This window comes from Halobacillus locisalis (genome assembly GCF_013694105.1).
Lineage (GTDB): Bacteria > Bacillota > Bacilli > Bacillales > Halobacillaceae > Halobacillus > Halobacillus locisalis.
In genome coordinates this window covers 57672-115342 of record NZ_JACEFG010000003.1, presented here as the reverse complement: position 1 = coordinate 115342, position 57671 = coordinate 57672, and the positions used below count along the sequence as shown (strand labels likewise).

Below are 57671 nucleotides of genomic sequence, written 5' to 3'. Positions count from 1 at the left end.
ACGCCTCCGCCCACAATGACACGGTCAGGATCGATGCTTGTCGAAATGTTCCCTACAACAAGTACAAGGTTTTGAATAAACTCTTCAACGACTCGCTTTAATCGATCATCCTTCTCCATGCTTTCAAAAATCTCTCGACCATGTGTGAACGCTCTACCCGTCTGTTTCTCTGCTTCAGAAAGAAGTGCTGTCCCAGATAGATACTGTTCGATACAACCGTTCTTCCCACAATTACATGGCCTTCCACCAGGGTATAAGACGGTATGTCCCCATTCACCCGACTGGTGATGGGCGCCGCGAACAATCTGACCGCGGATATAGTTCGCACCACCCACCCCTGTTCCCAGCGTGAGAAGAACAGCACTTTCTTCGAATCTGTGTTCAGAAAGGAATTGCTCACCGATTAAGGCGGTATTGGCATCGTTATCGACGCTTGTCGGAATGGAATACTTTTGTTCCACCCAGTTCTTCAACTGAAATCCATTCCAACCTGGCAGGTTATCCGTAGCGAAGACGACTTCCCCTGTTTTGGCATTGATTCTTCCTGCACTCCCAATTCCAATGCCGGCAATCGCCAAAGACGAGTTGGTCAGAGTATCTAATACGTTCGACAAAGCAGTCAAAATAGCTTCCTTCCCCTTTGCGGCGTCCGTGTCTACGGAGAACTCCTTCACGGTCTCCCACTGAGCATTGAATACTCTGCCTTTTATTCTCGTCCCTCCGATGTCGACACCGATGACATGCATATCCCTTCACCTCTTTTGCATCAATAGATTTTATTGATTACCGATCGTGCTGTCTTTTCTTTCATTTGCAAGGAGCTTTCTTTATCGTGAAGAGCGAGTCCCGTACACAGGAGATCGATGATGAACAACTGAGAAATCTTAGCTGCCAGTGACCCTCCTTCTAACGGAGACTCTTTTCCTCCACTTAACAATACATAGTCAGCCAATTGCGTGATGGGCGACCGCGCGTAATACGTAATGGCGATGATCGTTGCCCCGTTTTTCTTGGCAATCTCTAATGAATCGAGGGTGTCCTTTGTGCTTCCGGATACACTGATTCCTACGACGACGTCCCCTTTCCCCAATGTCGCGGCATCCATAGCCTGAATATGTGGATCGACTAAGGCATCGCTATGCTTCCCAATTCGCAGCAGTCGGTTTTTGGCATCCAAAGCGGTCAGCCCTGATGTTCCGACACCGTAAAAGTGAAGGCGATTCGTTTGATCGATCGCTTCAATACAAGAATTCAATAACTCTTCGTCCACCATCTCCAAGGATTCATCTATGACGGCTTTTGTATTTTTGGCAATGGCATGAGGGAATCCGTGCTCAGATACATCGTCTTCCTTAGAATCGTTCGAGAGTGTTTTCGCTAGTGTCAATTTGAATTCCTGATACCCTTTGAACCCAAGCTTGCGACAAAAGCGCAAAGCGGTTGTTTCCCCCACCCCTGCTTTATCCGCTAAATCCGTTACGGAACAATACAATACACTTTCGATATCCTCTAATACCATGTCGGCCACTTTCTGTTCCGATTTTGTAAGAGAAGGGTAATAACTACGAATGACGCTTAATAAGTTTCCGTCCAGCAACTTTTGAGTCATGTTCCACACCTGCTTTCTTCAATTGATCTGTAAATCGTTTGGTAATCACTTGCGGTCTAGTGATGGCTGAACCGACCACGACACTGTGCGCCCCAAGTTCTAATGCATGAATGGCTTCTTCAGGACTCCAGTAGCGCCCTTCTGCCAATACGGGAACGTGGACGTGTTCGACGAGACTATGAACTAAGTTAAAATCAGGTCCTGTATGCTGAGGAGAATACGCTGTGTACCCTGACAATGTTGTCCCTACACAATCCACACCTAAACTTGCTGCACTCAGTCCTTCTTCCAGAGTTGATACATCCGCCATCACTCCGACGCCTGCTGATTTCACTTGTGTAATCAAGTCCGCCAGTTTCTCATTTCCTGGCCGTTTTCTGCCGGTCGCGTCAAGAGCAATGATGTCCACCTTCGCACGGATGAGTTCATCTAATTCTTTTTTTGTCGGCGTAATATAGATATCAGAGTCATCATAATCCTGCTTGACTAACCCGATGATCGGGAGGTCCGTCACTTGTCGGATGGCTTCGATGTCATCGTACCCATTGGCGCGAATAGCCGCGGCTCCACCCATTTCAGCGGCAAGAGCTAATTTCGCCATTGTTTTTGATCCATGAAGAGGTTCGTCATCCAGCGCCTGACAGGAAACAATCAAACGACCTTGTACGTGTTCAAAAAATTGATCAACTTTCATTTCTTCACCACCATCCACTATACTTCTGTCCGATGAAATAAGGAACTATATAAAAGAAGGAAGAGAACACGCCTCTTCCCTCTTTTTCTACTTACTGCAATGCAGCATTCCACTTCTCTTCAGCATCTGCTAAAGCTTCCTCCACAGACATTTCCCCAAGCATGGCGGCTTGAAGCGCATCTGTCATCGCTTTTTGTAGATCCGAGTAATTCTTCATCGGTGGAACAAGCACTTCTGAATCCTTCAACTGTTCTGCAGAAATGATACGTGCACGATCTTCTGGAGATGGATCCTCCGGAAGCTCATTGAAGTACGGATCATCGAGCGCTGTTTCAATAGATGGAAGGATTGGTACGATCTTATCGAACTCGACCTGGTTTTCCGCATTTGTCATGAATAAGGAGAACTGTACGGCTGCATCTTGTTTGTCGCTTTGTTTCGGTACGACCAAGTTCATCGCAGCTACGTTCTTCAAATTCGTTTCTCCTGTGATGACCGGCGCAACACCCGTCGCTTCATAAATATCTGGTGCGTTCTCGTTAACCGTGTTCAAGAATTGTGGTCCAGATGCAAGAATCGCCAATTGTCCCGCTTGATACATATCGACGGCTTTCCCGTGTCCTTCCGTCAACACTTCACGTGGAATCAATTCATTCTCATACATGTCTACAAAGAATTGGAAGGCTTCTTTTCCTTCTTCCGTGTTGAACGTTGCTTCCGTCATGTCTTCGTTCGTCAAATCTACTCCCATTGTCACCATCGTCTCAAGTAGATGACTTCCATCAATCGATGGGAAGAAAGCATAGTTCCCTGTCTCTTCTTTAATCGTTTTGGAAACTTCCAATACTTCTGAGAACTTCGAAGGAACATCTTCTTCAGATAACCCTGCCGCTTCGAAAATATCTTTATTGTACATGCTTACTTGAGATGATAAGTACCAAGGAATACCGAACGTTTTGCCACCGAAGGAATTCGACTTCCAAATACCCTCAAAGTACTCGCCCTTCTTATCTTCAGAGACCGCTTCATCCATATTAATCAAGGCATCCAGCTCCGCTAGCTGTGAAGCGAATTGAGGGTTGAGGTTTGCAACATCAGGCGCTGTTTCAGAAGCGACAGCCGAGAGGATCTTCTTCTCCATGTCCCCCCATGGTACGTCTACCCATTTCACGGAAATATTCGGATTCTCTTCTTCAAAATCGGTAATGACGCCTTCAATGTACTCCGTGAATGTAGGTTTTAACTGCATCGTCCAAAACTCAATTTCAACGGCTTCCTCTGAATCCGCCTGCTCACTGTCTTCTCCGTCTTCTTCAGCCTTTCCTTCTTCACTTGACCCTGTACAAGCTGCTAAGACAAAAACCATCGCAATCATAAGCCCCAACAAAAATGAAAATCTCTTCAAACCCCTCATCTCCTTATGTTTAATAAAATATTTTAATGGCGGAAGATAAATTCTCACGCCAACACTCCCATAGATGATCATGATCGAATTCATGGTAGATCAATCGCTTTGTTGTGAAAGCTCGATGGACTCGACGATTCCTAGTCAATATGTATAGGCATTCGCCGGTGATCGGTGATCGAAACGCCTCTTCCTTCGTGCCAACAGATTGATAGACTTCCCATGGCAGAGCTAAGTTTGCATGTTGTACCTCTTTTACGTCCTCTTCTGAGAAGGCTGGAGACTGAAGAATTAAATGAGTCCATTCGCTCGGTTTATCAAGGGCTATTCTCAAGCTTACGGCTCCCGCTAAGGAATCGCCCATCATTCCGATTTGTAAGATTGAAGAAAATCTTCTCTTCAATTCTGGTAGTAATTCATGGTAGATGAATCGTTTATAAGCTTGATAGTTTCGCCCTTCAGAATAGTACAAGTTCCAACGATCTTCAGAAGACCCCGGAGGAAGTAAAATGAAACAGACATCCGTTCCTAGTCCTTCGCGCAAGTCTAGCTCGAATTGCTCCCTGAGGTGACCGATTTCGAGGTAATCATCTCCGTCATGGACAATCATCAGCCTGACTCCACTTGAGAGTTTCTCTTTTGGACTCAGGATTTGGTAAGTGAAGTTTTTCTCCAAACATGAACTCGTAATGGAATGGTGCGTCAATACAGTCTTCATAGCGTTCACCCCAAATACATGTAAGCCTTTTCATGTATCAACCTTAGCATATGGTGATACTTTTGTGAAGTTTTTCTTCAAAAAATATTTAATAAAAGAATATATCCTCCTAATTATCTAACAATTATCGACTCGTGATGATGACCTTGCCCGTACTTGTATTAAAAAAGTCCCGCAAATGCCTATACAAGCATCGCGGAACTTCATCTACTGTCCTCTTCCTATTTTGCAACGTCGATCTGCTCTTTCTCCTCAATCACATTGTTCATCCACTTCCTCGACAGCGTCCGCCTCACACCAACGATCGCTCGAACGACTTCATGGACATTCGCAAGCAAAAAGACGATATAAACAGGCCATTCGAAGACGAATGCTCCGATCGCTGCGAGCGGGAATCCGACTCCCCATACACCGAATAGATCCAGGTACATGACGAACTTCGTATCGCCACCAGCACGAAGAACACCGACATTGTTGATCATATTGATGATTCTCGGTGCCATCATGACAGCGAAGATAAGCAAAATGTATTGGGCTTGCGAAGCGACAAATTCGGTTACATCGTATATGGAAATGAAGAACGGGGAGATGATGGTTACAGCCACCCCCAATACGATCGACAACAAAACCGACAACACGAGGAAGGTCTTCGCATATCGGAATCCTTTGTCTTTTTCCCCTGCCCCGATATTGTTCCCGACCATCACCGTCGACGCATCACTCAATCCGACAAATAAAGCGGTGAACACGAAAATCAAAGGATCGACGAGCGTTGCGGCCGCAAGCTGACTCGTTCCCATCTGGGCATACACCCAGAAGAATGACGTTTCCCCTAGCGTCCAAAGTACATGGTTGATGATCGACGGAACCGTGACAGCAAAAAACACTTTCGCTAACGATAGATCGAACGCTCCAAGCGATTCCCTCGAGAACTTCAACGATAAATATTTCACAAGCAACCACGTCATGAACAGCGCTTGAATGATGCGAGAAATGAGCGTCGCAATCGCAGCTCCCTCTACACCCCACTCCGGAAATCCGAACGACCCGAAAATAAGGAGATAGTTGAGCAGTGTATTCAACCCGATCGCTCCGACACTGATGTATAACGGCCGCTTCACCTCTCCCATCGATTTCAACACAGTAGAGAAAAGCACGGTCATCGCGGTAACGATATAGCTGAAGGCAACGACGCTCAAATAAGAAGACCCGATGCTGATGACCGCCGGATCAGCTGTGAATATCGCCATAAACGATTCGGTGAAAAACAATAGAATCGTAGTGAAAAGCAACGTAATCACCGTCATGACGACAAAAGTCAAAGCTAGAATCTTCTTGATCCCCGCCGTATCTCTCTTGCCCCAATATTGCGCCGTGAAAATCGCCGCTCCCGTAGAAAATCCATGCATCACAACGATCAGCAGCGAAGAAATCTTATTCGCCGCCCCAACAGCTGCAATACTCGCAACTCCCAACTGACCGATCATCATCGAGTCGACCATATTCAACGAAGAAATGAGCAACGTCTGAATAGCGATCGGTATAGCGAGAGAGAACATCTTTTGATAAAACTCTTTATCTTGAAATAAGAATGCAAACACGTTCCATACCCCGATTCATAAAAAAAAGACTCCTCTCTATTAAAAAGGAGTCCTGAAGCGTTTTCAATCTTTCTTTATTTCTTTTTATCCCAATAACCTAGAGTAAGAGAATAGCAGGTTTACTGATGGTGCTATGGAAGAAACCCGTTCCGATCACATAGGGAGAAATATTTACGCTGTAGCAGATAGATTCCGAGAGCCTATACCATGGCGAGGGGAGGTGGAGAATGGTGAGACTCCGGCGGGATTTAGTGGGACAGGTGAGACCCCACAGGGAGGTACGACCGAGGAGGCTCACCGCCCGCCCCGTGAAAAGCGATCCATTCTCCACCTCCCCTTTTACTCTGCAAACGCCTCGGAATCAACCCCCATAACCATATAATGGTAAAATGTGACTCATAGTCTACATCACGATCCCACCATCAACATGAAGCGCGTGCCCATTCACATAACTCGCCTCATCCGACGCCAAGAACAAATAAGCATTCGCAATGTCCTGCGGATTCCCAAGTCTCGCCAACGGAATCTGCCCCTTCAACTGATCAATCACATGATCCGGTACACTCTCCACCATACTCGTTTCCGTGAAACCAGGTACGACCGCATTGACATTGATCCCTTTTCGTCCAAGCTCTTTCGCCCACGTTTTCGTCATCCCGACAATGCCTGCTTTGGCTGCGGCATAATTCGTCTGTCCAACGTTTCCATAGACACCTGAAACGGAAGAGGTGCTGATGATTTTCCCTTTGCCTTGCCCTACCATCACGGGTAACACAGCCTGAGTGCAATGAAAGACACCCGTTAAATTGACATCCAATACTTGCTGAAATTGCTCGACCGACATCTTTTTCAACATAGCATCTCGAGTGATCCCAGCGTTATTGATCAAAATATCAACCGTTCCATACGTATCGACGGTTTCTTTTACCAGGGCATCAACACTGGTACGGTCCGAAACGTCGACTTTGAAGAATGTACATTCGTAGCCATCCTCTCTCAAAGCCTTAACACTCTCTTCTCCCTTTTCAACATCAAAATCAGCCAGTACAACGCGCGCTCCATGTTCAGCAAATGTCCGTGCTGCATAAAAACCGATGCCTTGTGCGGCTCCTGTAATGATGGCTACTTTATTCTCTAACCTCTTCATACTGATCCTCCCTTGGATAGACGGTTGACGGAACCGAAGAAAGATTCCAGCGATGAAATCAATCGATCAGGCACATCAATCAGCGGCGAGTGCCCACATATATCGAACTCTTCATATGTAGCCTGCTCTCCTAAATCGGACCGGAGTTCTTCCGTCATTTCTTTCGTCACAACAAGGTCATCCGCTCCCCAACTGATCCAGACGGGTATATCGAGTTTCTGAACTTCACTACTCACATCGTGGTGATTGAGCGCATGATACGTTTCCGCTAAATTACGTTGTGTTGTCATATCTTCCAAGTACTTCTCATAACGATCCTCTTCCGGTTTATTATGAACATAAATCAACATGTTCCAAATCTGACGCAACGCTTCATAGTTGTTCGACTGATAGGCCCCATTAATCATGACCGCACGCGCATCCTGTTCCACTTCTTCTAGTTCATTCAGTCGATGAGTGACATCTGGCAGTCCATCTTCTCCCGTTTTATAAATCGGATATCCTCGCGTCGAAGCTGAGGCCATCAAGTAAAGCGCTTTGCATCGATCCGGGTACTTCACACATAGTTGTTGTCCCACGGCTCCCCCGAGCGACCAGCCGACAAGCATGCACTCCTCCACTCCTACTTCATCAAGGAACAACTTGATATCATCTGCAAAATCCTCAATCGACAATACCTTTTCATGATATGTCGATAAACCGAACCCTCTTAAATCCGGTGCATATACCTTATATTCATCCGACAACCCTTCTAACACGATATCCCAGTGCACCGAGGATGTCATATTTCCGTGAATGAGGACGACGACCTCTTCTCCACCGTCTCTTTCTTGATAAGATAACGTTTCTCCATTTGATAACGCAGCTTGTTTTCTCATAATATTCATGATTTTGCCTCCTTCTGGCCCCATTGGATGATCGTCGCACCCCACGCGTACCCGATGCCAGCTGACACGAGAACGACGATATCTCCATTTTTGATTTTCTTTTCTTTTAATGCCAGTTCCATAGAAAGGATCTGGTCGATCTGTCCGATATGACCGTAGTGATCCAAGTAAATCGACTGTTCCTCAGATAAGCCAAGCTCTCTGAGCACATATTGATGCGCCGACCGCTTCATATGAAGCATGGCGATGTAGCCGATATCCGACTTGTCGAGACCGCTTTTCTCAAGCGCTTTTTTCACACATGTAATGAAGTTGGCCATCGATTTCTCATCAAGGCGCTCCTTCATTCCGTCTGGATCCATCACATCAAGTTGGTACAATCCTTGCTCCAGCGTTTCTTTCGTAACCGGATTTTTCGTGCCGCCTGTCGTGACGACGATATCTTCTGAGAACGAGCCATCCGTCATCAGGTGCGTCCCGAGCACCCGGTTTTCCGAACGTCCTTTTTGCAAAATCACAGCCCCGCCACCCGCCCCGAGATTGTACATGAACCGCGTTCTGGGATTCTGGTAATCGATGAAATCGACATTGCGATACCCACCCGCTAGCAGCACCGTCTCGATCTCAGGATCAGCGATCATCATATCTTTCGCGAGCTTGATAGCCATGATTGCTGTTCCACATCGCAACGCGGTGTCAAAAGCCCACGCATTTACCGCACCGATGTCATGCTGAGTTTTAATGCCAGCTGTCCATAACGGGTATTCTTTGTGTTCCTCTCCGATACACATGACCACATCGATTCCAAGAGGATCAATTCCCACCCGCTCGATTGCAACACGTGCTGCCCGAACCCCCATCTCCACGGTGTGGTCCTCTGGTCCGGGCACCGTCTTTTCCAAGATGCCCATCTTCGTTTCAATGATCGATTGCGGGATTCCAGAAGCTTGCGCGATCTCTTTTGCCGTCATCCTTTTTTCCGGAATGTAGGTTCCGATACTGACAACGCCAACATCCTCCATCCGATCCACCTCCTTCGTCTGTTACGTTCGTCTTGCCCGCCATTTATAGAAGCGATCGACGAGTGTTCCGACGATGCCTTTCGGAAAGAAGACGACAATCAGAATGAAAATCGTACCGTATAAAATGATCCACCGTTCGAAGATCCAGTGCACATCAGATAAATCGGACAGCCAGTGGTGAGCGAATTCGATCAAGCTCGCCCCGATGATCGGCCCAATCAACGTCCCGACACCGCCGATGATCGTCATGAGCAGCACATCAATCGTCAAATCTGTCGCAAACACACTTGTGTCGACGAACCTTAAAGACAAAATGTACAAGACACCGCTATAACTCGCGACAATGCCTGAGACGACACTGACAATCACTTTATAATGCAGCACTTGATAGCCGAGTGATTCTGTGCGGCTTTCATTTTCACGAATCGCCACAAGCACTTTCCCGAACGGCGATTTCGTCATCCGGCGCAACCCGAAGAAAATCAACACGAGCGACAACGCTGAGACGATATACAACGCAAAAGAGTCACGTAGGATATCCGGTAGTCCGAACGTAAAGCCGTCACTCCCTCCTGTGAGCTTGCGCCATTTCTCTGCCCCGACGAGAAACAACCCAGCAAGAGCTAATGTGAGCATTGCGTAAAAGTGGCTTTTCAACCGGAGCGTAAGCACCCCGACAATCAAGCTGACGATGCCGGCAATCACACCAGAGATGATAATGGCAAGCGCAAATGTCAACATCGTCGGGTCAAACCGGTCGAATAGAACCGCTGTCGAATACGCTCCGACACCGAAGAACATGACGTGACCGAAAGAAATGATGCCCGTGTAGCCGAGCAGCAAATCATAGCTCATCGCAAAAATGCCGAACACGAAGATTTGGATGATCAGAAACTGGACGCTCCTTCCTGTTGCGATAAAGGGGACAACAAAGAGCAGGAAGGAGATCGCTACGTAGACCCATGTACTTTTTTCTACCTGTGCTAGATTCATAGATTCTCCTCCTCTCTATCGTAATGCGAATAAGCCTTGCGGACGGAAAACGAGAACAATCGCCATCAGTAACATGTTGGTCGCAAGCGATAGCGCCGGCACGTAATAGGCCATGAACGCTTGTGTCAATCCGACGAGAATCGCAGCAAGAAGCGAGCCTTTGAAGTTCCCCATCCCTCCGATCACGACGACGATAAAAGCTAGAATTGAAAACTCAAGACCCATCTCAGCATAGATGACACCCGAATACGCCGCATGCAGCATGCCACTTAAAGCAGCGAGGGCAGCACCTACCATAAATACGAGAAGAAAGACGAGCTTGATATTGACACCAAGAGACTGGATCATCTCTTTATTCATGACGCCTGCGCGGACAATCAGCCCGACCCTCGTTTTCTTGAATAAGTAATAAAAGGCGAAGTAAATGAGGAACCCGACCGCAATGATGAATAAGCGATAGTTGATGAAGACGATCTCTCCGATGATGAAGCTGCCCTCCAAATAGCTCGGCGGGGAAACGATTTTCTGATCGGGTCCGAAGACGACCTTGATACATTCTTGCAGGACGAGCATAAATCCAAGCGTAATCAGGATCTGTTGAACATGACTGCCATAAACCGGCCTCACGATGAACCGCTCCGTCACAAGTCCAAGCAATAACCCGACACCGATCGCCGTGACAATGCCACCAAGGAAACTTCCCGTCATCTGATACGTCCATACACCCGTATACGCTCCCCAGATGAATAATCCTCCGTGAGCAAAATTCAAGACATCCATCAGTCCGAAAATCAATGTGAGTCCGGCCGCCAAAAGGAAAATGAGCATCCCTGTCGCTAAGCCATTGATGGCTAAACTAAATAATACGTCCATTTCGATCCTCCTACGAAATGCCGAGATATTTTTGCAACAACACCCCGTCTTGTTTTAGTTCGTTCATTTGTCCTTGTTGAACGGTCTGACCGTCATCGATGATATAAAAACGATCGCCGATTCCGCTTGCCATCATGAAGTTCTGTTCGACGAGCAGAATCGTCGTCCGCTCTTTCATCTGATGAATCGAGTCCATCACTTTCTCGACGACAATCGGCGCCAACCCTTTACTCGGTTCATCAATCAACAACAGTTCGTTATCATTCACATAAGCGCGTGATATCGCGAGCATCTGCTTCTGACCTCCGCTCAGTTGTCCACCTGGCTTGTTCCAGAACTTCTTCAAATCCGGGAAAAGGTCAAGAATCCAGTCCATCCGTTCTTTCGTTTCCTCGTTCTCTTTCTTCATCGCAACACGCATGTTCTCGCCTACCGTTAGATCGTGGAAAATGCCTTGATCTTCCGGCACATAGCCAATCCCACGGTTCGCAATCAAGTGCGGCTTCTGATTACGAATCTTTTCTCCCTTGAATGTGATCTCCCCAGCAATCACAGGGGTCAGACCCATGATTGACCTCAGTGTCGTCGTTTTTCCAGCTCCATTTCGTCCTAATAAAACGGTGACCTCTCCTTTCGGTACGTGAAACGAGATGTCATGCAAAATATGGTATTGTTCGATATTGGCGCGCACATGGCTCACCTCAAGAAAGCTGCTCATTGTACATGCCCCCTAAGTATGCCGACTGGACGATATCATTGGCGATGATGGATTGGGGACTTCCTTGAGCGATCAGTTCCCCGTGGAACAAAACGAGCACATCATCCGACAAGTCCATGATCATATCCATCTTGTGCTCAATGAGGACAATCGTTTGTTCATGTTGTTTCTTAATTTGTTCAATCACTTCTATGATCGCCGGCACCTCTTCAAGCGCCATCCCTGCTGTCGGTTCATCCAATAGCAAAACCTCGGAATCCAGCGCGAGCAGCATCGCGATCTCAAGCTTGCGTTTCTCCCCGTGTGCGAGGTTCGCTGCCACGGTATCCGCCTTCCCGATCAACAACACTTTTTCCAACAGATGATAAGCTTCTTCTTTGAACTCCTTATAATGAAGGAAGTGAGCCATCATCTGATAACGCACCTTGCGCTTCGACTGGACGGCAAGCCTCACGTTCTCAAGCACCGTCAAATTCGGAAACACATTGGTAATTTGAAAGGAACGTCCAATGCCGAGCCTCGACCGTTTCGTCGGCGATAGCTTCGTAATGTTTTGACCCCGAAAATAAATCTCCCCGCTTGTCGGCGAAAGCTGGCCACTAAGCAAGTTGAAAAACGTCGTCTTCCCAGCGCCGTTCGGTCCGATAATCGACGTGAGTTGCTTTTCTGCGATATCCACCGTTACGTGATCGACCGCGGTATGGCCGCCGAATTGAATCGTTACATCTTTCGTTTCCAAAAGAGCTGCCATCGTTGTACTCCTTTCCATCCTTCAACTTAATCAGGGAAGCTCGACGCATCGAACTCCCCTCAACATGACTGCTTACTTGCCGTTCATAATCGGTGGAGCCGTCTCTTCAGGTGTCAGGACTTTCTTCAATTCTGGAACCGGATAATCATGCTCGTCACTTTCCACAAGTGTCACCGCGTACATTTCCTGTAAGGCTTGGTGATCTTCAGGACGGAAGGTCATCGTTCCTTTTGGCGTCGCAAACTCCATGCCTTCCATCGTTTCGATCAATTCAGCCGAGTCCGTCGATCCTTCTGTTTGCTTGAGAGCCTCGATGACAGCGAGTGCTGCACTCATCCCACCTGGTGTGAACAAGTCCGGCGCTTCGCCATGTTTCTCCTGATGCTTCTCGATTAGCCAATCGTTCACTTCGTTATCCGGTAAGGTGTGGTAATACAACGTGAATCCTTCCATACCAACAAGTGGAGCCATCATCGGAAGCGTCGCGCGGTCCGCTACACCTGTTGTAATCTTGATGCCCTGTTCTTGGACTTGCATATCCACGATTTGATTCCACGGCGTATTCGCTCCGGCCCAGACGACGTACAAATAGTCCGGATCCGCATCTAAAATCTTTTGAATGTTCGCTGTAAAATCGGTCGCCGTTTGGTCGGCATACTCTTCGTGAATGATTTCCGCCCCCAAGTCTTCAGCTGCTGTTTTAAAAGCGGAAACGCCGTCTCGACCAAATGCGTAATCAGGCGCTAGTGTGGCAATTTTCACGCCTTCATCCGCAATCGCCGCCGCTGCAGAAACCGCGTCTTGCGAGGAGTTGCGTGACGTGCGGAACACGTAATCGTTGTACTCCGCACCTGTGATACCGTCCGCCGCCGCTGGTTCAACGACCATCACTTTCTCATATTCTTCAGCAAGCGGTGTGACCGCGAGCGTATCGCCTGAGCTTGACGATCCGACAAGGAAGTCCACGCCTTCGTCCTCAAGAAGAGTCAACGCTTTTTGACGAGCGACTTTCGGATCGGTTTCGGTATCTTCATAGACGACTTCGATTTTCTTACCAGCGACTTCCATCGTGCCGTCTGTTCCATACTCAAGTCCCAACTCGAACCCCTTCTTCGTTTGCTGTCCATAAGCTTCCAAGGCCCCCGTCAATGACGCGAGCACGCCAATTTTAATCGTTTCGCCCCCCTCTGCTCCGCTTTCTTCCGTCTCTCCACACGCCGTTGCAAAACCGAGAATAAGAACCATCATGAATACGAAAAGCCCGTAACGCTTACCATTCATCGATATTCCCCCTTTATTAATTACCTCCGTGCCAACGGAGAGTCGTCGCAGCCCACGTATAACCCGTACCTGCTGAAACAAGGACGACAATATCACCTGGATGAAGCTTTCCTTCCTTTTCAGCAAGATGCAATCCATAACAAGGATCGAGTGCTGACATATGACCATACTGCTCTAAATAAACTGCCTGACTTTCTTCCAACCCTACGCTCTCTATGATTTGTTCGAACATCGACCGCTTCGTGTGCAGCGGAAGCAACACGTTCAACTCCTCCAGCCCGACCCCGCTTTTCACCAACGATTGTTTGATCACCTTTTCAAAATTCCCAAGAGAAACCGGATCGAGCCGCTCCTTCATTCCCTTCGGATCCGGGACATCGATATAGCGCTCGTGTTTTTCCGGATGAGGATGGACCGATCCACCCCCAGGAACGAGCACATCTTTCGTAAACGACCCATCTGTCAAAATAGATGAAGACAGCACCTCACTTTGGGAAGCGTCCCTCGAAAGCAGTGCCGCCGCCCCGCCATCGGCAAACGGAAACATAAAGCGTGACCTCGGATTGTCATAATCCACAATCATCGACTCCTTGCACCCGCCGACGAGCAGAATGTTCCGAATCTCCTCATCTGACTTGAGCATATCTTTCGCCACTTTGACCGCAAGTGGAAAGCATGAGCTGACGTTCATCATTTCAAACGCGTACGCATTCGGAATTCCAAGTTCATATTGAATCTTCGAACTTGCTGTCCATACTTGATAATCCTTGAACGGACTACCGAAGTAGATGACGACATCGATGGTATCGGGATCGACGCCTGACAGGATCTCTTTACCCGCCGCCATCGCCAAATCCGATGCGTGCACATCCTCACTTGCGATCCGTTTTTCACGAAGACCGAACTTTTCGATGATCACGCGCTCTGGAATCCCTGTTTTCTCAGCCAATTCACCAGCCGTGACGACTTGTTCGGGTACACATATACTCGTTCTCTCAATGCCGATCATGATTCGGAGACTCCGAGCGTCATCCAATGCTTATGGATCGCTTTTTTATCGATTTTACCTGTCGCATTCTTCGGCAGTTCGCTCATGATGATGACGTCTTTCGGGACTTTATATCTGGCGAGTCGCTGCCGGCAATACGCTTGTATATCATCTTTCTGCAGGGATTGAGTCCTATGAAAACTGACAAAAGCGACGGGCACTTCCCCCCATTTGTCGTCCGCCACACCGATGACGGCGACTTCGCTCACTTCTCTGAATTCATTGATGTGCTGCTCCACTTCGAGTGGATAAATATTTTCTCCGCCTGAGATGATCATGTCTTTCTTCCGGCCGGCGATGTAAAAGAAACCTTCGTCGTCCTGTCTGGCCAAATCACCGGAATATAGCCAGCCATCACGAATCGTTGAAGCCGTTTCATCCGGCAGTCCCCAATATTCTTTCATGACGTTCGGGCCTCTGATGAGTAACTCTCCGACTTCCCCCGGTTGTGCAGGTGTCCCATCTTCCTTCATCAACCGTACATCACAAAACGTGACGGGTTTTCCAATCGATCCCGCTTTCCTCTCGCAGTCTTCCTTTGCGATCATGAAGACGGTAGGAGCCGTTTCCGTCATTCCAAAGCCCTGCCCAAAGCGCAAGCCTCTATCGAGATATGCTTGAATCAATTCCTTCGGACACGGTGCCCCACCGCTGTAAAACCAGCGAACAGACTTGAAATCGGCCTTTTCGAATGAAGGTGATTGACGAATTGAGTTATGAATCGTAGGAACCCCCATCACGACGGTAATCTGATACTGCTCGATCCACTCGATGACTTGTTCCGGATCGAATGCCCTTGGAATCAACATCGTTCCTCCCGTCAACAACGTCGGCAAAGCGAACAATCCTACGCCCCCAATGTGAAAAAGCGGAAGGATGACGAGCGTCCTGTCATCTGACGTCAAGTCGAGAGCATGCTGATTGTTGATGGCATTCCAGAACATGTTCTCCTGCGTCAGCACCGCCCCTTTCGGCTTACCTGTCGTACCTGAGGTATAACAAATGATGAAAGGATCATCGCTTTTCCCGTGATGACCGACATCCCCTTGTGCTTTTCCAATAAGTTCACTGAAAAAGTAAGCGTTTTCAAAATTCGCGAGATCTGAAAGCTCCTCATACAAAGCTTCCATCTCTTGTTCATACAACAACGCTTTCGCTCCGCTATCGTTCACTTGAAACGCCAGTTCAGCAGCCGTCAAACGGACATTCAACGGAACGATGATCGCCCCAAGCTGGGCCACCGCAAAATAGGCGATCATATACTCCTCCCGGTTCTGTGAGAGAATCGCCAGCCGGTCCCCTTTCCCGATGTGCAGCTTCGACTTGAACATCCAGGCCATTTCTTCGACCTTTTGAGAGAGTTCTTGATATGTAAATTGATGACTCTCCCCGATTATAGCCATTCGTTCAGGCGTGATCTCCCCACGTTTATGAATCCACTCATCCATCGTGTGCATCCTCTCACCTCCTTTATGGGGTCAATCCATGAAACACAAGCTCCATAGCTTCTTCAAATACGTATTCCGGTACTTCTTGTTCTTCCCAAAACACCCAGCGCATCCCGATGAATTGACCGATTCCCATCAAACAGTAGGCAATCGCTTCTTTATCCAGCGTTTTGCACTCTCCGTTTTCAATCGCCTCATCCAATGCGTTCATGAATCCGTTTGCGAGTTTCTCGTAATACCAGCGGTACAGTTCCTTATCGACCAGGACAGATTGTTGAATGATGCTGTATGAATTCCGGTGCGTGATCACCCACGTGAAAAAAGCTTTAAATCCGGCCCGCTGCTTTTGCTCAAACGACTCTTCTCCTTCGATTGCTAGCTTCACATTGTGACGGAGTGTCGAACTCAAATCACGGACGAGCTCATCATAAATAGCTTTTTTGGTCGGGAAGTAATTGTAGAAGGTTCCCTGCGCAACACCTGAACGGAACGTGATCTCTACAATCGAGGCATCAAAATACCCTTTCTCACTGAAGACGGATTCGGCGACTTCCAATAGCTTTTTCCGAGTCATCAGTCCCTTCTTGGTTAATGGCTGACTTTTCATTTCTGACATGTGAACCACCTCTCAGTTTTTAATTATATTTAGTTGTCAGAATATTATCAACCTAAACTTTTCCAAAATTTCCTACATAATTCGCCATAGTTGAGGCGCCTCCTTAGCGCATTGAATGGTTTCATTCGGTAAAGAAAAAAGGAATGGTGAAATATGTCATGAGAAGGAGTGAATAAAGATGAATAAAAGTGCTTTAACTGTGCTGGAAGATTATCGTAAAGGGATTGAAAGGCTGACCGAATATGTACCGGACACAATTCAAGAATACAACCGCTTCACTGGAGAATCCTTTGCAGACGGAGAGGTCGACCGAACATATAAACACTTGATGGCTCTAGCGATTGCTTTAAAAGAAGGAGACGAGGCAAGCATCACATACCATATGGACCAATGCATTGCCAAAGGCTGCTCGGACCAGCAGATCTATGAAACGATGGCGGTCGCAGCAGGATATGGTGGTGGCTCTGCGATGAGTCAATCGGTTACAACAGGAATGGAAGTTTTGGATCAATTGAGGGAGAATGGTTCGTGAATGAGGGACTTTGAATACGTCCAGGGAATATCCTTGGGCGTTTTTCATTTGCCTATTCCTCTTTTCCTATTCGACGTTTAAGTCAAAAGTCTCACGGGAAGCGATCTATAAATTACCAATGCCATGAGACCAGTTTCCATACTATAATGGCTTTCGTATGTAAATAACAAAGGAGGATTCTAATGAAGACAAAAGTTCTATCTACTTTCTTTATTTTGCTGATGCTCATCCCTGCGACCATATTTGCAGAGACTTTCGGATCCGAAGAGGGTGTCCAGCTTGATAAAGAATGGACCATCACATTCAATACCCCGATCAACGATCAATCTTTTGATGAAGTGTATGTGCACAAACAAGGACAGCCAGATCAAATCGTGACAGAAGCAGTGACGCTCTACGATGATCACCAACTTAAAGTTGCAGCTCCCGTGAACGGATATGAACGAGGAGAAAGCTATACGCTACATATCGGAAATGTGACATCCGTTCAAGGAGTCACCATGGAAGAAGATACGACCTACGACTTTACAACAAAAGCGACCGAGACTGCAACCGTCAGTCGGATTGTAGACGGAGACACGATTGAAATCGAAAAGGACGGAGTAACCGAGACCGTGCGTTTGCTTCTTGTCGACACTCCTGAAACGAAACACCCGACAGAACCGGTCCAGCCGTTCGGCCCTGAAGCCAGCGCCTTTGCTGAATCTGAATTATTAGGTAAAACCGTTGAGCTCGAGTATGACGGACCAAAGCGTGATAAGTATGATCGTTTGCTCGCTTACCTTTGGGTAGACGGTAACAACTTTAATGAGCAGCTACTCGAAGAAGGATTTGCCCGTTATGCGTATGTGTATGACCCACCTTACACGCATGCCAATTCCATGATGAAAGCACAAAATCGCGCAAAAGAGGCGGAGCGTAACATTTGGAGCCTGCCTGGATATGTGACAGAAGATGGATTCCAATACGAAGAAGACCCAGTGGATGAAGGTTCTGGCGATGATGGCTCTACGTACGATGGCCCGTTCGATCCTTATGGCGATGACCGTGACTGCGGCGATTTCGACACGCACGAAGAAGCGCAAGCCTTCTTTGAGGCAGCTGGAGGACCTGAAGAGGATCCACACCGCTTGGACCGTGACGGAAACGGCGTGGCTTGTGAAAGCCTGCCTTAAAAAGGTAAAGCACTCTTCCATTTTTGGAGGAGTGCTTTTTTGTTTGTTGAGAAAGAGGTGGCGTTGTAGGACGAAGCTTTGACTATGATGTCTCTCTCAACCTTTTTAACAACCGTATTTATTTAAAATTGCTGAGAGAAGTGCCATCTCATCACTTTTCCAATCAGGATGGGCCAAAAAGTGTTGAGATAAGCTTTCTCTCCACTCTTTTTAATGTTAAGAGCATTCAATACCGTCATGATGAGCCTTCTCTCTGCTGTTTTGAAGGACGAGCACATGCAGACATGTGTCGAGAAAAGACTACCTTCCATAGAAAAAGACGAGCTCAATGCCCGTCCCTTTCTCACCGGTTAAACTCTATCAGATTCCCGTCTGGATCACTGACATATACTTGATGCCAAGGCGTTTTGTTCGTAGGCTTGTTAACATACTCGACCTCATGTTTCTCAAGACGTTCCAATAATGCTTCCATATCCTTTACGCGAACAGCGAAATGACCGTCACGCGTATCGATTTCTGTCGTACCTCTGAAGGTCTTCCCGTCCTTATGTACAATCAAATGCAGCTGCGTTTCCCCTATTTGATACCACGCTCCTGGAAAACCGAAATCGGGACGTTCGCTGCTTTCTTCAAATCCCAATACCTCTCCGTAGAAACACTTCGCTCGTTCGATATCCGTAACAAGCAATGACACGTGATGAATGCCCTGATACATTACCATCGTCCTCTCTCTGTTTGATCCTTCCATTTTATCATGAATCACTAAAATTTCTTTCGATTGGACATAGTAAGACAAACAGATTTATGAAAAGAGGAGGACATGGATTTATGATTAGCATTTTAATCGGATTAGGCTTATTGATGCTGCTAGCCTATCTAGGCTGGTCCATCATCTGGATTGCACCACTTGTATCAGGAATAGTGGCGATTCTAAGCGGCATGAACATACTCGAATCCTATACAAGCACTTATATGGAGGGGTTTGTCGGATTTGCGAAAGACTACTTTCCGATTTTCTTATTCGGAGCGATTTTCGGTAAATTGATGGAAGATACAGGGGCAGCCCAATCAGTTGCCTATAAAATTTCGAGCTTGATCGGGGAAACGCGGGCCATTCTCGGAATGCTTTTGTCTGCGGCTATCCTGACCTATGGCGGTGTAAGTCTGTTTGTCGTCGTATTCGCGGTTTATCCACTAGCGGTAGCGATGTTCAGACAAGCTAATGTTCCAAGAAAATTAATTCCATCTACGTTCGTTCTTGGTGCATTCACGTTTACCATGACGGCTCTGCCCGGGACACCTCAAATACAAAATATCATCCCGATCAACACGTTCAAAACGTCGACGATGGCTGCTCCGATTCTCGGAATTGTTGCGGGACTGATCATGGCCGTGCTAGGTTATTTTTATTTGAAATTCCGGGAGAAACAACTGGTCAAAAACGGAGAAGAGTTTACGGAACCTCAAGGAGACAGCAAAGTGAAAAGCATCGATGAAGAGGAACTTCCGAACTGGATTCTTTCCGTCATCCCATTGCTTGCGGTCGTACTCACATTGAATTTATTCGACCTGAACATCTTAATCGCCCTCCTTATCGGAATCGTGTTAATCATGGTTTTCAACTTCGACGAATACAAAAGTTTCATCGATTCAGTTAACGGGGGCGCTTCGGGATCGGTTATGGCGACCATCAATACCAGTGCAGCTGTCGGTTTCGGTTCGGTCGTAACGGCTTCGCCTGGATTTGATTCGGTAAAAGAATTCATTTTCTCGATTCCATTCAGTCCCTACTTTTCAGAAGCGTTTGCTGTATCACTACTTGCGATGATTACAGGCTCAGCATCAGGTGGTATGGGAATCGCACTAGAAGCATTAGGACAAGAATATTACGATATCGCGGTCAATCAAGGACTGAGCTTAGAAGCCTTCCACCGTATTACGTCTGTGGCATCAGGTGCATCGATTTTGCCACACAACGGTGCCCTGCTTACGTTGTTCACCGTTACCGGCCTGACGCACAAAGACTCTTATAAAGATGTCTTCGTCGTCGGCCTCGTCATTCCGATGATTGCGACCATCGCGATTATCTTCTTAGCTATGATGGGAATTAACTAATTCATGAAAAAAGACGTCTCCTTATCGAGAGGAGACGTCTTTTTGTTTCATGGTAAAGTACAACTATTGAAATATTATTGTAGGAGGCACCGTGATTATGAACATCCATTTCACCCCCATGACGTTGGCCTATGCCAAACAGATTGACAGTTGGAATTATGAAGGTTTTGTTGAACAGGTAATGATGACACCTTACTTTGAATCGCTATCCGAAACAGGTCAACTGATCGGCCCAGGCGGCTGTGATGGGTTTATCGCTATATATAATGATGAGCCCATTGGTTTATTCGAATTCAATGTAGAGGATCAAGGACTAGAAATCGGATTAGCGTTGAAACCGGAATTCACCGGTAAAGGGTGGGGGGAAGAGTACGTCAAGCAAGGTATAGATTTTGGCATTCGCCACTATACCACCTCGTTCACTCACGTCCAGCTTGTGGTCGAAAAGGAAAACAAGGCCGCCATCCGCGTTTATGAGAAAGTCGGTTTCCAAAAACAGAAGATTTCGGAGAGCGACATGGAAATGAAGCTCGAATTGACATAAAAAAACCCCCGAAGAGACGACTACACCTCTCGGGGATTTTTCATCTTTTTTATTGAACCGTATATCCGCCATCAATAACAGCCGCTTGACCAGTGATACTCTTCGCTTTCTCACTACATAAGAAAATCGCATAGTCTGCTACTTCCTGTACTTGTAGCAAACGATTCTGGGGAACGAGAGGATAGATGACCTGTTCCAATGCTTTCTCTTTATCGATTTTTCTCGTTTTCGCCAAATCTTCAAGCTGATTCTGTACAAGTGGTGTATCGACGTATCCAGGACAGATAGCGTTTACCGTGACTCCTTCGTCCGCTGCCTCAAGCGCCGCTACTTTCGTCAGTCCGATCACCCCATGTTTGGCGCTATTATAACCAGCCTTCCCTGCAAACCCGATTAACCCGTTGATCGATGCCATGTTCAGAATACGTCCATAGCCCTGCTTCTTCATATGAGGAAAAGCGTATTTGATGCCGTAGAAAGGTCCTTTCAACATGATGTCCAAGATCAATGAATACTTCTCACTCGGAAATTCTTCGATCGGAGCCACGTGTTGAATACCTGCATTGTTCACTAAAATATCAATGCGCCCAAATGTCTCCACCGTCTTCTCGATGGCATTTTTCACATCATCTTCTTTAGCCACGTTAGCGATGACACCTTCTGCCTCGAAGCCTTGATCCGTCAGTTCTTTTACCGATTTGTTCAATGTATCCTCGTTGATGTCATTCAGCATGACTTTCGCTCCAGCTTTTGCAAACTCTGTCGCAATCTCCAGTCCGATTCCTTGACCGGAACCTGTAATTAAAGCAGCTTTACCTTCTAGCATATCTATGTCCTCCTTTTGTCCACTTGTTTTTAATCTGCCCAGAATTTGCATTTCCATGATTCCCCCAACGAAAAAAAGCACAGACACCGAATGTCTGCGCTTTTTTCGTTAATGATATACACTTTTAAAATTCAACAAGAAGTCTTTTCACTTTCCTCTTTTTCTTCTAGATAAAGCAGGTAAAACGGACCGACTGACAAAACGAGTACAATGAGGTAGATGATCGCCTTTGACAACCACCCTATGACAAATATAGTAGAGAGAAAGAAAGCAACAACAAGGAGCAAAGGTACCAGATAAACATACACCATAACCTATCCCCTTTCTACGCATCTATTCTGACCGTAGAAGTATAAATTATTCATTCTCGTGGACACTGATAGTAACTGTCAGATGTGAGGGGGAAGGTGATTCTTATGACAAAGTGGTTAGATAAGTTAAAGCGTAAAGAACCGTTGAATGAGTCTGAGGAAACATTGGAAGATTTACTCAAGACACTTAAGAAATCAGGGGATTTTATCACTTACTCTTTAGGTGGCCACCCCCCTTGCACCATATCGTATATTAAAACGTTAAGTAAATCTGATTACATCAATGATTTTGTTATAAAGCCTTTAAAAAACGCAAAGTTGCATTCATTGAAAGAGATGGAGAATGCCATTACCGTAGAAAATATTGAAATGACCGATGAGCTTTCCATTATTAAAGAAAAAATCATGATTGGCTATGCGTTGATTCAAAGTGATGCAGACAACAAACAAGTACTTCTAATACCTGCCACTTCCTTTGAATCTCGGCAAGTAGGAACCGCGGAAGTTGAATTCAGCGTTGTCGGCCCAAAAGAAGCCTTTGTAGAATCCTTACACTTAAATATCAACCTTGTGCGCAAACGACTCCCTCTCCCCCAACTCAGAATAGAAGAACAGAAAATCGGCAAAGTCACGAACACAAGAGTCGCGACTATTTTTATTGATGGCATAGCCAATCCTGATAATGTACAAACCGTAAAACAACGACTTCAAGATATTGAATATGATCAGATCATAGATAGCTCTTTTATTACACAGATGCTTGCAGACAACTCAAGTTCCCCTTTTCCACAACTACTAGATACGGAAAGGCCGGACAGAGCCGTCAGCACCCTCGTTGAAGGTAAGATTGTCATCATTGTAGATGGTTCTCCACAAGCCTTGATTTGTCCAACTACAGTCGTCGAATTCTTCTCTGCATCGGATGATTATTTTCTTCCGTGGCATCTTGCTACCGTCTTCCGTTTGATCCGTCTTTTTGCCGTTCTTTTCTCTGTTTTAAGCACACCTTTATACGTAGCAATCCTTACCTTTCATCACGAAATGATTCCAAGGGAGTTGATGGCGACAATCGTATCCTCTCGTTCTGATATTCCTTTCCCACCTATACTCGAAGTGATCATTTTAGAATTAGCTATTGAATTACTTAGAGAAGCAGGTGCTCGTCTTCCTACAAAAATCGGTCAAACAATCGGGATTGTCGGCGGAATCGTCATCGGGACAGCGGCTGTAGATGCAGGCCTCACAAGTAATGTCTTACTCATCATCGTGGCGCTTAGCGCACTCGCTTCCTTTACAACCCCTGTATATCAGATCGGTAACACAATTCGATTAATTCGCTTCCCTTTCATCATTGGAGCTCAACTATGGGGGTTAGTCGGAATAGCGATGGTCATGATTTTCTTTATGGGACATTTGATAAAGCTAAAATCCATTGGAAGTCCATTCTTTGAACCTTTATATCCGTTACGTATTCAAGACCTAAAAGATGCGTTTATACGATTACCTTTCAACATCCAATTCAAACGCCCTATGCTGACACGCTCCCCTGATCAATCGCGAGTGAACACTAAGCGTGTGAAAGAAAAGAGGGATATTGATGAGTAAACCTCTAAGGTCTAGTGTGGGCGCTAGCGTACCCGAAAACTTGCAAATCACCCACACCTACGTGTTTTTCCTTATTGCAGCGATGCAAATCGGAGTAGGTATCTTAAGCTTAGAGCGTGTTGTTGTCCAAACAACAGGCTATGATGGGTGGATATCGATTTTCATTACTGGGATGGTCTTACATGTAGTGCTTTGGATGATGTATCATATTCTGGCAGACTGCAAAGGAGATATCGTCACGGCAAATCAATTAGTTTTCGGCAAATATATTGGAGGGATTTTGAGTTTGGCTTTCAGTCTTTACATCTTGGTGCTCACCTTGAATGTATTGGTTAGCTTTATCGAAATCATAAGAGTTTGGGTCTTCCCCAGTCTTAACTTATGGATATTTGTAGCCTTTATGATTGCGTTGATTTACTATTTCGTTGTAGGGGGGTTCCGAGTCATAACTGGATTATGTTTGATGAGCATTCTAATAGGCTTACCCATTCTATGGTTGAAGTTCTTCCCTACACAGGCCGGTGATACTTTAGAGATCTATCCCATCATCACCCATAGTCTAAAAGAAATCCTACAAGGCTCTGAAGTTACACTATTCAGTTTTCTTGGTATGGAACTATTGTTGATTTATTACCCTTTTATTAAAAACCCCCAAGCTTCTAAGAAATGGGCACACTACGGAGTGTTTTTTACTACTATGATCTACGTAGTAAGCGCATTGGCGGTGTTTATCTATTATAGTGAAGAGCAAATTCGACAAGTTACATGGCCTACCATTTCTACGTGGAAAATTGTTCAGTTTCCTTTCATCGAACGCTTTGAATTTATTGGTATCGCCATGTGGATGTTCGTGATCATGCCTAATATTTGTCTGGGGTTATGGGGGTCTACACGCTTAGCTAAACGAGTATTCAATATCAATCAAACGTACGTCCTTGTCATAGCCTGTATTGTTTTATACCTGTTTACAGGAGCCATTAATGAGAGGATGCAAATTAAAGTCTTAAGTGACTATACAGGTAATGTGGGGATGTATGTGTACCTATACATTCCCGTACTTTTCATATTGATGAAAATTAAAGGAAGATGGAGGAAGATGATTTATGAGTAAACATATCGGGTGGTGTGTACCATTCCTCCTTATAATCATGACAGGATGCATTCCAACATATGGGGTAGAAGATAACGCCATCATCCAAACTGCAGGCTATGACCCCGGTGAAGAAAACGAGATTCAAGGAACGGTTGCGATTCCTAAATTTATTGGAGGGGAAGAAAAATCCGCTATAGAAGAACAGTATGTGACAGTATCTGCAAGTTCTATAAAATCCGTTGAAGATCAAGTGCAAAACCGAATTTCTCAGCCCGTTTCGATTGGCAAGTTGAATGTAACGCTCTTTAATGAGGAATTAGCTGAAAAAGACCTTGGTCAATTTATTGACGTGCTAAGTCGTGATCCGCGACTTAGCAGGAACATGTTTTTAGCCGTTACAAAGGGTAATACAAAAAGCATTATTGAGGGTGGGCATAAAAAGGGAGAAACGATTTCAGATCAATTGACCGGCCTTATTCAAAACAATATGAATAATGATTTCCCTTCCACGGATATGCATGACTTTTTATCTTCTTACTTTGCATTTGGAAAAGATAGTTTTCTACCTTACCTAAAATTAGAAGAGGACAAGATTGTACTCGAAGAAATTGCTCTATTTGACAAGAGTAAAATGGTAGCCACCCTTTCTAAAAACGAAATGTTCGTATTTAGAATTTTAAAAGAAAATTTCAACCAAGCAATGGAAACATTGAATTTCAAGGAAGGAACGGTGGTTCTAGAGAACATCGGAAACCGCGTTCAATACCGAGTCGATCACCGAGATGCCCTCCCCTCTTTCACTATCCAACTAGATTTAAAGGCGGTCATCAATGAAATCAGGGGGATTGAGCACACCGTAGATAAAAAACTAATAACAGAAATGGAAAGTGACTTTGAAACATACTACCAAACAAAAGCAACAGAAGTGATTTCTTTATTTCAAGAGAAAGGAATTGATCCGCTAGGGTTAGGACAATTCTACAGAAGTCGCACCAGAAACTTCAAAGAAAACGAGTGGGATGCTTTGTATAAAAACATCCCTATTAGCGTGCAGGTTTCTGTGTCCATCAATGAATTTGGAATTACAACATAATTATTTGTGTACCTTCTCCTCGAAAAAAAGCGCAGACATCGAATGTCTGCGCTTTTTTTATCAATTATGAATGTATTTTTCAAATACGTCTTTGAAGTCTTTCTGTGTGTGCTCTTGATATTTATTAGAGAACCACGAGTAAGCAAAGTTCACCGCTTGTTCGAATTCCTGGGAAATATCGTTATCATGGAAGCGATTGTCTTTGATCAAGCCACTCGCCGTATTCACACTGTTCTTCGCGAACTCTTGCTGGCGCTCATTTTCTTCTTGGATGTGTCCAATCGCGACAAGGGATTTATATAAATCCGCAATCGCTTCGCCCTCATCCTTGGCGATATCGACACTGAAGTATTTGCCGCCCATTTCAAACTTGATCTCAAGATCTAAATCGATTGTACCGGCTGTTTCAATCGACACATTTTTAATGGCGTTTTTATAGTAATCGTAACGATAGATGTTGCGCTTGCTGCTGGACGCTTTCTCACCATCGAGGTGAATCAGCGCACGGTTCGTAAAGCAATATTCATCGGTCTTCGACTTGATCAGAAAATGGATCTTCTCCCCATCTTCCGTTAAGACGAAATCATCGGATTGGGCTTTATCAAAGTCTTCCTTGCTTATGATTCGACCAATATCACTTAAACCTAAAGCATCGCTTGCAATCTTTTTGAACATCCCCATCGACCTCCTGAGTAAAATGTTGACCTTCATTTCTATCGTAGCATAAGGGAATTTCGACCAAAAGGAATTTTCACATAGAAAAAGCCCCCACCTCGTCCTTGAGGCGCAGGGCTTGGTTCGTGAACACGAACGCGGTCGCTAAGTATCTATGTACTCAGGACAAGAATAGTATATCATGCAGATTGTATATACGAAAGTATTTACATCCACTCTTCACAAAAAACTTAAAGATTCTTTTATGTCTCTACTTACAGTATACATTTTATCTGTCCAATATCATAGCTTTAAGAGGGGATTATGAAAAAAATCTGATTCTTTTGCGTGGAAACTTTTACGATTTGAAGAGAGACTTGATCAATCCACCTAGACCTTTCTTCTCTTCTCCTTCTTGCTTTGTATCCTCGGTGGTCTTGATATCGATCTTTTCTTTATCAATCGCTTCTTCAACCGCAAGTACCGCACCAACATCTGTTTCCACTTCCTTGTTATCCACTGTGGTATGCTGGATTCCATGTTCATTGGCTAGCTGTCGGTAAGGCTTACGAAAACGGTAGCTTACCTGTCGATCCAAAAGCAATTTCGCCTCAGGATAATCCTTCATCGCTTGAGCTAGTTCTTCTAAACCTTGTTCCCTCATCAGCTGACCGTTTGTCAAAACAAGAACAACGCGCTCTCGAATTGTCCCTAAGTATTTCTTCCGTTCTCCAGGCTTTGTTTGTCTTGCTCCATATATGCCTTCCTGCAAATAATCATCGACATCTTTTTTCACCGTCTTCACCTCGTATGAGTCATGTTTATGAACATAATACCCTTTTTTTATCATAATTAATAACATTTGTTTCTACACCAAGCATCTTATATACTCCAAATACAGGAAATAAATGGAGGAGGAACAATCGATGACGACTAGCGAAACGCTTTATTCCTCGAATTTCAAAATCGGGGCTTACCCCTTTTACAAAGAACAACGTGCCCAACAGCCCGTGTTCCCTGTAGGAAGTGAGAACGGCTATACCTCTTGGATTGTAACGAAATATGATCATGTCAAAGAATTATTGAAATCGCCAAGCTTTATGAAAGATCAAAGCAACCTTTATCCCTCTTCCGATCGCGGTAATGAAGCGGAAAAAGTAAATATTTTTGGAAATATGATGCTTGATGTAGACCCTCCTGACCACACTAGACTTCGTAAACTGGTTCAACCCTCTTTCAATCCGAAAACGATCAAGCAGCTGGAGCCAAGAATTCGGGAAATTTCTGATGGATTGATAGAAGATATGAAAAAGAAGGAAGGATCCGTCAATCTAGTGGATGACTATGCTTTCCCCCTACCAATCATCGTCATTAGTGAGTTACTCGGGGTTCCAGCAGAGGATCGCGACAAATTCCGAAAGTGGTCAAACACCATTCTTGCGGCCTCGAGTGATAGCGAGACGGAATTCGTCGAGGATGTTGAAGCTTTTACTACATACTTGACCGACCTTTTTGAAAAAAGACGTGAGCAGCCTGAAGACGACTTGATTTCACAACTTCTACAAACCGAAGAAGATGGGGAGCAATTGAGCACCAATGAATTGTATTCTATGGTCGTGTTACTAATTATTGCGGGGCACGAAACGACCGTAAACTTGATCGCCAATACGATGTTTGCACTATTTGAACATCCCGAACAATTGAAAAGGGTTACACAGGATCACTCCCTTATTCCAAGCGCGATTGAAGAAGGGCTTCGCTATTATAGTCCTGTAGACTTCTCGACAGCGCGCTGGTCAGAGGCTGATATCGACTTTCACGGGAACCGGATCAAGCGTGGGGATCTCGTGCTTGCTTCCATCAGTTCAGCAAACAGGGATGAGGAGAAGTTCGAGAATGCAGACCAATTCGATATTACCAGAAGACGTAATGCACACGTCGCGTTCGGGTTCGGCATTCATTTCTGCCTTGGTGCGCCCCTTGCCCGTCTCGAAGGGAAGATCGCTCTAGAGAAGCTTTTTGACGCTTTTCCTGATATGGACTTGAACCGAACAGAGCCGTCGCCTGAGTGGCGCCAAGTATTTCTCCTGCGCGGACTTGATGCTCTTCCTGTTCGATTATCGGACTAACAAACAATCAATCCCAAGGATGTCGAAACCGTCTCCACCATTTACCCGACCATTCTTGTCAAAAAGTGCTATGAGAAGCTTTATCTCATCATTTTGGCGATTAAATCAATCGGAATACCGCTGTGACAGGACTCATCTCCACACTTCTACATATCCGAGGCACTCAAAGCGGCCGAGAAGAAGCTTCTCTCTACCTTTTTATGAAGGAGTGTTCTTATAAAAGGTGGTGTCACCTTTTAAGGGGCAAACCTAATCTGACAATTTTAAGAAAGGGAGCCCTATACGGACTCCCTTTACTATTAACCTAAGCTTTAACGACATGATACACTTCTTATTCAAGATACATCTGAAGAACGCGGACAACTTTTTCTTCACCAGCCACAACTAGAATCTTCGGTTTCTCCATCTATCTCCCTCATTTCCTTACGAAAGATAAAACATCAGCGATCAGAAGGATCAACGAACATCCATATGCTGTGTACACGACAAGTGGAACATCCGCTGACTGATTCTGGACACTGATTCCGATAAACGCCCAAATAAACACAAGCGGGTAAATCCGGTCTCGTTCTCCCCGAATGAAATGAATCGCCAAGATAGTCGCAATCAACAAAAGAAGGAATGTCCAAATCGAAGCTGAAATGCCGAAACCATCCCAACCGATATGATTCAGAAAGTAACTGATATTGGCTATCGTCGCCACACTGATCCAGCCGAGGTATACGGAAAAAGGAAGCACATCAAAGAAGGAAGCACCAACAGCCTTTGCCCGAACATATAAACGAATCAAAGTCAGTAGCAAAGTGAGCATGACCAGAACGGATACGCCGAACCATTCAAAATGCCACATGAAAATCCACAGGCTGTTCAGGGCGCAGCTCAGGACGAATAAGAAGCTCGTCTCCTTATACACAGGTAGAGATCTGCGACTTTTAGGGAATTGACGGATAACCCAGATGCCTAGCAGTAGATAGATGAGCCCCCAAATGCTGAACACATATCCAGCAGGCGTAAATAAGACGTTTAATCGATTTGATATTTCACCAGTCGTTTGACCATTCAACGGTAAGGCATTGGCTAGTCCATTGACGGTAACGACTACAAGAAAAGCAATGAGATGGATGATAGCTCTTTTCATAGAACGGCTCCTTTTCGATCTTTGTTCCTTACTATTCCTTGTTTGACTGGATTCAAACATAGACTAAGGGACAGGAAACGTAACTTGGGCAGCTACGATTCCTGTCCCCCCGAATGCTTTATTCCTTTTTTCTAAAGTGTTAGCTCTTTCGCCAAATCATAGAGCCTGTCATCAATTTCAAATGTTCGTGACAACAGAGCTTGAAATTCATAATGAACAAGTCGATTATTTTCCAATCCTACGAGGCTCCCTGAATCCTGATCGAGCAGCAACTCGACCGCATAGCAACCAAGGCGACTGGCCACGACACGGTCTCTTGCTGACGGAGTACCTCCACGCTGTGTATGTCCTAGAACGGTTACCCGCGACTCGATCCCTGCCTCTTCTTTCAACTTTTCGCTGAGATCGATTCCATTCCCGACACCTTCTGTCATGACAATGATGCTGTATCGTTTGTCACGACGCCCACTGCCGCTTTTCATTTGTTCAATGATCGTCTCGATCTCTTCCTTTTTTTCAGGGATCAAGATACTTTCCGCTCCGCCTGCGACGCCAGACCATAAGGCTAATTGCCCTGTGTCCTTGCCCATCACTTCAATAATGGATGTCTTTTCATGAGAAAAAGCCGTATCACGAATGCGATCGATATGATCAATCACCGTATTTAACGCTGTATCAAAACCGATCGTCTCTTCAACACCCGGAATGTCATTATAGATTGTCGCCGGTACAGCCATAGTAGGAAAGTTCTTGCCAGCAAGGCCCGCGACAACTTTAAGGACATCCTTGCCCCCGATGACAATCAAACCGTCGATTTCTGAGCGTTTCAAATTCGCAATCGCTTGATTTTGTCCTTCATCAGTAAGAATCTCCTCGCTCACGGAAGACTGGAGAATGGTTCCTCCACGCTGAATGATAGAACCGACAGAATCAGCGTCCATATCCTTCATGAACCCATTCATCAAACCATAGAATCCATACTGTATTCCGACCATTTCTATATTATGAAATAACCCTGTTCTAACTACTGAGCGAATGGCCGCGTTCATGCCCGGCGCATCGGCCCCGCTCGTTAAGACGCCTATTCGATTCATTCTTGTCCCTCTCTTTCTTCAAAAAGCACTTTACATACCGGAAAGGAAATCGTTATGTAGTCTATATCATATCAGAAATCAAGCCGGTGTCGATTCGAAACCCTCTCGACAAGAAAAAAAGACCCTGTTCCTATAGCTTACAGGGCCCTTCAATCCTACCCTTCTTTCCTTGCTTCCAATTCTTCAGACACCTGAATGACCGGTTCGTCCCAAGGGTGATTCGGATAAATCCCCTCCTTAATGATCTTCCTCAGCAGCGATTCGTCTCGAGGAATCGAAAACTCTAAACGAAAAGACGTAACCGTTGTTCTCTCTCCGGCCGTCCCTTTGGTTGGTACAGCCTCCTCAGACGGAACAAACTGCTCCACTCCATCGGTCGATCTCCACATCACGTTTTTATAATGCCCGACTTGTAGTTCATCGACCTCAAGGATGCCTTTTACGACCTGATCGAGATGCTCTGGAACGACATATGTTTTGACACGATAAACGTGTACTAATTTCAAGAGTCCTCACCTCCTTCTATCACACTTCCTTATAGTAATGGCTCTCCATAAGGGGAAGCATGCAAAAAGGCCTTTCACTCATCAAAGTGAAAGGCAGAAATGACTAATCAAACATGACACTGACCGACTTCTCTTCATGCACACGTAAGAGGGCATCGGCAATCAGAGGGGCGACAGAGAGTTGTACGATTTTTTCGGTATGTTTTTCTTCCGGTAAGAAAACGGAGTTCGTCACGACCAACTCTTTGATCGGCGACTCTTCCACTTTACGGACCGCCGGATCAGACAGAACCGCATGAGTGCCGCACGCATAAATGTCATTCACGCCATGTTCAATCAGCGCTTCGGCAGCCTCTAACACCGTTTCGGCTGTATCAATCATGTCATCCACAATGATGGCGTTCTTCCCTTCAATGTCTCCGACAACATTCCGCACTTCTGGCATGTTCGCTTCAGCACGGCGTTTATCCACAAAAGCGATCGGAAGGTCCAAGATGTTCGCCATTCTTCTAACACGACTCAGTCCACTCGTGTCCGGCGCTACAACGACGACATTCTCCAAGTTCTTTTTCTTGTAGTAGTCGGCTAGAAGCGGCACACCCAGTAGCTGATCAACAGGAGTATTAAAGAAACCTTGAATCTGCGGAGCATGCAAGTCCAGCGTAAGTACCCTTGAAATCCCTGCTTTCTCCAATAGATTCGCCATCAATTTTGCCGTGATCGGTTCACGAGGGCGAGCTTTGCGATCCTGTCTTGCATATCCATAATAAGGAATGACGACATTGATTGTTCTCGCCGATGCGCGTTTCAACGCATCAATCATAATCAACAGCTCCATAATATGCTCGTTGACAGGTTGCGAAGTCGATTGGATCAAGTACACATCAGCGCCACGCACACTTTCTTCGATTCTGATTTGAACTTCACCGTCACTGAAGCGGACGACAGAACTTTGTCCGATCGGCACCTCTAGAATTTCAGATACCTCGTGTGCCAAAGGTTCATTTGAATTTAAAGTAAAAAGCTTCATATCAGATTTTGAACGCATACAATCTCTCCTCTCATGATAACGGACAAGTACTATTTTCTTTTGACATTATATCATCAAATCGATTGTCAGACGAAGGGACGGTTCTTGCGTACTAAAGTTCTTGATTCTTCTCATGAACACGGTTCAACGTCTTCACGAGCGATGCTTTAAATTGGATCAGCTCTTCTTCATCCATCCCTAATTGGTCGACGAGCTGATGGGGGATCGATGAGGCATCCTCCTGCGCCGCTTTTCCCTTATCTGTAAGCGAAATAATCACGCGCCGTTCGTCTTCAGAAGAGCGATGACGATACAATAATCCGGCACTCTCCATACGCTTCAACATCGGCGTAAGCGTTCCAGAGTCGAGATAAAGCTTGCGCCCCATCTCGTTCACCGTCACGGAATCCATCTCCCACAAGACAAGCAGCACCAAATATTGCGGGTACGTGACATTTAACTTTTCAAGCAGCGGCTTATACATTTTTGTCATTTCACGAGCTGCTGCATAGATGGAAAAGCAAATTTGATTTTCTAACTTCAGGTGGTCTCCTGCCATGACGATCTCTCCTTCTTCTCCAAGTGTACCCAATCTTCCACTAGACGACAACAAATCGCTATCTTTTGACAAACAATTATGGTTGTTGTAAATTAGGTTGTGCACAATATAATAATACAAAATATAAAAAAGGAGATGTCTATATGGAAAAAGCATTGTACACAGCAAAAGCAACTGCTCAGGGTGGTCGTAAAGGGACGGTAACATCAAGTGACGGTACAATTGATTTCGAACTATCTATGCCAAAATCTCTAGGCGGTCAAGAAAAAGAAGGGTCCACCAATCCAGAACAGCTTTTCGCAGCTGGGTATTCAGCGTGCTTTGATAGTGCCCTCCAACTCGTAGCTTCTCAAGCGAAAAAATCCATTGAATCTGTCATCACGGCTAATGTTAGCATCGGAAAAGAAGGCGAAGGATTCGGATTGGCTGTCCAGCTAGATGTTGAAATCAAAGGCGTCGATCAGGAAGAAGCGGAAGAGTTGGTCCACAAAGCCCACCAAGTCTGCCCGTACTCTCGTGCAACACGCAATAATATTGAAGTTACATTGAACACTACAGCTAAATAAACAGGTTTTCTGACCACACGAAAAAGCTCGGATATCATCCCGAGCTTTTTTGTGTGGTTCGTTACCATACAAAGTTGAGGGGTGGCTTTGAAACAACTCACATTCTTCCGTTGCAGAATTTAGGATCTGAAGGGCAGGTAAATCACTCGCTTGAAGTGGCCCGACAGGACGTTGGGTCGTTCGACGTTAACACACGATGTCGCGATCTTAGTTCGAACATCCCCTTTCGGTGAGCTTCCTCAGGCTTCGCCTTGCGGGCTCTCACCGATCATGTACATCCCACAGGAGTCTCGCAAATTCCCGTCCCTTCTTACTTTTATGGGGATAACGGATACATAGGATTAGCTGGTTCACGTCATAAGAAAAAACTGGATGGAAGGATATATTGGTAGTTAGTGCACGTTCGATAGGGCACACGCACCGACACGTTGAGGGTTCGTTTCTCTACATATAGAAAGGGGTGGTTTTGAAACGACGAGACTCCCGCGGGAGAAGGACCCAGGCGAGACCCCACAGGGAGTGCAACGACCGAGGAGGCTCGGCGGCTCCCCCGCAGGAAAGCGAGTTGTTTCAAAACCACCCCTAAACTAAATAAGGTTACGAATCCTTTTTTGCTCGCCTACTCGAACCTCATTCGTTTCATCCCCACAGATAAGAATAGCACCGTGAACCCTAGCAGGATGGCGATGGGTAGGAGGATATCGGTGAACGTTCCCGCTCGCGCACTCAATTCCGCAAAGCCTTCCAATGCCCACGTCTGCGGTACAAAATCAGCGATGCGCTGCATAAACTCAGGCATGATTTCAACCGGCCAATAGACACCTGCCACCATGCACGTCGAAAAGATGATCAAGTTCCCATAAATCGCCTGCTGCTCGGTCGTTTGAACGAACCCAGCAATGAACAATCCCAATCCGATCGTGCAAAGCAGAAGAGCTGACACGAGTGCGGCATTACCGAGGATGCTTCCCCAATACACACCGAAAATCAATGAGGAGGCGACCATAAGCACACCGAATTGAACCCACCCGATGAGAAAGAAAGCGAGCAAGTAGCCGAATATGATCTCGACTTTTCTGGCAGGCGTTGAAATCAGACGATACCAGACACCACTTTGCCTCGCCTCAAGCAACACACCTGTACTACTAAGCATAGCGATCATGACAAACATCACGGCGAAACCGGTGGCGCGTGCCGTCATGTTATCCAACACAACTACGGTTTCGCTCGTCGATACATTCACCATTTTAATCGTTTCCTGTGCCAGAGGAATAGGCTGATCCATTACAGCAAAACTTTCTCCCCAATCTTTTCCTGTCAAAGATTGATAGTGAGAAGCCGCTTCTGCTTTCACTGCAATTCCTCTCATTTGACTATCGATCCATTGAGTCAGTGTCGAAGCTCCTTGAAAAGCAGGGAGATGAGCCATTGTCACGTCGGGCAATTCACCATTCTTCAGAACCTCTTCAAAAGAAGCATCGACCGCTATATACCCCGTGATGGACTGGTCTGAAAGGTACTCCACTGCTTCCTCCAGCGACATTTCCGCAGTCTCCATCAGTTCAGACTCTTCAAGCCTATGGACAAAGGCTGTCGAGACGTTCGATTGGTCTTGATCGACGATGCCCACGAGCGGCAGCTCACTCTCTCCTCCTTCTCCACTGAATAACGCACCGAAAACAAATGTGAATAATAGTGGCATTCCGAACATGATGAGATACGATTGCGGTTTCTTAAACATCCGCTTCCATTCAAAAGTCGCCAGTGTCCAAATCCGTTTCATATTTGATCACTCCTCTACTGTAATTTTAATCGCATCGATCCCATCCAGAGACACAACAGCCCGAACGCCAGCAATAACGATGTCGGGAGGATGAGTTCAGTCCACGTTGTTCCTGTCATCACGGATATAAATCCGTCCAGTGCCCATTTGTTCGGGATGGCATTGGATACGGTTTGCAGGATATCAGGAAATGCGGCAATCGGAATCATCGATCCACCAAGCAAAGCCAGAACCTGTACGCCGATCCCTCCGACCGCATCGATCGTTTTTTCTTCCTTGATCACACTCGCAAGCATCATCGCAAGACCCGAAACCGCTACGCCATATGCCACACCGACCGCAAGGACTTGACCTGGACTCTCCCCCCATGAGACATCGAAAAATAGATAGGTAGCGATGAGAAATAAGAGGAACTGTAGAAGCGAATAAAATAAAGTGCCGAGAAATTTCCCAACCATGACGGGAAAAGGACGTATCGGCGTCATCGCAATTCTTGCAAGGGTTTGAGTATGTCGTTCTTCAAGAACAGACCTTGCTCCGATCGTTGCGTTGAACAGGATGAACATCACCCCCATCGCCGCGGCGTAATATTGCATGCCGGTCAGCGACGCCTGACCTTCTTCAGCTGCACGGACACTCGTTCCTTCCGCTCCGGCAACGGCCCTGAGATCAGCCATCACCTCTTCGGTAGCACTTTCCACATCCACTCCGCCTTCTGCTCCCATTTCAAAAGCGAACACGTTGGCCGTTGCTGATACAGATTGGATTCGATCGACGAATGAGGTTAGCATCGAGTGCACAATCGACGCTTGAATCGTTTTCTCAGGATCGGTCCAAACCTTCACTTCTGACTCACTCATCTGTTGTCCCCAATTCTCGGGAAGCACTACGCCGACATCAATCGCTTTTTCTTGCAAAGCCACCTCCAATTCCTGACCATTTTCAAAAGCCGTTACCGTCACTTCGTCATTTGGGAGCACCTCATTCACCCACTGGTCGGTCATCTGGTCCACTTCATCGAAAGCCACGCCTACAACCGTGTCAGGCATTGAGGAATCTTCACCGAAATTCCCACCCAATGCGGATCCCAGAATGGCGGTTAATAGAATCGGCATAAGCAACATCGTTATGAGTCCTCGTTTATCTTTCCAACGCAAGCGTAAATCCTTCATCGCAATGGTCCACATCTTTTCACCCTCCTAATCCCGTAGTGATCGACCTGTCAGTTGCAAAAACAGAGACTCCAAATTCGGTTCTTGCACAGATATCTCAGATAGTTTCATTCGATATTCAACCGTCGTATCCATGATGTCACTGATCGCCTCGTCCGGTCGCTTTACGAAAACCTCATACGTATTTGACTCCGGATCTGAAGCGATTTGATTTACACTTGCGAGTTGCTGAATGGCTTGCATGCCCGATTCATTCGCACCCTCCAGTTTCAGACGAATCACCGTCCCCCCGATCAATCGCTGACAAAGGTCCTTCTGCGTGCCGCTCGCGATCACTTCTCCATGATCCATAATGCCGACCCGGTCACAGAGAAACTCCACTTCTTCCATATAATGACTCGTATAAATCATCGTCATGCCCTGACGGTTCAACTGCTTCACGGTTTCCAAAATATGATTTCTGGACTGCGGATCGATTCCTACCGTCGGTTCATCCATGATCAACAACTCCGGCTCATGCATCAGTGCGGCTCCGATATTGATCCGCCGCTTCATCCCACCTGAGAATGTTTCAATGGTTTCTTTTCCTCTGTCCTTAAGACCGACGATGTCGAGTACGTCATCTGCTCGCTTTTTCGCCTCTTTCCTCTTCAACCCATACATACGCCCCCAAAACAACAAATTCTCCTTAGCCGACATGGTCGGGTAAAGGGCAATCTCTTGAGGAACGATGCCCACCTTCTTTTTCATCGATGAGGTCATCGGCTTATCATGCCAGCTGATTTGCCCCCCGTCATACGAAACCAACCCGCAAATCATGGCAATCGTCGTCGATTTGCCGGCGCCATTCGGACCCAGGAGCCCGAACGCCTCCCCCTCCTTCAACTTGAACGACACATTCTTCACGACTTCCTTCTGCCCATATCGCTTCTTCAACTCACTCACCTGAAGCATCTCCGTCACTCCTCGTCATTTGATGTCTTTATCGTACCTCGGTTTCGAAAAAAGAGAATCTCCAGAGCGATAGAAATACATAAAAAAAAGACAGCTGAAATAGCTGCCTCGGCATGTGCCAATAGTCATGATGGGAAGGTGGTGATTCCGTATCGAACGGCGAAAATCGCGGCTTGCGTACGGTCGCGTACTTCCAATTTTCCTATCAAATGCGATACGTGGTTCTTCACCGTGCCTTCTGAAATATACAATTGTCCTGCGATTTCTTTGTTATTGAGTCCCTCGCCGAGTTTCTTCAACACTTCCCGTTCTCGATCGGTCAAGTCATGGATGAGAGCCGGGACGTTATCCGCGGGAAAAATCTCTTTCTCCAATTCCTTCTTACGCTTCATTTCATTGATGATTTCGGCAGTCAAATGCTGCGGCAGTACAATTCCGCCTGCATGAACCGTCATGACCGCCTGGACAATGGAGTCGGTCGGCATATCTTTCAGCAAATACCCGTGTGCACCTTCTGTCAGCGCTTCGAGAATCAGTTCGGTATCGGAAAACGTGGTGAGCATCAACACCTTGGTATCTAAGAGAGAGGATGTAATCAACTTGGCTCCTTTTACCCCATTCGTCCCTGGCATTCGGATATCCATCAAGACGATGTCCGGCTTTTTCTCAAGGGCCATTTCGTACGCTTCTTGCCCATCTGAAGCTACACCGACGACGGACAAGTCCTGCTTCAAATCCAGTATGGTCGCCAGCCCGTCACGCATCAGTTCTTGATCATCGACGATCATGAGTGTAATCATCTGCTCCACCTACTCTCCATGTCATTCGTTTCAACGGAAATTCGGCCCGTATGGAAAACCCCTGTTCAAGAGTAGTCTCAAACGCCAACCTTCCCCCGTGGTCCTGGACACGCTCCCGCATATTCGTCATGCCGAATCCAGGCTGCACTTCGCTCGACCCTTTTCCATCATCCGTTACCGTAAGAATAACGATTTCTTCCTTGATGACCAGTTCCACCTCGCACGTCTTCGCTCCTCCGTGCTTCACCGCATTCGTCAAGGACTCCTGCACTAACCTTGTGAGTGCCAACTGGATAGAAGGAGGAATCATCAATGCCTCCCCTTCCACATATAAGGTCGATACAAGACCAGTCTGCTGCTCATACTCTCCGAGCACTTCCCTCACTTTTGTTACAAACGACCTAGCATCTCCTGCATCGGCACGCAACGTGCGTACCGACATCCTCGTTTCATGTAACGCTTCACGTGCAAGGCCTTCTGATACAGTAAGAGCCTTGCTGCTTTTGTCTTGATCGACTTGTTGAAGTTCTTTCGCCACCTGAAGCTGCATAAGGAGGGCTGTCATCTTATGGCCGACCGTGTCATGGATTTCTCTCGAGATGCGGTTACGCTCCTCAATCGCCGTCAACTCTTCAACCTGCTCGGAATACTGCTTCAACTGCTCGTGAGCGCCCTTCAATTCTGCATACTGATCGCTGACCGTCTGTTGCGCTTCGGTGAGTCTGAAAATCAATCGTCCTACAATCGCACAGAATACGACGAATGCACCACTGATCAGATTATCAAAGATCGAAAACTCGCCCGTCACCTGATACGTGTAGAGATTAATAGACACGAAGGTTGCAAGAAAAGAGGCGGCAAAAGGGAGAATCACTTTTTTACGATTCTCAACAATCAGCAAGGTCACAGCTTCGACGCCGAATAAAATCAAATACAGCGTAGAGCCTGGATCAAGTAAACCAAGCACCAAAATCAATCCGAAGTCCACCGACAGTATGTATGGAAGATAATCGTCTCCTTTTGGATGATATAGCGCAAAATGGGTAGCTGTGAACCCGAGCACGGCAAGGATGACGACTCCTGTATGGAAAGTCGTGTCAGGAAAGTTGAGATAGTAGACTGAACTGATCAGATAGAACATCACAAGCCGGATGATATTCAAATTATTTAGCTTCACGGGCGTCACCTCTTTTGTTCTAGTTTACATGAATTTCGGTGAAAAGTGGACGTTCTATTCTAAAGCTCACAACTCCCAACAACCGGATATGTACGCTTTTTATTTTACCTTCCCTCAAAAACGTCATAAGTGCCTCGCTTAAAGCGGTTTTGCCTTTTCCAGATGTCTAGAAACGTCATGATTCCTTCTATTAAAACGGTTTGACCTGATTATATGATCGAATACCGTCTTAATCACCTTCCTCGCAACAGTTTCACTCCCTTCACAATGAAGAAATCGATAAGAGACCTTTTCTGAATGACGCCCAGAACCGAGACAATGCCTAACACAAAAAACGATCACCCCAAAAAGGTGATCGTTCCTCATCATTTATGACTCATAACGGTTCCACTGCACGACGTCTTCTAATGGAAGACGCGTTTTTTGGAATCCAGCTTTTGTTCCCTTACCAAGAGATAATAGCATCACGGACGTATATTCCTCCGGCACGTTGAAAGCTTTCAAGAACTGTTCTTCATCATAACCACCCATTGGAACAGTATCGTAGCCTTTCGCTTTCGCAGCCAACATCAGTTGCATGCCGACAATTCCCCCGTCGATGTGAGCGATTTTCGCAAGACGCTCTTCAGGGAAGTTTCCGTAGTTATCAAAGATGCTGTTCACATACATATCTTTAATGTCTTCTGGCATATTTCCTTTTTCAGCGATTTGAGAATAGATTTGATCCGCTCTCTTGTAGGCTTTCTTATCGCCGAGAATCGCAATGACGGCAGAGGCGTCTGTGATTTGCTGTTGGTTATTCGCAATCGGGAGCAAGCGCTCCTTCTCTTCCTGATCGTCAATCACGAGGAATCGCCAAGACTGCAAATTGGAAGATGACGGCGCAAGTGTCGCTGTTTCCAACAACTCTTCAATTTCTTTGCGGTCAATCTTGAAGTCTGGATCATACTGACGTACGGAGCGTCGTTCGTTTGCGACAGTTAGAAAGTCTGTATCTTTCAACACCTTCGGCGCTTCTTTCGTTGTATCGATTTCTTTCACTTTATTTAAATATTCTTCTTTTGTCATCGTTTTGTTAGACATGTTGATGTCCTCCCCATAACTGTATCTTTCACAGTTACAGTATAGAGACTTAACTGTTCCTTTGTCAACTACAGTTCATTGCAAAAAGAAAACGAAACGTCAGCCGTTTCGTTTTACTGGTCGATTAAATCAGATAAGTTTTTCGTTCGTAAGCCTTCTAAAATCCACGATTCCATTTCATTTTGTAGATTGCAAAGGGATAGTTGGGATTCTCTTGAGAAACAGTGCTTCCCTTCTGTTTCGAAATAGTCTTTGGCCACTGTCTCCGCACTGATCGCTTCATAGACCTCGGACAATTGGATTTCTTCCGGCTTTTTACTAAGCGAATATCCACCATCGCGCCCTTCTTTCGCACCGATGATGTCCGCCTTCACTAAGTGAGTCAAAATCTTACGCAAGTAGACAGACCGCGACTCCAATTTTTCTGCAAGCTGGCCGCTCGGGCACCTGTTTTCGTTCTCTGCTAATATAATCAACGCCTTCAGCGCCATGCTGAACCAACGTACATTGTTCATTTTATCTGCCATCGTTTCACCTCTTATTCAAGGTTTATTTTGAGACATCCTTAAACAAAAGTCAAAACGATCATGTTTAAAACTATTGAGCTTCGTCTTTTTCCATGTGATGTCCATCTTCCGTTCTTCTATTCAACACGCTGAATAAATCCCCACCTCGGTACAAGAGGTACATCAACAGAAAAATCCCGAAGCAGAACAATTCTAGATTTATGTAATACCAAACGCCATCTCCAAGCACATCTAATGGGGTCGAAACATCCGGAGTCCCAGCAAGAAACAAATAATTAGTACCGATCATACGATTGAGAATGAAAATGAAAACCGCATACCCATTCAACTTGGCAAAGACTTGCAGCATAGATTTGAATGTAATGCGTGTTGATGTCGCCATCACCAAAAACACCCCAGCCCACGCCAAGGCCATATGATGGAGAAAGAACTTCATGAAGCGAAAATGAGGAAAGGAATAGAATACCTCCGGTGTGAACAACGTAATGATTGCCGGAAGTATGGCAATGAAATAAAGGGTTTGAATCAACTTTTGATTGGAGTAAATTAAGGCCACCATAGCTAGCAACGAAGCGATGCCGCATAAGTGTAACGGAGCATGTTCTTCCATATTCCAGTTTTGATTGGCTAGCCCCCATACTTGATGACCGGCTTCACTGAACAATAGCAATACAAATAAGGTCCATCTAGTAAATTGTCGAACCCTTGGTCGATGATGCAAGGTTTTTTGACCAGCAAGCAAAAGAGCGATTCCTGAAAAAAGGATAACAAGCATAACGATGTGTTCAGTCGAGAACAATTGGAAAGAGTCTTCTATATTTGTATCAAACCAACCAGGCATAACTGGCACCTCCCAGACATATTTCCCAATAATTGTATCAAAAAAATTCGAATGGGATCAGCTTTCTGATTAATTTATGAAAACGCTATCATTTTACTGGATTCTTCTTATCACCAGTGCTATAATGAACGTGTAAATAAAATAAATTCTACAACTTAGGTGGCTCAACCATTGCGAGTTCGTTTCCGTTGAACAGGAACGAATGCTGCCGGGACGGAGGGAACACACATCCAGTGCAGAGGATGCAGATCAGCCCTAAACTACGGCCAGCCGAAGAGACCGTCATGTTAGAAGCACGTGAGTCACAAACCTCATGGTCCCTTGTTCCACTTAGAAGACCATCACTTTAAAAAGAAGGTGCACAGTCTATTTTAAAGAGAGCGTCAGATTATGAGGAACACTTGCAAGTTCTCATCTTCTAAAGTAACGGAATGTGAGGTCCACGACTTGGAAGAAGGAAATGAGGATTTTAAAAATTACACTTCACCACAAGTAAGAAGGGAACGAATTCTTCATAAGAATAATCCTTCTGGTAAGTTGATAATTTGAAACATAGTAAGAATCGAGGATGATTCTTATATGGTTGGGTCACCTAAGTTGTTGAATGAATACCAGTCCACATAGGCTGGTATTTTTTTGTGATCTTCTCCCCTTTAAGATAGGAATCATCATCCGCATTATTCTATTCGGATTGAGTCTTATTTCTCACAAACTAAAAAATGGTAACGATTTCACATTGCTAGGTATTTAACGAAACCAATGATAAGATAGATAGACATCCGTTTTTAAAAACGCAATGAATCCTTATTGGACGCCAGTAAAGGTTTTTGTCCTCATCAATCTGATACGTCTGAAAAATTATGTTTAAATAATATCTTAACAAGGTATAAAGTACTATACAAAGCTACGACGTTATAATGCGTACGTTCTAAGGAGAGACAAAATGACTATTTATGATTACAAAATTAAAACATCAAGCGGATTAACAAGAGGAATGAATCGATATAAAGGAAAAGTGATGTTGATCGTTAATACAGCGACCAACTGTGGATTCACTCCGCAACTTGAGGACCTGCAGAAGATCCAAGCCCGTTATGAAGAGCAAGGCCTTCAAGTCCTCGCTTTCCCTTCCAATCAGTTCGACGACCAAGAACCTTTGAAGGACGGAGAAATCACCGAATACTGTGCTTTGAACTTCGGGGTAAACTTTCCGATCTTCAAGAAAATCGATGTCCGAGATAAAGACGCTCACCCATTATTCCAATACTTAAGTGAACAAAAGTCTTTCGAAGGCTTCAATACCGAACACCCGACTGCCAAGCTGTTGATGGCGATACTTAATGAGAAATACCCTCACTATATGGAAGGGAACTCCATCAAGTGGAACTTTACGAAATTCCTCGTTAACCGTGATGGTGAAGTCGTGCAACGCTTCGAGTCCACGACCGAGCCTTTAGAGATGGAAGAAGATATCAAGGCTCTTTTATAATTGATTATCGAGGTATTTACCCTTTAAAGAGAGACCAGCCCCAAAGGACTGGTCTCTCTTTTTGATTTACGATTTACACACCCTTCTGTTGAGCGTTACAGACTTAACTAAAGAACCGCTTCACTTTATCCAACGTCTTCTCAATATCAGAAGACGACTCATGAAACGCGACATGACCATCTGGTCGCACGAGTAATGTATGCCCTTTTCTCATTCCAAGTTTCTTTTCTAAATGTCTATGGACATCATAAATAATCGAGTGTTCTCCACGGTTGTCCGACACGGTTCCACCTTTGGCCACAAGGACGACCTTCATAAGGTCCGGGTAGGCTTCATTCAATTTGTCCGAAAACGAGCATGCGCGATCAAGAAACGCTTCATCTTCGCTATCAATATACACGAGACAGAGATGACCGTGCTTTCTGATTAATGGATAGATACTCTCATCTGTCGTTCCATCAAAAAACAACAAATGATCAGGCACCCGCTGACCTGCCTGAATGGCCCCCTTCGGTAGAGAAGAATCGCGCAAGGACTTATTCCGAGGCGTGTCTTCATACTCGTTGTAAATGTTTGACAAGTGGTTCGCAATTCTGTCCTGAACCCAGTCTTGAGTAAGCACCGCTTTCCCTGCCCAGTTCCGAATCTTCCCTGGAGTCCCTTCTAGATTGGCAATTTTAAGCATGCGTGATGTCTCTTTCAGTACATCTTTTCCGAGAGGCCAGCGCTCCTCATGGTAGCTATCGAGAAAAGCATCACCGGCATACCCTTTCAGAACTGCCTCCAGTTTCCAGGCAATATTCGCGACATCCTGCAATCCTAGGTTCATCCCTTGGCCGCCCATCGGATTATGAATATGTGCGGCATCCCCTACAAAAAACACATTCCCTTTACGGTAATTCGGTACCTGTCTATGGGACGTACCGAAATAGGAAAGCCACTTCGGGTTCTCCACTTTATAAGGCTCAGACATGATGGTATTGATACTCTCTTGCAATTCATGCAGCGGCAACTCGTCTTTATGAGGAAGACCTTGTTTCGAACGATCCAGTCCGACTACCCGATAACTTCCGTCCTTATAAGGGAAAAAGGCAACATCTCCCCTGTCGTTCAAATGCATATTAATGTATATATCGTTGAGAGCGGGAACATCCACATCTCCTAGGAAAAAGGTGTACCCATCATCCTCACCGACGAATTCAACATTAAGCGCTTCGCGAACAGGACTATGTGCACCATCACAAGCCAACAAATACTTCGCTTCATACGTAATGATTTCTCCGTCATGCTTTGCCTCTACGCGAACCCCTTCATCCGTTTCGTTGATATCTACGACGTCATGCTTACGATGCACCTTCCCACCGAGTGTCGATAAATGATCCTCTAATATTTCTTCCGTTTCACTTTGCGGGAGAACCAACATATAAGGGTATCGACTTTCGATATGATAGAGCTCGACTAATGACGGACTGTCCCCACCTAAATGCAATTTCGCCCCTGGTCCTGGATAACCTTTTTTCAGAAAAGGACGATGAACGCCCAGCAGCTCAAATAATTCGAGCGTCCTCGCTTGGATTCCCAGTGCTTTGGAGAGGTCAGACGGTGCTGCATTTTTCTCTAGGCAGACAAAATCCAGCCCTCTTTTTTGCAACTCGTTGGCTGCCATAAGTCCTGTTGGTCCGGCTCCGATAATGAGGACGTCGGTTTCGATCGCGGATGTCATCAGTCGTTCTCCTTTCTTTCCGTATCCATAGTTGTACTATACGATACCCTTCTTCCCTGTTATCATGCGTAGTTTGGCATATCGATGAGACTTTCTTTGTGGTGTCCAAAATATAGTTACTCGTGCCCGAAATATTCTTCACTCTGTCCGAATTCCAACTTCAATTGTACGATTTCCCATTCCTATCCAAGTAACCTATTGTTTTCCATACCTTTCTTGTGTACTATTTAAATAGTACACTCATACAAAAGGATGGATGACGATGAACCAAACCGCTTTTATCGGCTTATGGAAAAAAGAATGGGTTCTCATGCGTGGGTATTACTTCGGATTGGCTGCTTTTAATGCCCTCTGGCTTGTGCTCGCCCCGGTGATTATCCAAACCGAACAGTACCTTATGACAGCAAGCATTCTCCTGATTCTTCACATGTTTTATTTGTCGGGACTGTTCATGCACAGCTTCAACAGAGAGGCCGAACAGCTCGAATTGACGCTCCACTCCCCTCAATCGGGTTACATGATTGTCGGAGTGAAAATGCTTCAATCCTTTGTTGTTTTCCTCACCTCTCTTGTTGTAGTTTCTGGCGTCGGAATCTTGGCAGCAAGTTATGAATTGATGTTAAGCATGCAAGAAATCTTCAGCGTCTTCACGAGAATGGGGATTCTTCTGATCGGGTTCAGTCTAGCTCTTGCTTTACTATTGTTCTTCCTGTGGTCGCTACATCAAGTGATGAAACGATATATTGGAGGCTTAAGCGTGTTTATCTGTATCGCAATCTTCTTCGGAATTTCTGCTTTCCTCACGTGGATCCAGGAAACCTACGTCTATCAATCACTCACATCCTTTGCTCCGTTTCTCTTCGAATATGAAGTGGACAGTCTAGGGGGGATGCTGTATGTAAACTTTGGCGTAGATGCTTTGTCTGTCGGAGATCTGCTCTTTTACTTCGCATTCAACAGTCTGTTCCTTTTGTTCGGTATGTGGATTCTGGATCGGAAGGTTGAGGTGTAATGGGCATCGACTTTCAACCAGATAGACCTATATATCAACAGTTGATCGACCGACTGGCAGGAGAAATCATTCGCGAAAAACGAAAGCCCGGCGACAAACTTCCTTCTGTTCGGGAATATGCCGTTGAAACAGGGGTGAATGCGAATACGATCCAGCGTGTGTACCGCGAAATGGAACAAATGGAAATCGTTCAATCGAAGCGTGGTCAAGGAACCTTCGTCACGGAGAATCGTGATCGGCTTCATGAACTTAGGGAACAAATGAAACAAACTTATATCGAATATTTTGTCAAAGATATGAGTGACCTTGGATTTACGATTAGCGAGATGACAGAGGGACTCGCGGAGCATGAAGCAAAAAAGGGGGAGAAAGAATGATTGAGGCACATCAAATCACGAAACGGTTTCTGACCACGAAAGCCATCGAAGGGATTGATTTGCGAATCGATCCGGGTAAAATATATGGCATTATCGGAGAAAATGGGAGTGGAAAATCGACACTACTGAAGCTCCTATCTGGGCTTTTGCATCCGTCCAAAGGATCCATCACGATCAACGGAGAACCCGTAACGAGACAGTCCGCTTCTACCATTGCTTACATGACCGATTTCGACAGGTTCTATCCCTATTTCAAAGTAAGCGAATTAGTCTCTTTTTATGAAAGTCAGTTCGTCGATTTTAATAAAAACAAGGCGGAGGATATTCTCGATTTTCTTGCTATCGATCATGAACAAAAGCTCAAACATCTATCCAAAGGGAACCTCGGACGAGTCAAATTAGCGGTTACAGTTGCGAGGGAAGCCCCCTTCCTTTTATTAGATGAGCCTTTATCAGGACTCGACCCTATGGTTCGAGAATCGATTGTCAAAGGGATCATCCAGTTCGTCGACTTCGACCGGCAATCCCTCGTAATTACAACACATGAAATCCGTGATATCGAGCCTTTACTAGATGAAGTCATCATCATCCATGAAGGCAAGAAGCTCGACCAACAACGGGTGGATGACATTCGCATGAAGGAGCAACTCGATGTAGAAGGCTGGCTGAAGCGAAGAACTCGATAATGTTTTCCAACAAAAAATCCCGTGATCTATGTTTAGCAGATCACGGGATTATGAATTACCCTCGATATCGTATCGTTAAGCCTTTCAAGAAATTCCTCGCGTACTTATCGAGACACTCTTTGTAATTCTTGTGCCCTTCTTTCCTTAATAAAGCGCTCAATTCCCCTTTAGTGATTGTAACGCCAGCATCATCTAAAATATTAATGATGTCTTCGCTCGTCAGCTTAAGCGCGATTTTCACTTTTTTAAGCATGACGTTATTCACACTCGAATGGTTCTTGATCGAGCGGTCCGGTTTCACCGGCTGGCCGTCCTTCGTCAACTGAGGTCCTCGCTTGAAGATAATCAATCCATTCAAGAAGGATTCCAACATACTATTCGTACACTTGATATAGTCTTCGTATTCATCAACCTCATCATAGTCCGCTTCTTCCTCGACTTTAGTAAGGACCAGCTGAACGTCTTCTTTCGTCATCTCCACGCCTCCGAGGCGGAAAATTTCGACCATATCTTGATCTTTTATATCGAGCGCATAACGTAATCGAATTAGGATATCATTATTATCCATAGATAAACCTCCCATAATACCTTTCCTTAGTCACTTAAGGATCTATACCTCCCCCATCATAACACGATTCTTGTCCTGTTAGTCTTACCTAATACGAAAAGTTTTACTATGGCAGAATGAGTGATAGCAGCGTTTGACTATATACGACCAAGGGAATAAATAGAGCGTTCATCATCTACTCATTCGCATAAGGAGGGAACGATATTGGTTGTATCAGGAAAAATTCATCATAAGCATCATCACATTGATTTTGAAGTGAACCTGGATCATGAAGGGATACGCGAGGGGAAAATTGAATCGGAAGACGCGAAACGCGCGTTAATTCAAGCCATCAACCGTAAATTCCGGGTCATGTACCCACTCTCAAGTACGATTGATCCTGTACATGTCCGCACCTTTTAAGCTGAGTATGTTCACAATTCTTACATAAATCATAGCTCTTGCCGTAAGGACACTCTTAAGGGTGTCCTTTTTTCTGCAAAGAGAATAGTATTGACGGCTACCATAAAATACATTATTATCATTATCAATAATGATAATAATGAGGTGAATCTATGACATCAAAAGCCGATTTAATCTTGCACCCTGTCCGAATGCAGATCATACAACGTTTAGCTAAAGGACCAGCGACTGTCCAAGAACTGATGGACGCACTGACCGACGTCCCGCAAGCCACGCTATACAGACACCTGAAAACATTAACGGATCACGGTATCCTCCACATTGTAGAGGAGAAAAAAATACGTGGAACGCTTGAGCGCACGTATTCCTTAAAAGAACATGACGCCGCTCACATTAACGCAGAGGAAGCATCGAAATGGGATAAGGATGAACACATGCAAATGTTCATGACTTATATGGCTGGCTTGATCAATAAAACAGAGCGTTACTTAGACGGTCCGACCGACATGCATCAAGATGTCTTCGGCTACAGTCAAGTCGACCTCCACCTTACCCCTGAACAATGGCAAGCATTCACCCGGGACTTACAACATATCTTTGGAAAATATACGGCACAAAAGCCGACAGATGAAACGAAGAGCGCAACGATGGCTCAACTATTCATCCCTGAAAAAAATCATGAATAGGAGTTGGAATGTATGAAGAAGAAGCTTGGGATATCGTTCATTCTCAGTTTATTTGGAGTAATTGGCGGTTATTTCACCGCCCGCCAAACGCTTGAATCAGGATCTCTTCCCATTCCAGAGGATGTGCCGTTTGTGTTGATCACCCTCGTGCAGACAGGCGTGCTTACGTTTCTTTTGAGCCTGGCTGGTCTATCCATGCTGAAATACACACCGTTCACATTCAAGTCAAAAAGCGGAATCGGGCTATCCGTCGTGCTGGGTGGCTTGGTAGGACTCATTCTTGCTGGCTCTGATGCCGTACTATTTTCACGATATCTCCCCACCCTCACAGAAAATGAACCTGCCTTCTCCTTATTTGGATTACTCATGGGCGTTTTTTACGGAGGAGTCGTCGAAGAAGTGATGATGCGGTTGTTCCTCATGACGCTGATCGTGTTCCTTGCCGTCAAAATCACAAAAAAGAGAGAATTTCCGTCCTTCTTTTACTGGGGAGTCATCTTCATCGTCAGCCTCTTGTTTGGAATCGGACACCTTCCAGCCAACTTCATGCTCTTCGGTGAACTCTCTCCTCTTATTGTGGGAAGAGCGTTATTGTTGAACGGAATCGGCGGAATGATTTTCGGCTATCTATACTGGAAGCACGGGTTTATAGCAGCTGTTGTATCTCATATGAGTGCACATATTTTCATGCAGTTACTGTTCATCCCTCTCTTTTACTAAGAAAGAACCTGCTGAAAGTCAGCAGGTTCCTTCAGGCTGTTTAAGAAGTCTGTGCAGAGGTTCTGTTAGATCATATGAGAATACCGTGGGATGGAAAACGACTCGCTTTCCTGCGGGGGAGCCGGCGAGCCTCCTCGTTCGTTGACACTCTCTGTGGGGTCTCGCCTAGGTCCTTCTCCCGCGGGAGTCTCCCCGTTTTCCATCCCACTATGCTCAAATTAGCTGGAACAGAACCTCACCAAGTATTGTGCTGTCATCTTTAGAGCTCCACATTGTCGTTGAATCTTTAGAGGTTCAGTCTTCTTTTGTTGAGGTGGCGTGGAAACGTCGACACTCCTGCAGGATCCTGAGGCTTGGGTGAGTTCCCGCAGGTCTCAGGAGCGACCGAGGAAGCTCACCGCCTCCTGCGGAAAGGGAGTCGTTTCCACGCCACCGGTCTCTTCTCAACTTGGAAGAACCGAAAGTAGCTTTCTCAACATACTGAAGAACCTGCTGATCTTCAGCAGATTCCTTTTTATAACTATTCACTTATTCCTCATCCCCAGGCTTCAACGTCTTCATCCGATACATCACCACAGTAAATAAACACGCCCCAAATATAAAGCCTACCTTTAAGTATATATTCGGAGCTATGTAAAACGCGGAAAATAAGAAAGAAAACCAAATCATCACAAGTACAGAAATCTTCGCTTTTAACGGAATCCCACGCCCCGCTTTATAATTGCGTATATACGACCCGAACCATTTATTCGTCATCAGCCAGTTGTACAGACGATCGGAGCTTCGAACATAGCATGCAGCCGTTAGAAGCAGAAATGGTGTCGTCGGCACAAGTGGCAGGATGATGCCTAACACGCCGAGCACAAGAGACACGCTTCCGATCACGATCAATAAGACCTTCATAACCTGTTTCATCGTCGATCTCCCTAACACAACTTTTCCATTAGCATACCATTTCATCCTCATTCCATCATGTATTTCACTTAGACAAATAAAAAAGGCGACCGCATCCGCTATACGGCCACCTTATTGAGTTAGTACGGCTTCCACTTCACTTGCTTCGCCTTCTGATAGCGGTCGGTGACAGCTCCCCAATGGACCACGTTCCACCAATGCTCGACGTATTTCCCGCGATTATTTTCATATTGCAAATAGTAGGCGTGCTCCCACACATCAAGCGGCAACAAAGGAATGACATCCCACTGACTCAAGTTCTGGTGTTTTTCTGCCTGCAAGATTTCAAGACGATGAGACCTTGGTGACCAGACTAAAATCGCCCAGCCGGATCCTTCGACTTTTTTGGCGGCTTGTGAAAAATGTTCTTTGAACGCTTCGAAGCTTCCGAAGCTCCGCTCGATTTCTCTCAGCAACTCTCGCTTAGGTTTCCCACCACCTTGAGGACTCATGATTTCCCAGAAGATCGTATGCAAATAATGGCCCGCCCCGTTGAATGCCGCTTCACGCTCCCAATGTTTGATCAAATCATAATTTTTCGTTCGTCTCGCTTTTTGCATTTCATTCTCCGCTTTATTCAATCCGTCCACATAACTTTGGTGATGTTTGTCATGGTGCAGACGCATGATTCTTCTGTCGATATAAGGCTCAAGAGCCGCATATCCATAGGGGAGTGGCGGTAATGTATGACCACCGATCGGAACCGGCTTTCCTTGCCTTTCCTGCCCGATGTGACCCTCGATACTCTCGGCCCGTTCGTGAAGAAGTTGAGCTTTTTCAAAGGTAAAAGACGGTGGATCACGATTCCAATCCTCGATGTTCGAAAGCAGACCGTCCAGCTCCTTTTGAAAGGATGGATCATCTGTAAATGGACTGTTCTCATTGGCTTTTGCGATATCGTTCGCCCATGAATCCATATCGCGGAGATACTTGATCAACTCCTGATTGTCATTCACGTGGTACGCCTCCTTTCATCCACTGTCTAAATTTATGCATCGCCGCAAGGTTTTTTGTTTTCTTTTTTCAGTTCGACGTGATGATAAAAAGATTGACTTCATTCGACACTATTTCTATAATTAAATTACAGAATAGTCTGATAAACGCAAGGAGGACTGAGTGAAGTGGCGCCAGGACCTAACCAACCTACTCAGGAAAGAAAGCCGTCATCGACCGGTTTACAGGAAAATGTAGGCGGAGTGTTAGCGTATTTGTTAGGGTTCATCAGTGGAATTGCCTTGCTGCTTTTAGAAAAGGATAACCAAACGATTCGGTACCATGCCATGCAGTCGACAGTCGTGTTCGGTGGCATCTTTCTGCTTGGAATTGTTTTGAACTTCATTCCCATCATCGGTACGATCATCAGTATCCTACTCTCACCAGTATCTCTTGTGTTGTGGATCATCTTAATGGTCAAAGCTTACCAAGGAGGGCGATATCACCTTCCGATCGTGGGTGATTTCGCAGACGAACAACTTAAGAAATTCTCATAATAAAAAAAGCTTGTCCCGATAGTATTCTCGGGACAAGCTTTTTTGTGAGCGTTTAGATTTTACTTCCAGCTTTCTCAGCAAAATCAAACTTGATCTTATATTCTTCATCGAGTACTAAGGCCGTACTGAACGATTTCTTTCCTTTACTCTTGAATCCTTTTAGCACTTTCGTACGTTTTTTCTCACACAGCGTTTTGATCATGTTCGGCGTCAGCGACTTTCCAGCTAATCGCTTCGGAAACGCTACGCTACAGTTTTTCTTGTATTCCGAACACGCATAAAATTTGTACCGGTCCATGACTGTGCCCGTCTGGCAAGCGGGACATTTCGCAATCGGCTCATTCCAGCTCTTTTTCTTCTCTCCCGTATCACGTATGTTCACGTTCTCAATCAAGCCCGGCGTTTCTTGAATCAGTTTCTCGATGAACTGACTCGTCTGCTTGATGAACACCTGCTTAGAACCCTCGCCGCTTCCGATCTTTTTCAGATAAGATTCCCATTTCGCGGTCATGGAAGGACTCGATAATAACGTCCCTTCAATCGATTCACACAGCATAATGCCTTTATTGGTGACATACACATTGTTTTTTCTTACGGAAATGTACTTCTGCGCCTTGATCGTTTCGATGATACTCGAACGTGTCGCCTCGGTTCCAAGGCCTTCAACTTCTTTCAAAATCTCCACATCTTCCTCATCATCGACCAGCTTTCCGCACGTTTTCATCATATTGATCAGTTGACCTTCTGTATAAGGCTTCGGCGGCTTGGTCATGCTCTCCTTAATATGAAGGTTTGCGCCTACTTGTTCGCCATTCTGCACGTTCGGCAGAAGAGGATCCTTTTCCTGATTCGCTTTCGACGGTTTCGGAAACAGCTCTTTCCAACCTTGTTTCACGTCCCGTCTGCCCGTCGTCTTGAACGGCAATTCCTGAACGTGTGTCCAAATCGTCGTCTCTTCGTAAACATAGTCGCCGTGGAACATCGCAAGCGTCGTCGCCATCACTTCATTGTAAATGTTGCGTTCTTCACGGCTGAGGCCCTCCAGCTTTTTCTGAGTCGGAACCGTCTTCGTAGGAATGATGGCATAGTGCTCCTGCACCTTGCTGCTGTTAACGTACCTTTTATTCGGCTTCGTCGAAACAGGTGTGAACGAGACATCCATCGCTTTTTGATACCCGTCCAAGTTGTTCACGAGGTAGTTGAATTCACTATTCGTAATAAAATTACAGTCCGTTCGCGGATAGGAAACAAGTCGCTTCTCATACAGTTTCTGCATCGTCTTCAGCGTCTGTGAAGGCGTATATTTCCACCGTCTGTTCGCCACACTTTGCAACGTGGACAAGGAATGAAGTTTCGGAGACTTGATGTGCTTCGTCTTTTTATCTACCTTTTGCACAATTCCTGGTGTGCCTTCCTTTTCTTTCAGACCATGCTTGTCCATCAACGCCTGCACTTTCGCTTTATCTTTCTCTTTTATTTCAGCAAGCCCTTTGTACGTTCCCGCTTCAGCTTTAAACTGTCCTTCAATTTGGTAAAAAGGCTCCGGCTTGAAGTTCTCAATCTCTTTATGTCGTTGGTAGATCAAGTAGACGGTAGGAGACTGCACACGACCGATCGATAAATAGCTTCCGAACCCTTTTTTCTGAAGCAGCACCGTGAACAGGCGACTTGCATTGATGCCCACCATCCAGTCACTGATCTGACGCGCCTTCGCTTCATCGAACATGCGTAAGTCCTGCTCATTATCGCGAAGGTTCTGGAACCCTTTCTTCACTTCCTCTTTCTCAAGCGAGTTGATCCACAACCGCTGGATCGGCTTACCTTTAACACCGGTTAACCGAAGGATGCTGTAGAAAATATTCGATCCTTCCCGGTCGACATCGGCCGCATTGACAAGGACGTCCGCCTGCTGGAACAGACGCTTGACCTCTTTGAACTGATCCCACTTTCCTTTTGACACTTTCTCGAGGAACCGGTCGGGAACAATCGGTAACTGCTCAAGCTTCCAGCGCTTCCACTCCGGCTTGTAATCGTGCGGTTCTTTTAATTCGACCAGGTGACCCACGCCCCAAGTGATGATAGCCCCATTCGGGAACGTGGCGTCTGGTTTCAATTGTATGTAGGTTTTCGTTTTTTGTTGGACGGTAAAGGCCTCGGCATAGGCTTTTGCCTGCGAGGGTTTCTCAGCTAAGATGACCACTCGTGTCATGGTCGTTCCTCCTCTATAAATGGTAGAGTCAACAGAAAAACGCCGGAAATCTAAGAAGCTCCCAGCGTTGTATTTCGGGTTTTACCATTTCGTTGTTTCATTTTCTTATATTTTACCATATAAAGGGCGAGCATTATATGATGCTCGCCCTCTCGACCTTTTTGATGTAAAAACTGAAATAAAACCGTTGAGAACGCTATTATCTAAGCACTTTCAAGCATCCTATATTCACGAAACTGTCGCGAGTCATCGTATCTAAGCGGTTTTGAAAAGATCCGTTCATCAAAACCGTTGAGAGAAAGCCGATCACGACGGTTTCCGAATATCACATCTCTTGAAACTGCCGTGATCAACCCTTCCTCTTTTCTTTCAATAAAAATACCTGCCCCCCCAAGTCGGGATCAGGTACTTCGATTACTACCCTTTATTAAATCGTGACCTCTTGGCCATAATAAGCCGCCACTAGCAGTTGTTTCATTTCATCAACGGACGTTTCACGAGGGTTGGTACCGCTACACGGATCCTGTACAGCATTTTCTGCCATCGTGTCGACGTGTTCCTTAAAGAACTCTTCCGAAACGCCGAATTCATGAAGCGTGTTCGGTACGTCCATTTCGCGATTCAGTTCACGAATCCACTCTATTAAGGAATCCACTAATTCCTTATCCGTCTGACCTTCTAGCCCGATTCTTCTCGCTAATGCGGCAAAACGATCTTCCACGACACTGCGATTGAATTGGATGACATAAGGAAGATAGATGGCGTTGGCGCAGCCATGCGGCACTTCAAATGTCGGACCACTCTTATGGGCTAGACTGTGTACGTTACCAAGTACAGCATTTGCGAAGGACATTCCAGCCATCGCTTGGGCGTAATGTACTTGCTCACGACTTTCCTGGTTACCTTGATAAGAAGACAGCAGATGATTTTTCAAAATCTCAGCCGCTTCAATCGCAAGGGCATCGGTAAAGGTGGTGCGCGGTTTCGCCACGTACGCTTCAATACTATGTGTGACAGCATCCATTCCGCTGTAAGCTGTCACACGTTTAGGCATCGACTCAACCATAACAGGATCGATAATCGCGAGGTCAGGTGTCAGCTCAAAGCTCGCTAATGGATATTTGACCCCCGTTTCAGAATTGGTGATCACGGTAAGGTTTGAAATCTCTGATGCCGTTCCGCTTGTCGTCGGAATACCGATGAATTTCGATTTAGAACGAAGTTCGGGCAGCTCGAATGGCTTCGTTGCCGCTTCGAAGCTGAGATCCGGATGTTCATGGAACAACCAAAGCGCCTTAGCCGCATCCATCGGTGATCCACCACCAATTCCGATGATCCAGTCCGGTTCAAAGTCATGTACAGTATTAATATGTTCATTCACAAGGTTCGTCGAAGGCTCATCTGTAATCCCTTCAATCAACTTGGTTTCTATATTCGCTTCCGCTAAGTTCTTTTCAATGGTCTCAAGGTTCCCGTTTTCTTTAACAGAACCTCCGCCAATGACGAGTAACGCTTTTGTTCCTTTTATGGATTTTCAATATATCAAGAGCATTTTCACTAAAATAAATATCGCGCGGGATCGTAAAACGGTTCATATGATCTCCTCCTCTTGTTGGGTACAGTATTACAGCGAATAACGACAGCCCTTAAAGCAAATAATGAAACTAATGAGTAGCGAAGGAGGGACGACGGATGAAATCAAAAGCACAAATGGCTAAAGAGAAACGATCCACACTCACGAAAGCACAAGAAGTGAAGTTCCAGAAAGAATTCAAAAGAGCAGATAAAATCGTTGAGAACACGAGAATGAAGTAAGAAAACTTTGAGTGCCGTTCTCAGTGAGCTGATCTGTGCCATCTATGAAAAAAAATTTGTAAAAATGGCAAAGACACCTGACATCAAAACCTTTTTGGAACGGTTACACACTCAACATGTAAGAGATCATGTGAATCAGCGCTACTTTTTTCCAATACTGGAATCGAAAGTGGGACTGATAAGCTTGGTCTCTTTTTCTTTTTCTTTTTCACGGATCCTCACGGAAAGTGTCACAGAGCCCCCTGACCTCTTCCACAACAACAAAAAAAGACGAGCAAACGCCCGCCTTCATCAAATATTATCTATATTGTTTTCTACGCACCCACATCGTCGCTGCCCACTTCTCTCCAGCGATCACCTGAGAGCCGCCATGCAGCGTACGCTCATTGATTACTGGATCCGAATAAAAGTACTCAAAATAAACGGCCATGCCTTTTTGAGGCGTCACGGATAGATTCATGTGAGGAAAATACGTTTGCCCGCCTTCTTCCACATCGTTCAAATACATCACAAGCGTGCTGATTCGCGGGTTCTGTGTCGTGCCATTCATCTTCGGTTTGAAGTAATCGTAGTGCGCTTTATATTCTTGCCCTGGTTTGTAATTCAGAACGTGAAGGCCTTCCCCGTGCTCGACAGGTACATTCATAATTTGTGCAATCCGCTTTTCAACTCTTGCCGTAATGTCATCATCTTCGAGAAAGGCACCACTGCTTGTACGAATATCGTTCACTTCATGTGTGGAACCGATTTTCGAGCGATTCATACGGTTCTTCGATTGACGAATGAGTTCATCACACTCATGCTCACTTACCACGTTTCCGAGAATAGCAATCACCGGCTCTTCCATTCTAGCCAAAATCGAAATCTCACGGTCTGCGGTCACAATCTTGTTGCCTGTGTAATCAAAGATGGAAGCTTCTTTCACGTGCGTATTCACTTTTTTCATCGTCCTCTTCATGTTTAATAAAAGCATAGGATATGAAAAATATCATATCATCCATTTACTACATATGGTTATTTTTTGATAAAAATACCAATATTGTTCACAAATGAATATAAATTTGATAAAACGAGTGAATTAATGATTGCAAAAAATGTAATGGATGGGATTAAGTTAAGTAATCAAAGCTGCTAATAAGAAATCACTTAAATATTATTGATTTATTAATTGAAAATGGTTATCATTATCAATGATTACATTTTAGTGAGGAGAATAATAGATGAAATTACGTACATATACCATGTTTGCACTACTAACAAGCATTCTGTTACTGGTCGGTTGCTCTGAAACACAGAGTTCCACAAACGATCAAGAAGAGACAGAACAAACAACGGAAGCCAAAATGATTTCACACTTAAAAGGGGAAACGGAAATTCCGGAAAACGTAGAGAAAGTAGTGGCTCTTCGCCCGAGTTACTTCG

Annotated in this window: 60 protein-coding genes (2 of these 60 cut by a window edge); 19 read left to right on the top strand and 41 right to left on the bottom strand. The window is 45.4% G+C overall.

Going from position 1 to position 57671, the window contains the following annotated elements:
- From H0266_RS13560 to H0266_RS13480, 17 genes are all read right to left on the bottom strand, one after another.
- A protein-coding gene (locus tag H0266_RS13560) for an ROK family protein (RefSeq protein ID WP_181472971.1) crosses the window boundary here: on the bottom strand, positions 1-746 show its 5' portion. Its footprint begins 172 nt before the window's first position; the window shows 746 of its 918 coding nt (coding positions 1-746); its start codon is at positions 744-746; its stop codon lies beyond the left edge, outside the window.
- A 20-nt stretch (positions 747-766) separates the two neighbouring features.
- Positions 767-1609 (bottom strand): MurR/RpiR family transcriptional regulator, encoded by an 843-nt coding sequence (locus H0266_RS13555; RefSeq protein ID WP_181472970.1) that lies wholly within the window; start codon positions 1607-1609, stop codon positions 767-769.
- On the bottom strand, positions 1563-2303 hold the full coding sequence (locus tag H0266_RS13550; RefSeq protein WP_181472969.1) for an N-acetylmannosamine-6-phosphate 2-epimerase: 741 nt from the start codon (positions 2301-2303) through the stop codon (positions 1563-1565). Before H0266_RS13550 ends, H0266_RS13555 begins: the two co-directional genes overlap by 47 nt.
- Before the next feature lie 91 nt (positions 2304-2394).
- A complete protein-coding gene (locus tag H0266_RS13545; protein ID WP_220127276.1) occupies positions 2395-3708 on the bottom strand; it encodes an ABC transporter substrate-binding protein in 1314 nt (437 codons plus the stop codon).
- A gap of 19 nt (positions 3709-3727) precedes the next feature.
- Positions 3728-4426 carry an alpha/beta hydrolase gene (locus H0266_RS13540; RefSeq protein ID WP_181472968.1) on the bottom strand — a complete coding sequence of 233 codons (699 nt, stop codon included), beginning with the start codon at positions 4424-4426 and terminating at the stop codon, positions 3728-3730.
- Positions 4427-4647: 221 nt separating this feature from the next.
- Entirely contained in the window at positions 4648-6027 is a 1380-nt protein-coding gene (locus tag H0266_RS13535) for an MATE family efflux transporter (RefSeq protein ID WP_343063288.1), read from the bottom strand.
- 403 nt (positions 6028-6430) lie between these two features.
- Positions 6431-7174 (bottom strand): 3-oxoacyl-ACP reductase FabG, encoded by a 744-nt coding sequence (gene fabG / locus H0266_RS13530; protein WP_181472967.1) that lies wholly within the window; start codon positions 7172-7174, stop codon positions 6431-6433.
- Complete coding sequence (gene phaZ, locus H0266_RS13525; RefSeq protein WP_246364001.1) at positions 7171-8061, bottom strand: intracellular short-chain-length polyhydroxyalkanoate depolymerase; 891 nt, start codon at positions 8059-8061, stop codon at positions 7171-7173. The genes fabG and phaZ overlap by 4 nt, the downstream gene beginning before the upstream one ends.
- Positions 8058-9083, bottom strand: a complete 1026-nt coding sequence (locus H0266_RS13520; RefSeq protein ID WP_181472965.1) for a 3-oxoacyl-ACP synthase — start codon at positions 9081-9083, stop codon at positions 8058-8060. Before H0266_RS13520 ends, phaZ begins: the two co-directional genes overlap by 4 nt.
- Before the next feature lie 21 nt (positions 9084-9104).
- On the bottom strand, positions 9105-10076 hold the full coding sequence (locus H0266_RS13515; protein WP_181472964.1) for a branched-chain amino acid ABC transporter permease: 972 nt from the start codon (positions 10074-10076) through the stop codon (positions 9105-9107).
- Positions 10077-10091: 15 nt separating this feature from the next.
- Positions 10092-10949 (bottom strand): branched-chain amino acid ABC transporter permease, encoded by an 858-nt coding sequence (locus H0266_RS13510; RefSeq protein ID WP_181472963.1) that lies wholly within the window; start codon positions 10947-10949, stop codon positions 10092-10094.
- Positions 10950-10959: 10 nt separating this feature from the next.
- A complete protein-coding gene (locus H0266_RS13505; RefSeq protein ID WP_181472962.1) occupies positions 10960-11667 on the bottom strand; it encodes an ABC transporter ATP-binding protein in 708 nt (235 codons plus the stop codon).
- A complete protein-coding gene (locus H0266_RS13500; RefSeq protein ID WP_181472961.1) occupies positions 11651-12418 on the bottom strand; it encodes an ABC transporter ATP-binding protein in 768 nt (255 codons plus the stop codon). The genes H0266_RS13505 and H0266_RS13500 overlap by 17 nt, the downstream gene beginning before the upstream one ends.
- Before the next feature lie 72 nt (positions 12419-12490).
- Positions 12491-13699 (bottom strand): substrate-binding domain-containing protein, encoded by a 1209-nt coding sequence (locus H0266_RS13495; protein WP_181472960.1) that lies wholly within the window; start codon positions 13697-13699, stop codon positions 12491-12493.
- A 16-nt stretch (positions 13700-13715) separates the two neighbouring features.
- Positions 13716-14711 carry a 3-oxoacyl-ACP synthase gene (locus tag H0266_RS13490; protein WP_181473587.1) on the bottom strand — a complete coding sequence of 332 codons (996 nt, stop codon included), beginning with the start codon at positions 14709-14711 and terminating at the stop codon, positions 13716-13718.
- A complete protein-coding gene (gene menE / locus H0266_RS13485) occupies positions 14705-16204 on the bottom strand; it encodes an o-succinylbenzoate--CoA ligase (protein WP_181472959.1) in 1500 nt (499 codons plus the stop codon). Before menE ends, H0266_RS13490 begins: the two co-directional genes overlap by 7 nt.
- 13 nt (positions 16205-16217) lie before the next feature.
- Positions 16218-16811, bottom strand: coding sequence for a TetR/AcrR family transcriptional regulator (locus H0266_RS13480; RefSeq protein ID WP_181472958.1), 594 nt, complete (start codon positions 16809-16811; stop codon positions 16218-16220).
- Between the two features lie 178 nt (positions 16812-16989).
- Between H0266_RS13480 and H0266_RS13475 the strand changes: the two genes are divergently transcribed.
- Positions 16990-17343 (top strand): carboxymuconolactone decarboxylase family protein, encoded by a 354-nt coding sequence (locus H0266_RS13475; RefSeq protein ID WP_181472957.1) that lies wholly within the window; start codon positions 16990-16992, stop codon positions 17341-17343.
- A gap of 182 nt (positions 17344-17525) precedes the next feature.
- Complete coding sequence (locus tag H0266_RS13470) at positions 17526-18518, top strand: thermonuclease family protein (RefSeq protein WP_181472956.1); 993 nt, start codon at positions 17526-17528, stop codon at positions 18516-18518.
- Positions 18519-18861: 343 nt separating this feature from the next.
- Here the strand turns inward: H0266_RS13470 and H0266_RS13465 are convergent, their stop codons facing one another.
- Positions 18862-19239, bottom strand: a complete 378-nt coding sequence (locus H0266_RS13465; protein WP_246363999.1) for a VOC family protein — start codon at positions 19237-19239, stop codon at positions 18862-18864.
- A gap of 107 nt (positions 19240-19346) precedes the next feature.
- Between H0266_RS13465 and H0266_RS13460 the strand changes: the two genes are divergently transcribed.
- Both H0266_RS13460 and H0266_RS13455 read left to right on the top strand, forming a co-directional pair.
- Positions 19347-20633, top strand: coding sequence for a GntP family permease (locus H0266_RS13460; protein ID WP_181472955.1), 1287 nt, complete (start codon positions 19347-19349; stop codon positions 20631-20633).
- Positions 20634-20730: 97 nt separating this feature from the next.
- Positions 20731-21177 (top strand): GNAT family N-acetyltransferase, encoded by a 447-nt coding sequence (locus tag H0266_RS13455; RefSeq protein ID WP_181472954.1) that lies wholly within the window; start codon positions 20731-20733, stop codon positions 21175-21177.
- 49 nt (positions 21178-21226) lie between these two features.
- Here the strand turns inward: H0266_RS13455 and H0266_RS13450 are convergent, their stop codons facing one another.
- Complete coding sequence (locus H0266_RS13450) at positions 21227-22003, bottom strand: 3-hydroxybutyrate dehydrogenase (protein WP_181472953.1); 777 nt, start codon at positions 22001-22003, stop codon at positions 21227-21229.
- A 416-nt stretch (positions 22004-22419) separates the two neighbouring features.
- Between H0266_RS13450 and H0266_RS13445 the strand changes: the two genes are divergently transcribed.
- From H0266_RS13445 to H0266_RS13435, 3 genes are read left to right on the top strand one after another with little or no spacing between them, the layout of a single operon-like run.
- Positions 22420-23919 (top strand): spore germination protein, encoded by a 1500-nt coding sequence (locus H0266_RS13445; protein ID WP_181472952.1) that lies wholly within the window; start codon positions 22420-22422, stop codon positions 23917-23919.
- On the top strand, positions 23912-25030 hold the full coding sequence (locus H0266_RS13440) for a GerAB/ArcD/ProY family transporter (protein WP_181472951.1): 1119 nt from the start codon (positions 23912-23914) through the stop codon (positions 25028-25030). The genes H0266_RS13445 and H0266_RS13440 overlap by 8 nt, the downstream gene beginning before the upstream one ends.
- Positions 25023-26105 carry a Ger(x)C family spore germination protein gene (locus H0266_RS13435; protein ID WP_181472950.1) on the top strand — a complete coding sequence of 361 codons (1083 nt, stop codon included), beginning with the start codon at positions 25023-25025 and terminating at the stop codon, positions 26103-26105. The genes H0266_RS13440 and H0266_RS13435 overlap by 8 nt, the downstream gene beginning before the upstream one ends.
- 60 nt (positions 26106-26165) lie before the next feature.
- Here H0266_RS13435 and H0266_RS13430 read toward each other — a convergent pair whose 3' ends face one another.
- Together H0266_RS13430 and H0266_RS13425 are read right to left on the bottom strand one after the other, a co-directional pair.
- Positions 26166-26780 (bottom strand): PH domain-containing protein, encoded by a 615-nt coding sequence (locus H0266_RS13430; RefSeq protein WP_181472949.1) that lies wholly within the window; start codon positions 26778-26780, stop codon positions 26166-26168.
- Between the two features lie 337 nt (positions 26781-27117).
- Positions 27118-27564, bottom strand: coding sequence for a YueI family protein (locus H0266_RS13425; protein ID WP_343063287.1), 447 nt, complete (start codon positions 27562-27564; stop codon positions 27118-27120).
- Positions 27565-27685: 121 nt separating this feature from the next.
- Between H0266_RS13425 and H0266_RS13420 the strand changes: the two genes are divergently transcribed.
- Positions 27686-28888, top strand: coding sequence for a cytochrome P450 family protein (locus H0266_RS13420; RefSeq protein WP_181472948.1), 1203 nt, complete (start codon positions 27686-27688; stop codon positions 28886-28888).
- A 415-nt stretch (positions 28889-29303) separates the two neighbouring features.
- Here H0266_RS13420 and H0266_RS13415 read toward each other — a convergent pair whose 3' ends face one another.
- The 5 genes from H0266_RS13415 to H0266_RS13395 all read right to left on the bottom strand — a co-directional run bounded on the left by H0266_RS13415 (position 29304) and on the right by H0266_RS13395 (position 33215).
- Complete coding sequence (locus H0266_RS13415) at positions 29304-30026, bottom strand: TspO/MBR family protein (protein ID WP_181472947.1); 723 nt, start codon at positions 30024-30026, stop codon at positions 29304-29306.
- A gap of 131 nt (positions 30027-30157) precedes the next feature.
- The gene (locus tag H0266_RS13410) at positions 30158-31120 is read right to left on the bottom strand and encodes an ATP-dependent 6-phosphofructokinase (protein WP_181472946.1); all 963 of its coding nucleotides are present in this window, start codon (positions 31118-31120) and stop codon (positions 30158-30160) included.
- A 155-nt stretch (positions 31121-31275) separates the two neighbouring features.
- A complete protein-coding gene (locus tag H0266_RS13405) occupies positions 31276-31626 on the bottom strand; it encodes a YqfO family protein (protein ID WP_181472945.1) in 351 nt (116 codons plus the stop codon).
- A gap of 103 nt (positions 31627-31729) precedes the next feature.
- Positions 31730-32674, bottom strand: coding sequence for a ribose-phosphate diphosphokinase (locus tag H0266_RS13400; RefSeq protein WP_181472944.1), 945 nt, complete (start codon positions 32672-32674; stop codon positions 31730-31732).
- A 94-nt stretch (positions 32675-32768) separates the two neighbouring features.
- On the bottom strand, positions 32769-33215 hold the full coding sequence (locus H0266_RS13395; protein ID WP_181472943.1) for a MarR family winged helix-turn-helix transcriptional regulator: 447 nt from the start codon (positions 33213-33215) through the stop codon (positions 32769-32771).
- A 143-nt stretch (positions 33216-33358) separates the two neighbouring features.
- Between H0266_RS13395 and H0266_RS13390 the strand changes: the two genes are divergently transcribed.
- A complete protein-coding gene (locus tag H0266_RS13390) occupies positions 33359-33781 on the top strand; it encodes an organic hydroperoxide resistance protein (RefSeq protein WP_181472942.1) in 423 nt (140 codons plus the stop codon).
- A gap of 619 nt (positions 33782-34400) precedes the next feature.
- Here the strand turns inward: H0266_RS13390 and H0266_RS13385 are convergent.
- The 8 genes from H0266_RS13385 to H0266_RS13350 all read right to left on the bottom strand — a co-directional run bounded on the left by H0266_RS13385 (position 34401) and on the right by H0266_RS13350 (position 42118).
- A complete protein-coding gene (locus tag H0266_RS13385; protein ID WP_181472941.1) occupies positions 34401-35564 on the bottom strand; it encodes an ABC transporter permease in 1164 nt (387 codons plus the stop codon).
- Between the two features lie 14 nt (positions 35565-35578).
- Positions 35579-36751, bottom strand: a complete 1173-nt coding sequence (locus tag H0266_RS13380; protein ID WP_181472940.1) for an ABC transporter permease — start codon at positions 36749-36751, stop codon at positions 35579-35581.
- A gap of 12 nt (positions 36752-36763) precedes the next feature.
- Positions 36764-37690, bottom strand: a complete 927-nt coding sequence (locus tag H0266_RS13375) for an ABC transporter ATP-binding protein (RefSeq protein ID WP_181472939.1) — start codon at positions 37688-37690, stop codon at positions 36764-36766.
- Between the two features lie 125 nt (positions 37691-37815).
- A complete protein-coding gene (locus H0266_RS13370; protein WP_181472938.1) occupies positions 37816-38490 on the bottom strand; it encodes a response regulator in 675 nt (224 codons plus the stop codon).
- Positions 38465-39667 carry a histidine kinase gene (locus H0266_RS19625; RefSeq protein ID WP_181472937.1) on the bottom strand — a complete coding sequence of 401 codons (1203 nt, stop codon included), beginning with the start codon at positions 39665-39667 and terminating at the stop codon, positions 38465-38467. Before H0266_RS19625 ends, H0266_RS13370 begins: the two co-directional genes overlap by 26 nt.
- A gap of 369 nt (positions 39668-40036) precedes the next feature.
- Positions 40037-40750, bottom strand: coding sequence for a nitroreductase family protein (locus H0266_RS13360; RefSeq protein ID WP_181472936.1), 714 nt, complete (start codon positions 40748-40750; stop codon positions 40037-40039).
- A 113-nt stretch (positions 40751-40863) separates the two neighbouring features.
- A complete protein-coding gene (locus tag H0266_RS13355; protein ID WP_181472935.1) occupies positions 40864-41277 on the bottom strand; it encodes an Rrf2 family transcriptional regulator in 414 nt (137 codons plus the stop codon).
- A gap of 70 nt (positions 41278-41347) precedes the next feature.
- The gene (locus H0266_RS13350) at positions 41348-42118 is read right to left on the bottom strand and encodes a YwaF family protein (RefSeq protein ID WP_181472934.1); all 771 of its coding nucleotides are present in this window, start codon (positions 42116-42118) and stop codon (positions 41348-41350) included.
- A gap of 943 nt (positions 42119-43061) precedes the next feature.
- Between H0266_RS13350 and H0266_RS13345 the strand changes: the two genes are divergently transcribed.
- A complete protein-coding gene (locus H0266_RS13345) occupies positions 43062-43607 on the top strand; it encodes a glutathione peroxidase (RefSeq protein WP_181472933.1) in 546 nt (181 codons plus the stop codon).
- A 103-nt stretch (positions 43608-43710) separates the two neighbouring features.
- Here the strand turns inward: H0266_RS13345 and H0266_RS13340 are convergent, their stop codons facing one another.
- A complete protein-coding gene (locus H0266_RS13340; RefSeq protein WP_181472932.1) occupies positions 43711-45330 on the bottom strand; it encodes an FAD-dependent monooxygenase in 1620 nt (539 codons plus the stop codon).
- A 262-nt stretch (positions 45331-45592) separates the two neighbouring features.
- Here H0266_RS13340 and H0266_RS13335 point away from each other — a divergent pair, with 262 nt between their 5' ends.
- Genes H0266_RS13335 through H0266_RS13325 form a run of 3 tightly spaced genes read left to right on the top strand, consistent with a single transcriptional unit; the run spans position 45593 to position 47405 of the window.
- Positions 45593-46342, top strand: a complete 750-nt coding sequence (locus H0266_RS13335; protein ID WP_181472931.1) for a hypothetical protein — start codon at positions 45593-45595, stop codon at positions 46340-46342.
- On the top strand, positions 46342-46719 hold the full coding sequence (locus H0266_RS13330; protein ID WP_181472930.1) for a GntR family transcriptional regulator: 378 nt from the start codon (positions 46342-46344) through the stop codon (positions 46717-46719). Before H0266_RS13335 ends, H0266_RS13330 begins: the two co-directional genes overlap by 1 nt.
- Complete coding sequence (locus tag H0266_RS13325) at positions 46716-47405, top strand: ATP-binding cassette domain-containing protein (RefSeq protein ID WP_181472929.1); 690 nt, start codon at positions 46716-46718, stop codon at positions 47403-47405. Before H0266_RS13330 ends, H0266_RS13325 begins: the two co-directional genes overlap by 4 nt.
- 55 nt (positions 47406-47460) lie before the next feature.
- Here H0266_RS13325 and H0266_RS13320 read toward each other — a convergent pair whose 3' ends face one another.
- On the bottom strand, positions 47461-47973 hold the full coding sequence (locus tag H0266_RS13320) for a YehS family protein (protein ID WP_181472928.1): 513 nt from the start codon (positions 47971-47973) through the stop codon (positions 47461-47463).
- Positions 47974-48177: 204 nt separating this feature from the next.
- Between H0266_RS13320 and H0266_RS13315 the strand changes: the two genes are divergently transcribed.
- The 3 genes from H0266_RS13315 (at position 48178) to H0266_RS13305 (ending at position 49781) form a co-directional block, all read left to right on the top strand.
- On the top strand, positions 48178-48375 hold the full coding sequence (locus H0266_RS13315; protein ID WP_181472927.1) for a hypothetical protein: 198 nt from the start codon (positions 48178-48180) through the stop codon (positions 48373-48375).
- A gap of 152 nt (positions 48376-48527) precedes the next feature.
- Positions 48528-49061: a helix-turn-helix domain-containing protein gene (locus H0266_RS13310; protein ID WP_181472926.1), complete on the top strand. Its 534-nt coding sequence runs from the start codon at positions 48528-48530 to the stop codon at positions 49059-49061.
- 12 nt (positions 49062-49073) lie between these two features.
- Positions 49074-49781, top strand: coding sequence for a CPBP family glutamic-type intramembrane protease (locus tag H0266_RS13305; RefSeq protein WP_181472925.1), 708 nt, complete (start codon positions 49074-49076; stop codon positions 49779-49781).
- Between the two features lie 528 nt (positions 49782-50309).
- Here the strand turns inward: H0266_RS13305 and H0266_RS13300 are convergent.
- Together H0266_RS13300 and H0266_RS13295 are read right to left on the bottom strand one after the other, a co-directional pair.
- The gene (locus H0266_RS13300) at positions 50310-50696 is read right to left on the bottom strand and encodes a YbaN family protein (RefSeq protein ID WP_181472924.1); all 387 of its coding nucleotides are present in this window, start codon (positions 50694-50696) and stop codon (positions 50310-50312) included.
- Positions 50697-50815: 119 nt separating this feature from the next.
- Positions 50816-51652 carry a superoxide dismutase gene (locus H0266_RS13295; RefSeq protein ID WP_181473584.1) on the bottom strand — a complete coding sequence of 279 codons (837 nt, stop codon included), beginning with the start codon at positions 51650-51652 and terminating at the stop codon, positions 50816-50818.
- A 204-nt stretch (positions 51653-51856) separates the two neighbouring features.
- Between H0266_RS13295 and H0266_RS13290 the strand changes: the two genes are divergently transcribed.
- Positions 51857-52225 carry a magnetosome magnetite crystal formation protein family gene (locus H0266_RS13290; RefSeq protein ID WP_181472923.1) on the top strand — a complete coding sequence of 123 codons (369 nt, stop codon included), beginning with the start codon at positions 51857-51859 and terminating at the stop codon, positions 52223-52225.
- Positions 52226-52277: 52 nt separating this feature from the next.
- Here H0266_RS13290 and H0266_RS13285 read toward each other — a convergent pair whose 3' ends face one another.
- A complete protein-coding gene (locus H0266_RS13285; protein WP_181472922.1) occupies positions 52278-54434 on the bottom strand; it encodes a type IA DNA topoisomerase in 2157 nt (718 codons plus the stop codon).
- Between the two features lie 427 nt (positions 54435-54861).
- A complete protein-coding gene (locus H0266_RS13280) occupies positions 54862-55935 on the bottom strand; it encodes an iron-containing alcohol dehydrogenase (protein ID WP_343063323.1) in 1074 nt (357 codons plus the stop codon).
- Between the two features lie 191 nt (positions 55936-56126).
- Here H0266_RS13280 and H0266_RS13275 point away from each other — a divergent pair, with 191 nt between their 5' ends.
- Positions 56127-56249: a YfhE family protein gene (locus H0266_RS13275; protein ID WP_181472921.1), complete on the top strand. Its 123-nt coding sequence runs from the start codon at positions 56127-56129 to the stop codon at positions 56247-56249.
- A 298-nt stretch (positions 56250-56547) separates the two neighbouring features.
- On the opposite strand, the gene H0266_RS13270 is transcribed toward H0266_RS13275, so the two are convergent.
- A complete protein-coding gene (locus tag H0266_RS13270) occupies positions 56548-57195 on the bottom strand; it encodes a 2OG-Fe(II) oxygenase (protein ID WP_181473583.1) in 648 nt (215 codons plus the stop codon).
- 274 nt (positions 57196-57469) lie between these two features.
- On the opposite strand from H0266_RS13270, the gene H0266_RS13265 reads away from it, so the two are divergent.
- Positions 57470-57671, top strand: the start of a protein-coding gene (locus H0266_RS13265) for an ABC transporter substrate-binding protein (protein WP_181472920.1). It continues 767 nt past the right edge of the window; 202 of the gene's 969 nt are visible here — the first part of the coding sequence; it begins with the start codon at positions 57470-57472; its stop codon lies beyond the right edge, outside the window.

What these genes read in the sequence shown, in the direction of transcription:
- menE (WP_181472959.1), bottom strand. Translation starts at nt 16,204, where the DNA reads ATGCACACGATGGATGAGTGGATTCATAAACGTGGGGAGATCACGCCT.
- H0266_RS13515 (WP_181472964.1), bottom strand. Translation starts at nt 10,076, where the DNA reads ATGAATCTAGCACAGGTAGAAAAAAGTACATGGGTCTACGTAGCGATC.
- H0266_RS13385 (WP_181472941.1), bottom strand. Translation starts at nt 35,564, where the DNA reads ATGAAACGGATTTGGACACTGGCGACTTTTGAATGGAAGCGGATGTTT.
- fabG (WP_181472967.1), bottom strand. Translation starts at nt 7,174, where the DNA reads ATGAAGAGGTTAGAGAATAAAGTAGCCATCATTACAGGAGCCGCACAA.
- H0266_RS13460 (WP_181472955.1), top strand. Translation starts at nt 19,347, where the DNA reads ATGATTAGCATTTTAATCGGATTAGGCTTATTGATGCTGCTAGCCTAT.
- H0266_RS13335 (WP_181472931.1), top strand. Translation starts at nt 45,593, where the DNA reads ATGAACCAAACCGCTTTTATCGGCTTATGGAAAAAAGAATGGGTTCTC.
- H0266_RS13330 (WP_181472930.1), top strand. Translation starts at nt 46,342, where the DNA reads ATGGGCATCGACTTTCAACCAGATAGACCTATATATCAACAGTTGATC.
- H0266_RS13375 (WP_181472939.1), bottom strand. Translation starts at nt 37,690, where the DNA reads ATGCTTCAGGTGAGTGAGTTGAAGAAGCGATATGGGCAGAAGGAAGTC.
- phaZ (WP_246364001.1), bottom strand. Translation starts at nt 8,061, where the DNA reads ATGAATATTATGAGAAAACAAGCTGCGTTATCAAATGGAGAAACGTTA.
- H0266_RS13340 (WP_181472932.1), bottom strand. Translation starts at nt 45,330, where the DNA reads ATGACATCCGCGATCGAAACCGACGTCCTCATTATCGGAGCCGGACCA.
- H0266_RS13540 (WP_181472968.1), bottom strand. Translation starts at nt 4,426, where the DNA reads ATGAAGACTGTATTGACGCACCATTCCATTACGAGTTCATGTTTGGAG.
- H0266_RS13410 (WP_181472946.1), bottom strand. Translation starts at nt 31,120, where the DNA reads ATGAATCGAATAGGCGTCTTAACGAGCGGGGCCGATGCGCCGGGCATG.
- H0266_RS13300 (WP_181472924.1), bottom strand. Translation starts at nt 50,696, where the DNA reads ATGAAACAGGTTATGAAGGTCTTATTGATCGTGATCGGAAGCGTGTCT.
- H0266_RS13555 (WP_181472970.1), bottom strand. Translation starts at nt 1,609, where the DNA reads ATGACTCAAAAGTTGCTGGACGGAAACTTATTAAGCGTCATTCGTAGT.
- H0266_RS13455 (WP_181472954.1), top strand. Translation starts at nt 20,731, where the DNA reads ATGAACATCCATTTCACCCCCATGACGTTGGCCTATGCCAAACAGATT.
- H0266_RS13415 (WP_181472947.1), bottom strand. Translation starts at nt 30,026, where the DNA reads ATGAAAAGAGCTATCATCCATCTCATTGCTTTTCTTGTAGTCGTTACC.
- H0266_RS13465 (WP_246363999.1), bottom strand. Translation starts at nt 19,239, where the DNA reads ATGGTAATGTATCAGGGCATTCATCACGTGTCATTGCTTGTTACGGAT.
- H0266_RS13510 (WP_181472963.1), bottom strand. Translation starts at nt 10,949, where the DNA reads ATGGACGTATTATTTAGTTTAGCCATCAATGGCTTAGCGACAGGGATG.
- H0266_RS13395 (WP_181472943.1), bottom strand. Translation starts at nt 33,215, where the DNA reads ATGGCAGGAGACCACCTGAAGTTAGAAAATCAAATTTGCTTTTCCATC.
- H0266_RS13390 (WP_181472942.1), top strand. Translation starts at nt 33,359, where the DNA reads ATGGAAAAAGCATTGTACACAGCAAAAGCAACTGCTCAGGGTGGTCGT.
- H0266_RS13470 (WP_181472956.1), top strand. Translation starts at nt 17,526, where the DNA reads ATGAAGACAAAAGTTCTATCTACTTTCTTTATTTTGCTGATGCTCATC.
- H0266_RS13445 (WP_181472952.1), top strand. Translation starts at nt 22,420, where the DNA reads ATGACAAAGTGGTTAGATAAGTTAAAGCGTAAAGAACCGTTGAATGAG.
- H0266_RS13310 (WP_181472926.1), top strand. Translation starts at nt 48,528, where the DNA reads ATGACATCAAAAGCCGATTTAATCTTGCACCCTGTCCGAATGCAGATC.
- H0266_RS13480 (WP_181472958.1), bottom strand. Translation starts at nt 16,811, where the DNA reads ATGTCAGAAATGAAAAGTCAGCCATTAACCAAGAAGGGACTGATGACT.
- H0266_RS13505 (WP_181472962.1), bottom strand. Translation starts at nt 11,667, where the DNA reads ATGAGCAGCTTTCTTGAGGTGAGCCATGTGCGCGCCAATATCGAACAA.
- H0266_RS13320 (WP_181472928.1), bottom strand. Translation starts at nt 47,973, where the DNA reads ATGGATAATAATGATATCCTAATTCGATTACGTTATGCGCTCGATATA.
- H0266_RS13325 (WP_181472929.1), top strand. Translation starts at nt 46,716, where the DNA reads ATGATTGAGGCACATCAAATCACGAAACGGTTTCTGACCACGAAAGCC.
- H0266_RS13440 (WP_181472951.1), top strand. Translation starts at nt 23,912, where the DNA reads ATGAGTAAACCTCTAAGGTCTAGTGTGGGCGCTAGCGTACCCGAAAAC.
- H0266_RS13400 (WP_181472944.1), bottom strand. Translation starts at nt 32,674, where the DNA reads ATGCGTTCAAAATCTGATATGAAGCTTTTTACTTTAAATTCAAATGAA.
- H0266_RS13360 (WP_181472936.1), bottom strand. Translation starts at nt 40,750, where the DNA reads ATGTCTAACAAAACGATGACAAAAGAAGAATATTTAAATAAAGTGAAA.
- H0266_RS13430 (WP_181472949.1), bottom strand. Translation starts at nt 26,780, where the DNA reads ATGTTCAAAAAGATTGCAAGCGATGCTTTAGGTTTAAGTGATATTGGT.
- H0266_RS13345 (WP_181472933.1), top strand. Translation starts at nt 43,062, where the DNA reads ATGACTATTTATGATTACAAAATTAAAACATCAAGCGGATTAACAAGA.
- H0266_RS13380 (WP_181472940.1), bottom strand. Translation starts at nt 36,751, where the DNA reads ATGTGGACCATTGCGATGAAGGATTTACGCTTGCGTTGGAAAGATAAA.
- H0266_RS13305 (WP_181472925.1), top strand. Translation starts at nt 49,074, where the DNA reads ATGAAGAAGAAGCTTGGGATATCGTTCATTCTCAGTTTATTTGGAGTA.
- H0266_RS13350 (WP_181472934.1), bottom strand. Translation starts at nt 42,118, where the DNA reads ATGCCTGGTTGGTTTGATACAAATATAGAAGACTCTTTCCAATTGTTC.
- H0266_RS13495 (WP_181472960.1), bottom strand. Translation starts at nt 13,699, where the DNA reads ATGAATGGTAAGCGTTACGGGCTTTTCGTATTCATGATGGTTCTTATT.
- H0266_RS13500 (WP_181472961.1), bottom strand. Translation starts at nt 12,418, where the DNA reads ATGGCAGCTCTTTTGGAAACGAAAGATGTAACGATTCAATTCGGCGGC.
- H0266_RS13420 (WP_181472948.1), top strand. Translation starts at nt 27,686, where the DNA reads ATGACGACTAGCGAAACGCTTTATTCCTCGAATTTCAAAATCGGGGCT.
- H0266_RS13355 (WP_181472935.1), bottom strand. Translation starts at nt 41,277, where the DNA reads ATGGCAGATAAAATGAACAATGTACGTTGGTTCAGCATGGCGCTGAAG.
- H0266_RS13550 (WP_181472969.1), bottom strand. Translation starts at nt 2,303, where the DNA reads ATGAAAGTTGATCAATTTTTTGAACACGTACAAGGTCGTTTGATTGTT.
- H0266_RS13450 (WP_181472953.1), bottom strand. Translation starts at nt 22,003, where the DNA reads ATGCTAGAAGGTAAAGCTGCTTTAATTACAGGTTCCGGTCAAGGAATC.
- H0266_RS13435 (WP_181472950.1), top strand. Translation starts at nt 25,023, where the DNA reads ATGAGTAAACATATCGGGTGGTGTGTACCATTCCTCCTTATAATCATG.
- H0266_RS13520 (WP_181472965.1), bottom strand. Translation starts at nt 9,083, where the DNA reads ATGGAGGATGTTGGCGTTGTCAGTATCGGAACCTACATTCCGGAAAAA.
- H0266_RS13475 (WP_181472957.1), top strand. Translation starts at nt 16,990, where the DNA reads ATGAATAAAAGTGCTTTAACTGTGCTGGAAGATTATCGTAAAGGGATT.
- H0266_RS13275 (WP_181472921.1), top strand. Translation starts at nt 56,127, where the DNA reads ATGAAATCAAAAGCACAAATGGCTAAAGAGAAACGATCCACACTCACG.
- H0266_RS13270 (WP_181473583.1), bottom strand. Translation starts at nt 57,195, where the DNA reads ATGAAAAAAGTGAATACGCACGTGAAAGAAGCTTCCATCTTTGATTAC.
- H0266_RS13370 (WP_181472938.1), bottom strand. Translation starts at nt 38,490, where the DNA reads ATGATTACACTCATGATCGTCGATGATCAAGAACTGATGCGTGACGGG.
- H0266_RS13285 (WP_181472922.1), bottom strand. Translation starts at nt 54,434, where the DNA reads ATGACACGAGTGGTCATCTTAGCTGAGAAACCCTCGCAGGCAAAAGCC.
- H0266_RS13295 (WP_181473584.1), bottom strand. Translation starts at nt 51,652, where the DNA reads ATGGATTCATGGGCGAACGATATCGCAAAAGCCAATGAGAACAGTCCA.